Genomic DNA, 57,671 nt, shown 5'->3' on the forward strand with positions numbered 1-57,671 from the left:
AAAGTCAAGGCTTTTGTAATCTTTTTGTTAGACCCTTAAGACTAACTAAGGGTATAGATTATCTAAATACCATTGGTGTGTGAACAGTAACAACACATCACGTAATTGTCAGGATATTGTCATCTTAGCCTTGAATAATTTTCCGGAATAGTCTAAAATACAAATTGCATTTTTATTTACTATAGTAATTCCAGGAGGTACTCCTTTTGAAGATTGCAATCCTTGATGATTCAAAAGAAGATCTGCGGCAGATAAAATCTGTTATTTCTTCTTACTATGAATCCCTGAATACATCTGCAGACATCCGTCTGTATTCCAGCGCAGAGTCCTTTTTTGCAAAATATTCTCCGGGTTTTTACGACCTGATCATTATGGATATTTACATGGGCACCATGACCGGTATGGATGCAGCCAGAAAATTACGCGATGCAAAAGACACTGCAGCTCTGATCTTTATCACAAGCAGTGATGCCTATGCTGTGGAAAGCTACGATGTCCAGGCATCCTACTATCTGATGAAACCCTTTGATCCGGAAAAATTGTGCCGTATCCTTTCTACGATCCAGCTCAGACAGTCACAGAATTCCAGATACATCGAACTGATTTCTGACCGAACTCCTGTAAAGATTCCGGTACGCAGCATTCTCTATGTGGATACTTACCGCAACGCCATTCAGGTACATACAACCGATGCCGGTATCATACGCTCTTACATGACTTTCCAGAAATTTGAGGAGATTCTTGACGGAATGAAATGCTTTCTTTCCTGCTACAGGGGCTGCATCGTAAATATGGATCATATCGAAGAGATCACCGGGGAAGGATTTCTCATGGACAGCAAGGAACTTGTCACTGTACGCAAACGCGGCTCCAATGCCATAAAAAAAGCATATCTGGAATACTTATTTTCATCAGATTCCGATAAATAATCATCTTACAATAAGTATTCCTGATATACCCCTTATACTTCTGCCGCTATTTTTACAGGCAGGAAAATATTAACTTTAAATACACCATCTTCTGTACAGAAGGTCACATACCCCCCGGCTTTCTGTACTACCTCTGTCACAGACGCAGTCCCTATCCCGAAACCTCCATGTTTTGTCGAATAAAATCTGTCTTCTTTTCTCTGGATTTCATTTGTGTACGTATTGGAAATTTCTATCAGCAGTTTTTTATTCTTAATCTTTGTAAGGATCTTTACATAAGGATTCTTTTCCCGCGACTGTTCTGCCACTGCATCCACAGCATTCTCCAGAAGATTCCCGTAAATCTTGCATAAATCAGTATCTGAAATGCTGATATTTTCCGGAAGCATCATATCATGTTCAAGTAAAATCCCTCTCTGCTTCAGTTCACCGGCATAGAAATGGATGACCGCATCTACTGCCATATTTCTGCAATAACAGACTGTTTTTTCCTCTTTTGTCATAACAGAAGCATACTCCTGCAGATACTTCATCAGTTCTTCATATTTTTCCTGCTGTGCATAAGCCATGACCGTGCGGAGATGATGACGCATATCATGACGCATTTTGCTGATCTCATCCATCTTCTGTGTAAGCTCTTCATAATGCTGTTTCTGCATCAGAAGCTTCTGCTCCATCTGACGGCTGTATTCCCCATAGGTTAACTGGAATCTGTAGGCATTGGCAAGTTCTATCCACAAAGTCAGGCCCACACAGAAAACAAGCACTGCGGCTCCAAATTCCGTAAACCATCCTCCTACGATCGGCTCATATGCTTTCCATATTCTGTCTGCTGCCAGAGATGAAGCATAGGCAGTAATTCCCACCAGAAGAACACTGCTGTATTTCTGCTGTATATCCTTCACACTCCTGAACATCAGATAAAACGCAGAAAACCATTTCATAACTTCCGTAATCCCGGAAACCAGATAGAGTCCGCCTGCTGACTGAATCCCGGAACATAACAATTCTGCCGCAAAAATCAAAACACCTGCCGCCGCAAGGATAACTGCCAGAATTTCCGGAAAACGTCCTTCATCACAAAGGATTTTCTGCTGCACAACCACAACACATGCAAACATCAGATAATAAAATAAAGCTTCCAGTCCATAAGCCGGCTGTACTTTTACAGGGACAAATGCATGGAGAACAGGATAGGAACTGCACCCCATAACGCAGATACAAAGCAGGGCAAAAAAACAGAACTCAGCCTTTTTTGTACGCACAAACATATAAACTGCAAAAAGGAAAACACAAAATGTAAGCGCCAGATACACTGCATCACCGACAATCGACAGACCTCTGATCAGATTCACCTGTAAAGGCAGACCAAATACCGGCACAAACTGAATACCCGATGATACTGAATGCCGGTCTGTCACAGCAATCATAATCTCCGTATTTCCTTTTCCCTCAAATGTAAAGACTCTGTTCTGAATCTGTTCTTTATAATTTTCCGGATCCGGATTTCCAACCTGTCCGACCAGATTTCCATTTACGTACAGATTATAGGAAGAAAACACTTCCACAAGACCTATGGCATATCTCTTTTCCTTCTCAGGAAGCACCAGTGTCATCCGATATGTCCCGCTTCCAAAAGGAGATTTATCTTTATCGCCCAGATCCATACCACCGTATTCACCTATAGAAATATATCTGCTGTAGTACTCTCCTTTATGTTTTTCAAGTTCCCCGGGGGTCAACAGCAGATCCGGATAATATTCCCACTCTCCGGTAAGATAATGCAGAGGATCATCCTCGCGTACATAAAGAATACCCTGTATTGCCTGGTCACCCCTGGCCGTATACTTATTATCAACGTAATAAAGCAAAAAGAACACACCCATGGACAGGACAAACACAACTATTACAAGTATCAATGAATATTTCCGTTTTTTCTTCATTGCTGCCACCTCCTTTTGTCCACAGGTGTATTCTTATTCTATCTGTTTCTTCTGTTATTTCGCTTTCTTCTCAATATCAGGAACAAGATCAGTCCAACTGCCGCAATGCTTAACAATCCACAGATTTCACCTGTAAAATCAATTCTTTTTATTAATTTTACAGCTTCCTTTTTCTGCTTTTCTGGCAGTCCTTCTGTAGTCACCTCTTCTGTTATAACGCCATCCAAGATCGCTTCTGTGTCTTCATCGGCATCTGATACCGAAGATTCTGTCAGATTTGTCTCTGTTTTATCTGTCTGTCCACCGGCAGGATCATCTGAAAGAAAATAATCTCCTGTCTTTTCTATCTCAACCCGCAAAATCTTCTGTTTGTCCTGCCAGGTTACCGCACACAAATTTCCCTGTGCATCCACAACTGTCACAGTCTCCGGAGATGAAATTTCTCCAAATACAGAAGTCTGAAATTCCACTGTACTTCCCGGAATCTCCGTTACTTCCTCTCCTCTTACAAAAATTCTCAGGGAAAAAGCAGATTCTGCAGTTTTCTCTATCCTCATCTGGATTTCATCATTTGCTGCCACTTTCCAGGTATTTATCGTCTCAGGCAGGATCGTCACAGAAATTCCCTGCTTTTCAAATATGACGCTGCCATTTTGCTGTAACATCAGAAGCAGTCTCTGACCGCTGACTGCTGTGACAGTATCCGTACTCAGCTCAGTTACTGTACTATCTGCAGCATCAAAATCCGATACTGTTGCGGAACCGGTCGCTTTTGTCTCTCCTGCTGAAGCTTTCTGACCGGAGTTTCTGCTATTATCCGAAGTTTCGCCGGAACTTTCTTCATAATTATTCTCTTTAGTGTCCGGAGATTCCATTCCTTCTATGGAAGGCACCGGCGTAACCGTCTGTCCCGGAGCCTTCTGCACAATAGCCGGAAGATTCTTCTCATCCCTGTCCGAAAAGTTTCTCTCATGCCAGTACTCATTTACAATAAATTCATCATTATATGAAAAAGAATAAATCCCTGTACTCCCTGTTTCATAAACAGCACAGATATCGTAATTATTTCCTTTTTTCAATATTTCCCGGCAGTAAAGCTGTATCCCTTTGGATGTTACTTCCGCCAGTTCTCTGTCCAGCTTCTGATAACTCCCTTTATTCTTACGTATATAAACCTGTACATTCTGAAGTTCTTCTGCTGAAAAGCCTGCCATAAGCATCGGAAACTCTACCAGATCCACTACAGGCATACTGTAAGTATTAATCTGCGGATACCCCCTTTCCTGTACGGAAAGATAGGCATATGCCTTTGGCAGTGCCAGATTCTCAGATAACTGATATCCTTCCGGCACCACAAATGTACCGGTAAGTTTATAGACGCCCTGTTTCGTAAGATCTACCTGACTCATATCCCAGGAAGACTCCAGAATAATCTCAGGATTTTCTGCTGTATTTTCGAATTTCTCAGCAGTGCTGACGCGAAGCCTGACACTTTCTTTCAGATCTTCTTCTATTTTTCTCAGACTGCTTCCGATTTCTACTGCATAAGCAGCACATCTGCTCAGATATTTCTCATCTTTTGCATTATAAGAACGAATACGTTTTGCAGGGATTCCCGTATTTCCAAGCTGACTGTACTGATAACTGTATACTTTAAGACTGCCATCTTTTTGATACCGAAAGCGCAGAGTACCGGTCTGTCTCTGTCCATCGCCATAAACTACCATCAACGAATACGTATTTCCCACAACCATACTCTGATTGGAGACATACAGACCATCCCCGCTGCAAAGGGCAAATCCTTCCTCTATAAGATTCATCCAATGCCCGTTATCCTTTTTCAGATAAGCCTCCATAGAATCTGTATCTTCTCTCTCCAGCCATGGAAAAATATACAGGCCGGCCGCTGTCAGTCTGTAATAAGTATTGATTTCCGGTTTTTCCGGATACTGGACTGAAACTGTGGTCTGTACCTGTGGACTGTTGATTTTCCCGAGATCATATTCCGGAGGCAGTTTCAATATTCCCTTTACAGTATAAACACCCGAAAGCTTCATATTGACAGTAGAAACATTCCACTGAACCGGAATATGCAGGGTATCTGAATCTGTATAAACAGTATAGGTTATCTCTGACAGCTTATCACAAATGACTTCACTGCTTTTATTTATCTCCACTGCCACAGCAGGAATATCTTTGGGCGCAGTCACGTGGCTGACCGTATTTTCCTGCCCTCTGATGACCGTCGTTTTTTTTATGATAAGCATCCCGGACAGACAGATACCTATCATCAAGATCAAAAATATACGCTTTTCTTTTCTCATAGTATTCTCCATCACTATGACACCAGGAATCGTCACCTGTCTGTCACCTGTCTGACATCTGTCTTTAGCTTACCTTATTTTCCTGATTTCATCAACAGACATAGGATAAACTGCATTTTTTCATGAAAAATGGCGTTACTGTTTCTGTCTCCGGAAGTGCTCTGCCTTTTCCTTTCCGGGGAATTTCATGAAATAGTATACAACAAACAGCACCGCCGTAATACTCCATGAAACCGGATAACTGAGCATGATCGTATTGATTCCCGGATACATCTGTCCTGCTGTAAAAAGCCACAGGATTCTCAAAGAACACACACCGCCACAGGTAAGGAGCATAGGCACCAGAACCTTTCCGGTACCCCTCAGTGCCCCGGACAGAATCCCTATGATCACATAAATGAAATAGGACGGCAGTAAAAAACGACTCATATGAACACCATGGACAATCACTGCGCTGTCTGTGGTAAACAGACGATAAATCCAGGGAGCAAATGAATACATCAAAATGATCATCACCGCAGAACTGACCATACTCATGACCATGCAGACACTCACACTCTTTCGCATACGATGATATTTGCCGGCTCCGAAATTCTGTCCCACAAAGGTAGTAATGGAAATTGCGAACGCATTGATCACCATCCAGAAAATAGCATCGATTTTCCCAAGAGTTCCCCATGCCGCCACTGTGTCAGTTCCCAGATTATTTACAAATACCTGTATCACAATATTGGAAATATTATACATTACAGATTCCAGACCTGCCGGAATACCGATTCTCAGAACTGAAAACAGCATTCTTCTGTCAAAACGGATCTGATTGATCTTCAGCACATATATCTCTCTGGTTTTCAGAAGCATTACTGTTACGATCAGCGCACTGATCACCTGAGAAGTAACTGTAGCAACAGCTACTCCTGTCACACCCATGCCAAACGCAACCACAAACAGCAGATCAAGAATAATGTTCAGCACACAGGTAATGATCAGAACATACAGTGGTCTTTTGGAGTCTCCTACCGCACGCAGGATGGCTGCTCCCATATTATAAACCAGGTTAAAAACCATTCCGCCAAAATAAATATGAAGATACACTGCAGAGTCCTCTACTACATCTGCAGGTGTCTTCATAAGCAACAATGCAGGCCTGGTCAAAAAAATCCCCACTACAGTAAGAACAATTCCCGCTGCAATGGAGAATGCAAATGCTGTATGCAGTGCCTTACTCAGATTCTTCTTATCTTTTGCCCCATAAAACTGCGAGATCACAACTGCTGCCCCTGAAGAAAGCCCTACAAAAAAGCCAACAATCAGATTGGCGATCTGACTGGCAGAACCTCCAACTGCAGCAAGTGCCTGTTTTCCTACGAAACGGCCGACAACAATAGTATCTGCCGTATTATAAATCTGCTGAAAAAATGTTCCAAATACAATAGGAAAGAAAAATAACAGCAGCTGTTTCCAGATCACACCTTCTGTGATCTGATTTACCTTCTCCTTCTCATTCATTACTTTTTCCTCATCCATTATAATGTTCAGATGTATCCACTGTCTTTATCTTTATATGGATTATCTGCAGTTACTGTCCACGCTGCCCGGCAAACCGTTTCGCGCTACACAGAATTTTATAGCAATTCCGGAACATTACGGAGTAATTTCCTATAACTAACATAAAATAATACACAAAAAAGCAGGCATCCCAAACGGGAGAACCTGCCATACTTTGCAACCATTAAAAATTAGTCTTCAACTTTAATGATTTCCTTTTTGTTGTAGCTTCCGCAAGCTTTGCATACTCTGTGCGGCATCATCAGTTCGCCACATTTGCTGCATTTTACAAGGTTCGGAGCGCTCATTTTCCAGTTTGCTCTTCTCTTATCGCGTCTTGCTTTGGAAGATTTATTCTTCGGACAGATGGACATTATGTTACACCTCCTTAAATTTACTAAATATATCACTGATAGCTGCCATACGGGGATCCTTAGGTTCCTCGACGCATCCACAGGGACCGTCATTGAGGTTTTTCCCGCACTGGCTACAGATTCCTTTGCAGTCTTCTCTACATAAAACCTTCAAAGGCCAGCTCATCAGTACCTCAAGATAGACCAGCTGGTCCACATCCAGGTCCATACCTGTGAGATAAGAACTTTCGTCCAGATCATTCACACGGTCTTCATCCGTAAGCTTCATATCAAGTTTTCGCTCAATCTCCAAAGGAATCTCTGTTGAAACCTCTTCCAGACATCTGTCACAGGGAATACCTACGGTAATCTTACCTGTTCCTTTGATTTCAAGATTTCTGTCACCTGTATTCGTGATCGTAAGCTCTATGGGTTCTTTTGCAAGTACCGGAAAGCTTCCTGACTGAAAGGTGATCGTATCCATTCCAAACTCTGCAGTCTTCTGAATACGCATTCCTTCACTGGATGAAATATCTGATAAATGTATCTGCATACTTTTCTCCTATCCACACTTGTTTTATTATACATACCGCCTCTGCTTTTGTCAACGATAAATTAGAAAAATTTCACATTTTGTCAAGTAATATTCCTTTACGAAGTATTTTATAATCCGGCGGCATTATTATCAGGTAATTTCCATATGCCTTACGGGCGCAAAGAAGGGTGCTCCTGACAGATGCACCCTTCCCTTCTATATAAATATAACTTTTATCCAGTTATATTTCTCTCGTTTGGACACAAAACAGACACTTTATTATCTGTGAAAATTAAACCAGAGCTACTGTCTCTCTGCAGATTGCAAGTTCTTCGTTTGTAGGAATTACAGCAACTTTAACTTTGGAATCCGGTGTAGAGATAACGATCTCTTCTCCGCGAACTCCATTAGCTTCTTTGTCAAGTGTAACTCCAAGGTATCCAAGATAGCTTACAACCTTCTCACGCACAGGAATAGCATTCTCGCCGATACCTGCTGTAAATACGATGGCATCTACACCGTTCATAGCTGCAACATATCCGCCAACGAATTTAGCGATACCATAGCAGAGAACATCGATTGCGTTAGCTGCATCTTCGTTTCCGCTCTGAGCTGCATCGTTCAGGTCACGGAAGTCACTGGATAATCCGCCGGATAATCCAAGAAGACCGGATTTCTTATTGAGAACATTCATCATACCTGCGATGTCAAGGTTCTCTTTCTTAGCAATGAATTCCATGATAGCAGGATCAATGTTACCGGAACGTGTTCCCATAACAACACCTTCAAGTGGAGTAAGACCCATTGTTGTATCAACACACTCACCGTTTACAACAGCACTGATGGAAGAACCGTTTCCAAGGTGGCAGACGATAACTTTGGAGTTATCTTTGTCAAGGCCAAGGAATTCAACAGCACGTTTGGAAACAAAGCTGTGGGATGTTCCGTGGAAACCATATCTTCTTACTTTGTAGTTCTTGTAATATTCGATTGGAAGACCATAGAGATATGCTTTTGCAGGCATTGTCTGATGGAAAGCTGTATCGAATACTGCTACCTGAGGTACACCCGGCATAAGCTCGGAGCATACACGGATACCGATCAGGTTTGCAGGGTTATGAAGTGGTGCAAGGTCATTGCATTCTTCTACTGCTGAGATTACTTCATCTGTGATCACTACAGATTTGGCAAATTTCTCACCACCATGTACAACACGATGTCCAACAGCATTTACTTCTTTCAGGCTTCCGATTGCGCCTGTTTTATCATTTGTGAGGGCATCCAGTACCATCTGGATTGCTTCTTTATGTGTAGGCATTGCAGCTTCTGTGATCTCTTTGTCACAGCCTGTTTTCTGATATACTAATCTTCCATCGATACCGATTCTCTCGCAGAGACCTTTTGCAAGAACTGCTTCTGAATCAGAGTTGATCAGCTGATATTTAAGGGATGAACTTCCACAGTTGATTACTAATACGTTCATTTTCATATTCTGCCGGCAGCAAATTTCGAATACTGTCCATAATCCTGACACAAGTCTTCGAATATTTCTGTCAGCTTTTCCTTTCATATTATAATATTATTCTCATCATTTCCAGGGAAATATGAGTAATGATATCAAAGGCATCAGAATCAGAAATATCTCCTCCGATGCCTTTAACATTATGTAGTCAATGAAATAATTCTCAGTCCGTTTTACGGTCTGACTGAAATCTTATTTATTGTCGTCAGCCTGGCACTGTACTGCTGTGATAGCTACCACACCAACGATATCGTCTGCAGAGCATCCACGAGACAGGTCATTTACAGGTTTAGCGATACCCTGGGTTACAGGTCCGTAAGCCTCTGCTTTTGCAAGACGCTGTACAAGTTTGTATCCGATGTTACCTGCATCAAGGTCTGGGAATACAAGTACGTTAGCTTTACCTGCAACTTCGCTTCCAGGAGCTTTAGAAGCGCCTACGCTTGGAACGATAGCTGCATCAAGCTGGAATTCTCCGTCAAGTGCAAGTTCCGGATTCTGCTCTTTTGCGATCTTTGTAGCTTCTACTACTTTATCTACGTCAGCATGTTTTGCACTGCCTTTAGTGGAGTGTGAAAGCATTGCAACGATTGGTTTCTCCTGAACAAGAAGTTCAAAGGATTCTGCAGAAGATGCTGCGATTGCTGCAAGCTCTTCTGAAGTCGGGTTCTGGTTCAGACCGGAATCAGCAAATACAAATGCGCCGTTTGCGCCATATTCGCAGTTCGGAACTACCATTAAGAAGAATGCAGATACAAGTTTTGTACCTGGTTTTGTTTTCAGGATCTGAAGACATGGTCTTAATGTATCAGCTGTAGAGTGACATGCACCGGATACCATACCGTCTGCATCGCCCATTTTTACCATCATTACACCATAGTACAGATACTGGTTAAGAAGAATCTCTTTAGCCTGATCCGGTGTCATGCCTTTTTTCTGTCTTAATTCTACTAACTTGTCAATATATCCCTGTGTTTTCTCTGATGTAGCAGGATCTACGATCTGTGCGCCGGAAATGTCATATCCGTCTTCAGCTGCACTCTTTTTAACAGCTTCTTCGTTACCAACAAGGATAACCTTTGCAATTCCTTCTTTTAAAATTTTCTCTGTAGCTGCCAGAGTTCTCTTATCTTCTGTCTCCGGAAGTACGATTGTTTTTACGTTTGCTTTTGCTCTCTCTTTGAGTGTGTCAATAAATCCCATGATTAAAATGGCTCCTTTCATATAGCAGTTCTGATATCACAATATCTGTATACCAGATGTCATTACCATTCACCGAATATATACAGTGAACAGTAATCTGTTTTCTGCGCTGTCTTCATTATACCTCCTGAAGCCTTGTATTTCAAGCATCTGAATGGTAGAATATGACATAAAAAAGTTTTTTTTAAGATGCAATATGGTTAAAAAAAGAGAACTCTACAAAATTTCAGGAAGGAGCATCTGTGTAAATTTATGAAAACAGCAGGAATTATTGCAGAATATAATCCTTTTCACAAAGGACATGAATATCAGATCCGGTATACAAAAGAAAAGCTAAAAGCAGACTACGTTATCGTTGCCATGAGCGGAGATTATGTGCAGCGCGGCACTCCTGCTCTCATCTCCAAACACGCACGTGCAGAAATGGCTCTGCGGTGTGGTGCTGACCTTGTACTTGAAATGCCGGTATCTGTCTCTACTGCAAGTGCGGAAGCCTTCGCAATGGGAGGTGTTTCCCTGTTGGACGGTCTTGGCGTTGTTGATATGCTCTGCTTTGGAAGTGAATCCGGGGAGATCAGCGCACTGAAAGAACTGGCTGAGATCCTTGTAGAAGAACCTGAAGAATATAAGAAACTGTTGAAAAGCTTTTTAAGCGAAGGGCTGACTTTTCCGGCTGCCAGAAGTCAGGCACTGACAGAATATTTTAAGAATCCGCGCAACTTCAATGGTGACGATTTTGACGGAGTCCTTACTCCTCTGTTAAATGAAGTTACACAGATCCTGAATACACCGAATAATATTCTGGGGATCGAATACTGCAAGGCACTTCTCCGTCTGAACAGCCGGATCTGCCCTGTCACGATCCGCAGGGAAGGAATGGGCTATCATGAAACCACTGTCCCTGAGGGAAATTCCACAGTGCTTTCCCCTGATTTACAGTCACCCACTGATTTCTTTGCATCTGCAACTGCTATACGAAATCTGATTCTTCAGAATTCCCCTAATCCGGATGCCCTGACCTCCCAGATTCCAGAACCGGCTTTTCCTGTTTTCCAAAAAGCTGTGAATTCCGGTGAATTTCTCACAGAAAATTCTCTGGATTCCATTCTCTCCTACTGCCTCATGAAAGAGAATGGGAAAAGCCTTTCTTCCTACATGGATGTTTCCGAAGATCTTGCCCGAAGGATCATAAATCAGCAGAATCTTCTGTTGTCCTTTTCCCAGTCTGTATCTGTTTTAAAAACCAGAGAGCTGACTCAGACAAGGATACAGAGGGCATTGCTTCATATTATATTAAATATCCACACTGCACCCACTCAGATTCCCTTTGCCAGGGTTCTTGGTTTCCGCAAAGAAAGCAGTGAACTGCTAAGCCGGATCAAGCAGCACAGCCGAATTCCTCTTATCACCAAGCTTGCGGACGCCCAAAATCTTTTGGACAGTGAAGGTAATCAGATTTTATCTGAAACTGTTTTTTCTTCCAATTTATATGAAAAACTCCTTTGTCTGAAAACCGGCAGAAAATTCTGCCACGAGTCCCAGAAACAGCTTATTATCCTATAATTCTTGTTGTTTGGATGCACTTATGTTAAAATACAAACAGTGAGGATAAGGATATAAAATAAGGAAGGAGGAAAAGAAAAATGAAAGCTAATTCAGGTTTGAAAAAGAACAGAACAAAGATTCAGATGGTACTTACCGCCCTGGTAATCTTATCTGTTGTACGTCAGTTTTTCCTGGGAAATTACCACAATATGTTTCTGGGAATCCTGACATTGATCCTTTTTATGGTTCCCCAGTTTCTGGACAGGAAACTGAACGTCACAATACCACCGGGACTGGAAACAGTCATTCTAATCTTTATCTTTTCAGCAGAAATTCTTGGCGAAATCAATGCCTTTTATGTAAAAATCCCTATCTGGGATACCATTTTACATACTACTAACGGTTTTCTGATGGCTGCCATCGGATTTGCACTGATTGATCTTTTTAACCGCAGTGACAGGTTTTCCATTAAAATGTCACCGTATTTTGTAGCTTTTTTTGCATTCTGTTTTTCAATGACTGTTGGTGTTATGTGGGAATTCTTTGAATTCAGCATGGACTGGTTTTTTGGAATGGATATGCAGAAAGACTGGATCGTACCGGCCATCAACTCTGTGAAGCTGAATCCTACCGGCGCAAATGTTCCGATCCATGTAGATGTTCAGTCTCTGGTCGTTAACGGCGAGACCTGGGATCTGGGAGGCTATCTTGATATTGGTATTGTTGATACCATGAAAGATCTGATTGTAAACTTTATCGGTGCAATAGTATTTTCTGTCATCGGTATTCTGTATCTGCGAAACCGCGGAAAAGGAAAGCTGGCAGCTTCTCTGATCCCGCAGGTACGCAGCAAGCAGGAAGAAGAACTTTCTTCCAAAGATCAGTAAAATCCACAGCTACCGAAACTGGCGCACTTTTCTGGAAATATTCTCCAGCTCTTCTCTGGAAAGCTCAGGAAGTCTTTCCAGCTGATCCATAAACATGGCAAGTGTCTCTTTTCGCTGCATTTCCACCATCTGGGTGTAGAAATTAACCACTACCCCGGTGGCAATGGCAACTACAAAAAGCGAATAGATTGTCAGAAGAACAGAACACATTTTTCCAATAAAAGTAACCGCAACCACATCGCCAAATCCGGCAGTGGAGATCACCGCATAGCAATACCACAGTGCATCTCCGTATCGGTTAATGTCCGGTTCCGCCAGCTGGATCACTGCTGCGATAGCAAAAATAAACACAATAAAACCAATGATAATTTTATCTGCGCGAGTCCGTTTTAATACACTGCCTAATACTTTAATTCTTTTCATACACCTGTCCTCCAATGAAATAATCTATTATCTGAAATTAATTGAAGTATAGTATAAAACGGTTTCACTTGCAACACAAAAGCTTTGTGACATATAAAGGAGAATCCTCGTATGAAAGACAACAGAACGTTAAAAATCATCATCCTGATCACAGGAATTTTAACTGTATTATTAGGCATCTATACTCTTGTAAGACCAATGAGAACCTTTCTCTCTATCGGTTGGATCCTGGGAATCCTTCTGTTTGTAAATGGTATTGAACTTGTAGCTCTCTCTTTATCTAAAGAAAAGAAAGAAATCGGCGCATGTATCCTCGGTGTTCTCGAAGGACTTGCAGGTCTTGTTTTACTTTTCAGCGGTATCCAGAGATTCATTACAGATGTAATGGCAGCTTATATGGTCGGTGCTGTCATCCTGATCTATGGTATTTTCCAGATTGTCGGCGGCATAAAGACATACAGCACCTCTAAGGGAAAAGGAATCCTGAGCATTATCTGTGGTATTTTATCTGTCATTGTCAGTATCGTATCATTTACCCACCCTGTACTTACCATGATCTCTGCAGGATATATGATCGCATTTTCTGTTTTAATGCAGGGTATCAACATGATCGTACTTGGAATTAATTTCGGAAAGGCAGAAAGTTGACAAAAAGGTTATGGCTATATGAATAACACAAAAAGCTCCAAAAACGTATCTTTAAAAAATCAGCTTGAATTGTGGCTGTTCTGTGCACTCATTGGTGCTGTTGCTGGTGCACTGGTATGGATCCTGCTGAAAATAATGGCAGTCGGAACTGAATTTCTATGGAAATGGCTTCCCGGAAAAACTTCTTTTCCATATTATACGATTCTTATCTGTGTAGCCGGTGCGGCAATTATCGGTATTTTCCGAAAAATATTCGGAGACTATCCCGAAGATCTGGAAACCGTTATGGAAAAAGTCAGAGCAGAAAAAAGATACGAATACAAAAACATGCTTGTAATGATGGTGGCAGCACTGCTGCCATTACTCATAGGAAGCAGTGTAGGTCCCGAAGCCGGACTTACCGGTATTATCGTAGGTTTATGCTACTGGGCCGGAGACAACCTTAAGTTTGCCAAACAGAATACCAGAAATTATTCGCAGATTGGTGCCGCAGTCTCCATGAGTGTGCTGTTTCACGCACCTCTGTTCGGCATTTTCGAAGTAGAAGAAAACTCTGAGGAAGACCTTGCAGCCTTAACAAAGGGTTCCAAATTATTTATTTACGGAATCGCGCTGGCTGCAGGCACTGGTATTTATGCAGGTTTATCTGCACTTTTTGGTGCAGGGCTTTCCGGATTTCCATCCTTTGATATGGTGGAAATCCAGAGAAAAGACTATCTGCTTATGATTCTGTATATTTTGTGCGGTCTTATCCTGGCATACTTCTATCAGGCAACACACAAGCTGACCGGAAATATTTCTAACAGATTCCCGGCAGTTGTAAAAGAGATTTTTGCAGGTTTATGCCTTGGAATCACAGGTTTATTCTTACCTGTACTTATGTTTTCCGGAGAAGAGCAGATGGGAACACTTATGAAAACTTACACCTCCTATCTGCCGCTGGCACTTATTGCTATCGCGTTTTTCAAACTTCTGCTGACAAATCTGTGTATTCAGTTCGGTTTAAAGGGAGGACATTTCTTCCCTGTCATCTTTGCCGGAGTATGTATGGGATACGGCGTGGCAATGCTGACCTGCGGGCCAGACGGGGGACATGTGGTATTTGGAGCTGCAATCGTTACTGCGTCACTTCTGGGCGGAATCATGAAAAAGCCACTGGCAGTAACCATGCTTCTCTTCCTCTGCTTCCCGGTTAAAATGTTTATCTGGATATTCATCGCAGCAGCGGTTGGGAGCAAACTTATCACACTCAAACCAGAGCAGGAACCTTCTGCAAATTACAGCAAGCAATAGAGTCGCTACCAGACAAAAAGAACCATTATATCAGAAAACATGGCTGTATGCTTCAGGCAACAACTATAACTTCTGTATATAATGGTTCTTTCATTTACAATTACATGTTATTTTTATAATTACTTTTCTCCGGAAAGAAGAATACGGTCATTATCCAGCATCTTACCGGCACCTGTCTTAAACTTCTCCAGAAGTCCTTCCACTGTCAGGCCTTTCTTTTCTTCTTCATGGATATCCAGCACAATATCTCCGGAATCCATCATCAGAATACGATTTCCCAGATCAAGGGCCGACTGCATATTGTGGGTGATCATCAGACAGGTAAGCTGATGTTCCTCTACAATTCGTTTCGTAAGATTCAGCACCTTCTCTGCTGTGCCCGGGTCAAGGGCTGCTGTATGCTCATCCAGAAGCAGAAGCTTGGGCGGATTCATGGTTGCCATGAGAAGTGTCAGCGCCTGTCTCTGTCCACCGGAGAGAAGTCCTACCGGCTGAGTCATACGCTTCTCAAGTCCGATATCCAGAAGCTTCAGTTCTTCATGGAATCGTTCTTTCTCCTGTCTGGACACATGGGAAAGCCATCCGCCTTTCCCTGCTGCAAGTGCCAGATTCTCTTCTATAGTCATTCCAGGTGCAGTTCCCCTCATAGGATCCTGATACAGGCGACCGATAGTCTTTGCACGTACATGCTGGGGCATAAAAGTAATATCCTGTCCATCCAGCATGATCACACCGGAATCTGTAAGAAAATCTCCACAGATCGCATTAAACAGAGTGGATTTACCAGCTCCATTGGAACCGATGATCGTTGCAAAATCGCCCTTCTCCAGATTCAGGGATAAATCTCTGATGGCCTGTTTCTCGTTTACCGTACCCGGATTAAAAGTCTTGGAAATATGTTCTATCTTCAGCATAAATCACTGTACTCCCTTCCTGTGAGTCATTCTTCTCTTAATCTGCGGCCACTGTTTTTTCAAATATGGACCTGAAATAGCCAGCACAACGATCACAGAAGATACCAGTTTCAGCATAAATGCCGGCATATTGAATCTCAGTGCAACGGTATATACCAGACGGAAAATAAAAGATCCAAGTACCATGCCAACAGCTCTCACGAAAATTCCACCTCTGCCAAGAATCGTACCACCGATCAGCAGGGAAGCCAGCGCAATGGTAACCATTCCCTGTCCGATATTGATATCTACAGATTTCTGTGACTGAGACAGAAGACATCCGGAAAGTGCTGTGAAGGAGTTGGCAACACAGAGACCTACAATCGTAGTAAATACCGGATTAATAGATGAGGATTTTACCATATCTGCATTATTTCCTGTTGCCCTGATTGCCAGACCAAGTCTTGTCCTTAAGAAAAATACAAGGAAGGCAATCACAATGGCTACTGCAATGAAAGCAACTACAATATCTCCTCTTCCTTTCAGCGGTGTACTTTTCAATGTTTCTTTCATCATGGAAAATACCGTCTCTGTTCTGTTCATATTGATCAGGGAGGAACCTCCCATCACTGCAATATTCACAGAATAAAGAGCCGTATTAACGATAATTCCTGCAAGAAGACTGTCAACACCCAGCTTTGTCTGAAGTATGGCTGTCACAAAGCCCGAGCATATACCTGCAGCCATAGCTGCAAAAATTGATAAAAAAGGATGTCCGCTGACTGCCACTGCTGCTCCCACTGCTGCTCCCAGTGTGAAACAGCCATCAGTGGAAAGGTCACAGACATTCAGCATGGAATAACTGAGAAACAGGGCAAGAACTGTCAATGAACAGATCAGGCCAAGTTTCAGTGCGGTCTCTCCAAGAGAGAGTATAGTCGCAATAGTCACGATGATTTCCTCCAATTTGTATTTATTTTATTACATTCAATGAACAGCAACAGAAAATATCTGCTGCTGTTCATTTTAATCCAGAAAATATATCAGTCTTTTCAACCGGCACAATGGATTCCATAAACCCAGAACTTATTCTGAATTTATTCAAAATGCTGTCCGAATATCCTTATTATTTCTCTACATCATCAAAGCTCTCTGCTGTAACGATCTCATTTACCTGTGTGCATAACGGCTCGAAATCTTTTTTAACAGTTTCAAGATCAAGTCCAAGTCCCTCGCAGGTTTCTGTGTTTACTGTTGCAGTACCATTATCAAAAGTTTCAACAGATGTTGTTGCAGGATCTGCATCATTCATAAGGATGTCTGCGATCATATCTGCTGTCTTCTGTCCAAGGTTTGCATAATCAACACCATATCCGACAAATGCACCGTTTAGTGCAAAGGAGTCAGCTCCTGTATACTGTGGGATACCTGCATCAATGAATTTCTCATAGATAGAAAGCTCTGCTGTCATAATTGTGTTGTCAGTTGGTGTGAATACTGCATCTACGCCATCTGCCACCAGTGCATCTGCTGCAAGCTGTACCTCATCTGTTGTGGTACCTGTACGCTCTACATATTCGATGCCTTCTTTATCCAGATAATCCTTGGCTTCCTGGATGGCTGTTGTAGAAGAATCCTGTCCGATATCGTATAAAAGTCCGATTTTCTTTACATCCGGGTTCACTGCCTGGATCAGTTTCATGATGGATGCTGTATCCAGATAATCGCTTGTACCTGTAATGTTTGCTCCAGGTGCATCCAGATCCTCTACAAGACCGCTTCCTACAGGATCAGACACTGCGGAAAATACAACCGGTGTATCAGTTCCTTCTGTTGCGGACTGCATACGCATTGCTACAGGTGTTGCAATACCTACCATCAAATCTACATTATCAGCCTGAAAATCAGAAATGATCTGTTCCATAACATTAGCATCTGCATTACAGTTATCATAGGACACATCAAAATTTACGTCTTTTTCCTTGCCGATTTCTTCCAGACGGGACTGGATGTTGTCTACGATCTGATTCAAGGAAGCGTCATCTACATAATTGCAGATACCGATCTTGAAATCCTGTGCCATAACCGGTGATGCCATCATCATAGTTGCCATTGCTGTTGCTGCGATTGCTAATACTCTTTTTTTCATAGTCTTTTTTCCTCTCTCTACATCTTATTTAGCAGTTCATGTTTTTTTAACTGCCATAGTCTCAGGGATGTTTGCCAATCCCTTGTTACTGTCTGTGAGAAAGAACTCCCCGGATTCCTCTTTTTCCCGGATGTGTCAACTGCTGTGATACCCACCTGCCATCAGCAGATTTTCCTGCATTACAGGGGGTGCCATATAACAGATTCTCTTTATATATAAAAAAATCCGCCACAAGCTATCTGTTGCTTGAGACGGTAATAAGAATCTTATTATCGCGGTACCACTCAAATTGACGAATTGTCCACTTTCTCATGTACAAACATACACTCCTGATTTATAACGGGTTCGGTTCCCGTCGGTGCCTACTCTCACGCTTATCAAGATTTCGGGCCGCCCTCGAAAGGCCATTCAACAATCAGTTTCATACGGCTTCCCACCAATTGCCGTTCTCTGGAATGATTCTTGGTTGTTTACTCTTCTTTCTCATCGGTTTTGATGTGTTTACTTTACCACGCTAATGCAGATATGTCAAGAGGTTTATTTTTTATTTTTTTCCATTAATTTTTTCAAAAGGGACGCGAAGGAATGGGAAGGGATTTCGGGCTTAGTTTCGGAACCATGTAATTCTAAGGCATTTGGGAAGCTGCTAAAAGCATTCAAAAAAATCTCAAACTCGCTTCGCTCAGACAGTGAGATTTTTTTGAATAACGCAGCTTCCCAAATACCAAGAATTACTATGAACCCTCAAATGCGCCCGAAATCCCTTCCCATTCCTTCGCTGTGTACTGGCAAATTGACATATATTCCATTTTCGACAGCATGCTGAATTGCTTGCTTTCTGCACCACCGCAGGCGACTTATTTAATCGAATCAAGTAAATTCCCTGCGGTGGTTGCGAAAAGCAATAAGCAGTGGGTGGGGACTTGCCTTCTGTTAAATGCCTGCTGCAATGATATTGGGACCTGTATATTTCAGGATAGTAATGGATAGCAATGTGTAAACAGTGATGTTTACAGAACTATGTGATAAGTGTTAAAATAATGTTCAGAAAAGATCTGCGATCTGCTATGTGGTAATTTTAAGTTTAAATAGATTATTTATATAGAAATGAGGGATATTATATGTCAACAGCAAAAATGATTTTTCATGGGAGTGATATTGAGAAAATATGTGAGGTCTATCAGCTTAAGCCGGAGGAAATTGTGAAGTTTGGGGCTAATGTAAATCCGCTGGGGCTTTCCGAGCATGTAAAGGAACAGCTTGCAGGACGGCTGGATATCCTGTCTTCTTATCCAGACAGAAATTATACTTCACTTCGCAGCACAATTTCAGAATATTGTAATATTCCTGCTGAATTCATCCTTCCCGGAAATGGTTCCAGCGAGCTGATCGCACTGCTGATACAGGAACGAAATCCAAAGCATACCCTTATCCTGGGTCCGACCTATTCAGAATACTCCAGGGAACTCTCCTTCTCCGGAAGCACTCAGGAATACTACCACCTGCGCGAAGAGGATAACTTTGTTCTCGATGTAGATGACTTTTGCCGGACTCTGGATGGAAAATACGATTTTCTCATCCTCTGCAACCCAAATAATCCTACCTCATCTGCAATTAGCATAAATGACCTGCGCAGAATCGTTTCCTTCTGCAATGAGCGGAACATTTTCGTGATGATCGACGAAACTTATGTAGAATTTGCCCCGGATATCAATGAGATCACTGCTGTCAGCCTTACCAGAGAATTCACGAACCTTATGATTCTGCGCGGCGTATCAAAATTCTACGCAGCCCCAGGTATGCGTCTTGGCTACGGAATCACCGGGAACCTGGAATTTCTCAAAAAAATGAAAGAAAAACAGGTACCATGGTCTCTCAACAGTCTGGGAGCCCTGGCCGGCGAGCTGATGCTCCAGGATAAAACCTACATCCGCCAGACCCGGGACCTCATTCTCTCAGAACGCACCCGCCTGCTCAAAGCACTGGAGAATATCCCCACTTACAAAACCTACCCGGCCTACGCCAACTTTCTCCTCCTGAAAATCCAGAAGCCCGGCCTGACCTCCCGGGACGTCTTCGACGCCTGCATCCGTCAGGGTCTCATGATCCGTGACTGCTCCTCCTTCGAATGCCTGGACGGCGAATACATCCGCTTCTGCATCATGCACCCCCAGGACAACACCCGACTTCTGCATATATTGGAATCCCTTTAAAGCAGGACATTTCTTTTATTTATAGTAATTCCATAAAATAATACAAACAATCCAGTCCATTATAGCTTAAAACCAGCTACCAGCGGGGCGGAAAATATTTTGTCTGGGGTGCATTTGCAGGAGTCTTAGATATTCTTAGTTTTCAGAAATCTGCGTTATGAGCTGGCTGCATCACTGTCTGAGCGAAGTTTGCAACGAAGCGAGTTTGACAAGACGGCTCATGCTTTTAGCAGATTTATGGAAACTTAGAATATCTTAGGCTCCGAAACCGCACCCCAGACAAAATATTTTCCGCCCCGCGTCCCTCTTAAACAAAGAAAAGCCAGAAACTCCCCTTTTCCGAAGTTTCTGGCCTTTTTTATCAGTTTTTAAAGCTATGGATCGGTGCCGGAATCCTTCCGCCACGCTGCACAAACGCATCACAGGAGAACTGATTCACCGGCATGATCGGTGCATAACCAAGCAGTCCACCGAACTCAACCACTTCGCCAACCCCCTTACCAATTACTGGGATCAGACGAACCGCCGTAGTCTTCTGGTTCACCATACCAATTGCAGACTCATCCGCAATAATACCCGCAATCGTAGAAGCCTTCGTATCTCCGGGAATTGCAATCATATCAAGACCTACAGAACATACACAAGTCATAGCTTCCAGCTTCTCAAGAGTCAGTGCCCCTGCATTCACCGCATCGATCATACCCTGATCCTCGCTGACCGGAATAAATGCACCACTCAAACCACCAACTGCTGTAGAAGCCATAACTCCACCCTTCTTAACCTGGTCATTTAACAGAGCAAGCGCTGCTGTTGTGCCCGGTGCACCTGCATGCTCCAGACCAATTTCCTCAAGGATCTCAGCAACACTGTCACCAATTGCAGGAGTAGGAGCCAGAGACAGATCCACGATGCCAAACTTAACACCAAGACGTCTGGAAGCCTCCTGTGCTACCAGCTGACCAACACGTGTTACCTTGAAGGCAGTACGCTTGATCATCTCACAAAGAGTTTCAAAATCCTTACCTCTTACCTGTTCCAGCGCAGTCTTAACAACGCCAGGTCCGCTGACACCAACGTTAATGATAGTGTCTGCTTCTGTCACACCATGGAAAGCACCTGCCATAAACGGGTTATCATCCGGTGCATTACAGAATACAACCAGCTTCGCACATCCCAGGGAATCCTGATCTTTGGTAGCTTTCGCTGTTTCCAGAACGATCTCACCCATCAGCTTAACAGCATCCATATTGATACCTGTACGTGTAGATCCAACATTTACAGAACTGCAGACACGCTCTGTCTTCGCCATAGCCTGTGGGATAGATTCGATCAGAAGTCTCTCAGCAGGAGTCATTCCCTTGCTTACCAGTGCAGAATAACCGCCGATAAAGTTTACGCCTACCACCTTGGCAGCCTTATCCAGAGTTTCTGCAATAGTTACAAAATCTTCCTTTGTCTTACATGCAGCTCCGCCAATCAATGCAATCGGAGTTACGGAAATTCTTTTATTTACGATCGGAATTCCATATTCACCGGAAATAGCCTCACCTGTAGATACCAGATCCTTTGCACAGGTTGTGATCTTTTTATAGATTTTCTCATTTAAAACAGCAAGATCACTGTCAATACAGTCCAGAAGGCTGATACCCATAGTAATGGTACGCACATCCAGATTCTCCTGCTCGATCATTTTATTCGTTTCATTTACTTCAAAAATATTGATCATTTTGTTTTTCTCCCTTGTATGTTCTCTCAGCATTTTTCAGGCAATCTGATACAGGAAAGTCCCTCAGTGGCTTACCTGCTTAGATTTTCTCAGATTCTGTGCATTACATTGAAGATATCTTCATGCTGGCAGCGGATCACTACACCGATCTTATCTCCAAGGGCTTCCAGTTCTTTGGCAAGAACTCCGTTGTCTTTCTCACATTTGCTGGCATCTGTTACCATCATCATGTTGAAATATCCCTGTACGATGGTCTGGGAGATATCAAGAATGTTTACATTATTGTCTGCAAGATAAGTACAAACCTTTGCAATAATTCCTACGGTATCGTTTCCTACTACTGTGATGATTGTCTTTTTCATAAGTTCTTTGTCCTTTCTACACTGTAATTACTTCTGATATGCAATCCCTCTGTGCCACCTGAATTCTGAAATCACGCGACTTATAAGGGTTGTCACCTAAGGTTACTTCTGAACAGACGGTTTCATATGCCAGTTCCTCATAATTATTTTCCCTGCTCAGATGTCCAAGGAAAATCCCTTTCATATTGTCATGCAGCAGCCTGCATAAAAGCCTGCCTGCATTCTCATTGGAAAGATGTCCCCTGTCTCCAAGGATTCTCTGTTTCAGATAATAGGGATATTTTCCAACCTGCAGCATACGGATGTCATGATTTGCTTCCAGAAGAAGCGCATCCAGATTCTGCAGATTACCGACTATGTACTCATTATATTTTCCAAGGTCTGTAGCAATCCCCACAGAATGCTCTCCACACTCTACCCGGTATCCTACGGGCTGTGCAGCATCATGAGGGATCGTAAAAGGATTCACTGTCAGATCATTAATCTCAAAAGGCTCATCTTCGTGTATCTCACGAAAAATCCCTTCCGGCATTTTTCCAAGATTCATGTGAGATAAAGCTTCCACAGTTCCTTCTGTCGCATAAACCGGTATCTGATGTTTCCTTGCGATCACGCCCAGACCTTTGATATGATCCGAATGTTCATGTGTAATCAAGATACCATCAATATCTTTTCCTGTCAATTCCAGAGAATTCAATCCCTGTTCTACTCTTTTTCCGCTGATGCCTACATCCACCAGAAGATGGGTATTATCTGAGCCCACATAAATACAGTTTCCGCTGCTTCCGCTGGCAATGCTACAAAGTCTCATATTTTCTGATTCCTTCCTCAATCTGCCGTCTGGTCTGTGCAAAATCTCCGTTATTTACCACAACATAGTCTGCATTTTCCCGAAAAAAAGTCTCCGGTGCCTGACTGGCAATGATACTGACTGATTTCTCTCTTGTATAACCGCGGTTCTCCATCAGTCTCCTGATACGGATCTCTTCATCCGTATGAATATACCATATCGTATCGCAAAACTCCTGATAATGATCTTCCAGAAGGAGTGCAGCTTCCACCACACATATCTTCTGTCCCTGCTGTTTCTTTACAGCTAACTGCTCTCTGATGTACTGTTTCACAGCCGGATGGATAATCTGGTTTAATTTCTCCAGAAGCTCTGGATGTGAAAATACTACATCCGAAACCTGTCTGCGGTCAATAGTTTTATCATTTTTTATGATTTGTCTTCCAAATAGTGCAATCACCGGTTCATAACAGGACTGCCCCGGCTCCATCACCAGATGCCCGATCTCATCTGCTTTCATCACATATGCCTGATACTTTTCTTCAAGAAAATCAAGCACTGTACTTTTTCCGGCACCCACTCCGCCGGTAATTCCTATTGTTATCATCATCACTTCGCCTCATACCAGTTATTACCCTGATGCATATCGACTTCCAGTTCTACGGAAAGCTTTGCGGCACCTTTCATCTCTTCTTCAAGAATAGCAGAAACCTGCGGGATTTCCTCTTTACAGGTCTCTATCAGAAGTTCATCGTGTACCTGAAGTACAAGACGGGATTTAAGATTCTCATCCTTTAATCGTCTGTACACACGGTTCATTGCAATTTTAATGATATCCGCCGCAGTTCCCTGTATTGGAGAGTTCATGGCTACTCGCTCCCCAAAAGACCTCTGCATAAAATTACCGGATTTCAGTTCCGGGATCGGCCTGCGTCTGCCAAACATGGTAGTCACATATCCTTTTTCTTTTCCCTCTTCCACCAGTCCGTCAAGAAATCCTTTGATCTTTGGATAAGTTTCAAAATATCTTTCAATATATTCTGCTGCTTCTTTTCGTGTGATACTTAAATCCTGGCTGAGCCCAAAGGAACTGATCCCATAAACAATTCCAAAATTTACTGCCTTGGCATTTCTCCTCTGCAGATCTGTCACCTCATTAAAGGGCACATGGAATACCTCTGATGCTGTATGTCTGTGGATATCCTGGGCTTCTTTATATGCCTGGATCAGTTTCTCATCCCCTGACATATGCGCCAAAACGCGAAGCTCGATCTGGGAATAGTCCGCATCCAGAAATACATATCCCTCTTCCGGAACAAATACCTTACGGATCAGTCTTCCAAGCTCCATTCTTACAGGGATATTCTGAAGATTCGGCTCTGTGCTGCTGATCCTTCCTGTTGCTGTAATTGTCTGGTTAAAAGTAGAATGAATCCTGCCGTCCTCTGCGATCTCACCAACAAGCCCGTCTGCATAAGTAGATTTCAGTTTCGCAAGCTGACGGTACTCCAGAATATCCTTTACAATGGGATACTCCGGTGCAAGCTTTTCCAGAATATCTGCCGCTGTGGAATAACCTGTCTTTGTTTTCTTTCCACCCTTAAGGCCAAGCTTTTCAAACAAGATCACTCCCATCTGTTTCGGAGAATTGATATTAAACTCTTCCCCTGCCTGCTGCCAGATCTGCTTCTCCAGTTCTCCAATACGTACACTTAGTTTCTCACCGTAGCTTTTCAGTTCTTCACTCTTCACGCTGATTCCCCATTTTTCCATGGAATCAAGAGTAAAGATCAGCGGAAGCTCAATCTGTGTATATACATTCCACATACCTGTATCACGCAGTGCTTCACACATGGGTTTCCGGCAGGCAAGTGCTGTATAGGCCATGTAGCAGGCCCATGCTGCAAGCCCCTCTGCACTCTCCTCCCATGCTTTTTCCACTGTTTTCTTTCCAAGAAGTTCCTCTCTTGCAGGCAGGATACGACCATTCAGATATTCCTTTGCCATATCATCGTAAGTATAGGAGGATTTCAGAGGATTCAGCAGATATGCAGCCACACCTGCATCAAATACAGCCATCGGATCATCAGATTTTATATGCTTGAGTAATGCCTTTACATCCAATGCACATACACATTTTTTATCATATTTCAGAGTACCGTCTGTATTGACATCAGATATCTCATTTTCCGGATCCTTCTTCACATCATCTGTATTAGATTTCATAATGTTCTCTGTGTTGGATTCAGATACTTTATGAAGGAGCCCTTCCAATTTTCCGCAGAGATAACCTTCTGTGATCATCCCTTCTACAGGAATATAATAAATTTCCTCTTCATTCAGCGCAAGTCCTGCACCAAATACCCTGCCATTCTCTGTAACCAGAGAAACACCCGCTGTCTTTCCTGCTTCCGCTTTCGCAAACAGCGCTTCACAGCCTGCCAGGTCTGCACATGTGAAAAACTCCTGTTCCAACGTATCTTCCTGTACTGCCGCAGAGTCAAAACGGTTAAGCAGATTCTTAAATTCCAGCTGTCTGCAGAGAAGGAAAGCTTCTTTTGTATAAAGATTTCCCAGTTTTGCCTTTTCATACGAAAACTCTATGGGACTGTCCGTACAAATCGTAGCCAGAGCCTTGCTCATCTGCGCCATATCATAATGTTCTCTCATTGATTCCCTGGCTCTGTTTGGCTTCAGCTCTTCCAGATGTTCATGAGCATTCTCAATACTTCCATACTCCACAATAATCTTTGTGGCAGTCTTCTCACCTACTCCCGGGATTCCCGGAATATTGTCAGCACTGTCACCCATCAGAGCCTTTAACTCAATGATCTGGGGAGGTGTCACCTGATATTTCTCGATCACCTGCTGTGCATGATAATCCTCTATGGTGGGCTTGCCCCTTACAGTCTTTGGCAAACGGATCATAACCTTATCTGTCGCAAGCTGAAGCAGATCTCTGTCACCGGAAAGGATTGTCGCATCCATTCCTGCCGCTTCGCTTTTCCTGGCCAGAGTTCCCAGAATATCATCCGCTTCGTAGCCTTCTTTTGTCACAACATTCACACCCATTGCAGTAAGCATTTCTTTGATCAGCGGTACCTGCTCTCTCAGTTCTTCAGGCATGGGTTTACGTGTTCCCTTGTATGCTTCAAACATCTTATGGCGGAAAGTCGGTGCCTTCAGGTCAAATGCCACTGTCAGATACTGAGGCTTCTCTTCCTCGATCGTCCGAAGAAGGATATTCAGGAAACCATATACTGCCCCTGTGTGTTTTCCTTCTGAATTTGTAAGATCCGGCAGACCATAAAAAGCTCTGTTCAGAATACTGTGTCCGTCAATCAGTAATATTTTTTCGCTCATAAAATCCTCCAGTGTCTTTATAGAATGTAATTTGTCTCCATCATTACAAAAATCAATATTGCCGCAATCGTAGCGATCAGAAGGCATATACTTACTCCAAACATCAGCCAACTGGCTTTCTTCTTGCGGATATATCTTCTGGATTTCCGGATATCCTGTTCCAGCAGTTTTTTGAAATCCAGAACCGAATCGCTGCTGTCATCATCAAGCTGCTGTGTTACCTCATGTACAATAAAATATGTTTCCAGTTCATCATAACAGGAAGAACAATTCTGTACATGATCGAGAAACTCTTCCAGTTCATTTAGTGGAAGATCATGTTTAATATAACTACTCACCATTCCTTCTGCAGTTCGGCAATCCATCTTCATTCCCTTCTTTCTTCCAAAAAACATCCAGGATGCTGCGTTCACTATTACGAATTATAACCGAACCGGAGTTAATTGGCAAGGAAAAGCAGCAGAAGCTCAAATCGCCTCTGCTGCTTTCATTGCTGTTCACTCAGTTTTCAGTGACATAACCAAATTTCCGGATTGCCTGTGGCAATGGACTTTTGGCTTGTATATCTTGAGAAAATATCACTTCTGCAAATTCACTTTCCCGGAAGATGTATCTGCATCAGCTTCTGTACTGTTTTCGGATTCTGCATTGTTCTCAGACTCTGTATTACTTTCAGATTCTGCCACTGCAGTGGGAACCTGTACAGGTGCATTCAGGATCTTCATAAATTCCTCACCTGTAATTGTCTCATGCTCATACAGATATTTTGCAAGTTCATGGAGCTTTCCGATATTGTCCTGAAGGATTTTCAGTGCTTTCTGGTGTTCCATCCTGACAAGCTCCACAACCTTCTTATCCAGAAGAGTCTGTGTCTCAAAAGAACAGCTTAAGCTGGAGTCTCCGCCCAGATACTGATTTGTCACATTCTCCATGGCAACCATATCGAAGTCTTCACTCATACCATATCTGGAGATCATTGCTCTTGCAAGCTTAGTCGCCTGTTCGATATCATTGGATGCTCCGGTTGTAATAGAATGGAAGATCAGTTCCTCAGCGGCACGACCGCCTGTAAAGGTCGCTATCTTATTTGCAAGTTCTTCCTTTGTCATCAGATAATGATCTCCGTCATCCACCTGCATGGTATATCCGAGTGCTCCTGATGTACGCGGAATAATAGTGATCTTGTGGACCGGTGCAGATTCGGTCTGCTTTGCTGCAACCAGCGCATGTCCGATTTCATGATAAGCAACTATCAGTTTTTCTTTATTGGAAAGAACTCTGTTCTTCTTCTGATATCCTGCGATAACTACCTCGATACTCTCCTCAAAATCTGCCTGGGTGGCAAATTTTCTGCCGTCACGTACTGCACGAAGTGCTGCTTCATTGACAATATTTGCAAGTTCTGCACCGGAAGCTCCGGCTGCAGCTTTCGCAATCTCATCAAAACGTACGGAATCTGCGATCTTAATCTTCTTTGCATGGACTTTAAGGATTTCCTCACGTCCTTTTAAATCCGGAAGTTCAACAGGAATACGTCTGTCAAAACGTCCGGGACGAAGAAGTGCGGGATCAAGGGAATCCGGTCTGTTGGTTGCCGCAAGGATCACAACACCTTTGGAGCCGTCAAAACCATCCATCTCTGTAAGCAGCTGGTTCAGAGTCTGCTCGCGCTCATCATTGCCGCCTGTAAATCCGGCACCATCACGTTTCTTGCCAATTGTGTCGATCTCATCGATAAATACAATACATGGAGCTTTCTCATTCGCCTGTTTGAAAAGATCACGCACCTTGGCAGCGCCCATACCAACAAACATTTCCACGAATTCAGAACCGGAAATGGAGAAGAACGGAACTTCCGCTTCACCGGCTACCGCTTTTGCAAGAAGTGTTTTACCTGTACCCGGAGGGCCTACAAGAAGGGCTCCTTTCGGCATAGATGCACCGATTTCTCTGTATTTCTGCGGGTTATGAAGATAATCTACGATTTCTGTCAGAAGATCCTTGGCTTCGTCCTCTCCCGCTACATCTGAGAATTTGATTCCCGTAGATGATTTCACATATACTTTCGCATTACTCTTTCCAAATGACATTGCCCCACCGGGACCTCCGCCCATGGAACTCATCATCTTCTTGCTGAGCCACCTTCCAAGAAGGATAAAGATGGCAATTGGCAGTACATATCCTGCGATCAGACTGATCCAGATAGATGTCTGCTGTGGTGCTGCTGCACCGAACTTGACATTTGCATCATGCAAACGGTCTACAAGGTCAGGATCATTCATCTTGACAGTTCTGAAATAACCCTCCTGTCCGTCACTCTCTGCTACATAATAAATATAATCATCCTGAATTTCTACTGTCTTAACGTAATCCTTCTCTACTCCTGTCAGGAAAGTACTGTAATCAGTCGTCTGTACCTTTCGTCCCTCAATTGCAGGAAGTAACAGCACATTCAGAAGAATGATAATAACTGCCGCAATGATATAATATACATAAAGCGGTTTTCTGCCAGGCTTTTTATTATCAAGGTTCATTGGCTTTTCCTCCATTTCGTTTTGTTATGATGTACCATATCACTTATTCATCTCTTTTTCAAGAAAAGCGAGATAAATTTCATAAAGATTTTAGAATTATCTGAACTGTTCAATACGGCAAATAAAAAAAGCGAAAACCTTCACAAACAAAGGCTTCGCTTACTTTTTAATGCCGGCAGTGGGACTTGAACCCACACGTGGTTGCCCACAACAGATTTTGAGTCTGCCTCGTCTGCCATTCCGACATGCCGGCATTGAAACGATTATTATCATATCACGTTTTTGTCGAAATGGCAAGGGCATTTTTGAGTTTTTTTAATATTTCACAAACCTCGTTTTAGAATACACACTACTTGCCTTGATCAGTTTCTGATATCTGGCAAACAGCTTCTCAGGAAGTCTGATAGTTACGGTTTTGTTGACCGCAAAAGCTTTTTTTCCAACATAGTTCAGTGCTGTACTGTTGATCCTGATCACTTTGACTGCCGGGCACTGGTAAAAAGCTCTGGCATCTATATGTCTGACACTGGCAGGAAGTATAAAATTTCGCAGTTTTGTACACTGTGCAAATGCGTTGCTGCCAATTCTTTTTACTCTGCTGCCAAATCTTATGTTCCGCAGATTCGGGCACTGGCTGAACGCATATTTTCCAATCGTTGTTACATTATTTCCAAAAATAACATCTGTAATTTCTTTGTTCCCGCTGAAGGCATTCTTGTCAATTGTAGTTACTTTATAAACTTTATCATCGATCACAACTGTAGCCGGAATCTGTATCACATTATATTCCGCAGCAAGACCTGTAACGCTTACTTCTCTTTCATTTAAAATCTTATAGCCAATTCCACCTATCAGGTACTTATAGCTTCCACCCTGTTCAGTTAATGGAGCTGCATTGAACTGATATCTCACAGGTTGTACAATATCGTTTTTCTCCCATATACCTCCTGTATATTCTTCTCTCTGGAAAAAGATATATATATTGTATGCACGTTCCACCTTTGTATAAATACCCTTTGCAGAACCGATTTCCCATTTCCTGTGAATATCGCTTTCCTGCGGTTTGAGAGAAAGACTCCAGTATAATGGTGTCCATCTGACATCTCCCTCAACAGGATTCGTATTCTGCGTTCCGGCACCGGTCACATTAAATTTATAGTAAGTGTTGGGATAGAAAACCAGAGGTTTGTCAAGTCCTTCAACGACACTGTCATTTGCACTTACCCCTTTGCTTTCATCTGTGTCTGTTGAAGTTTCCTCTCCGGCTGCCCAGATGAAATTCTGTGTATCTGCTCCATCCTGAAATTCCGCTGCACCGGCCGTACTGACCGGAACTGCTGCCAGAACACCTGCCAGCACCATAGCTGCTATTTTTTTCATTACTCTCTCCTCCTCTTTTTCAGCAGTATATAAAATATATACAACTGTTCAGTCCTTTCTTATAGCAATAGTGAACTGTTACTGTTCTGCTTACAATTTATATCTACATCTTGTATTTTACTTATTTTTCTGCTAAATGTCTACCTTGATTTTCTGCTAATCCTGTCGTATTTTTACTTCATCTGTATTCCACTTCTCATACGTGATATAATCCGCACCCATTTTCCTGAAAATGTCTACCATATCTTCATTCCGGCAAAGCCATACGGATATGCGGATTCCATTCTGATGGGCATTGTTGATATCATTCATACTGATATTTTTATACTCTGCACTTATGTCCAGATCATATTTCTTACACTGCTGTATCATAGAAGCATTCATGCGCACTGTACGAATCCACTGCAATTTCCCTGTAAATCCCATCTCACGCAGTTTACCAAGTGTTTCTATGCGGAAACAGATGATTACCGGCTCTTTCTGTGATTCAGTCAGAAGCTGCATAAACAAATTCATGGCTTCTTCCGTACGGATTGACTTTATTTCAATCACCGGCGTCACAGAGTACTTATTGCAGCATGCAATATACTGTTCCAGTGTAGGAATAAGATTATCCGGATACTGTGAAGCATTTCTTCCATTTATAATCGGATACTGCTTTATCTCCTCATAGGTCATCTCTGAAATAAGCCTGTCCTCCCCACACATCCGCAGCAAAGAATCATCATGAGAGACAACCAGAACTCCATCTGCGGTCTCTCTCACATCTGTCTCCACAAACTCCGCCCCATTGCGTCCTGCCATCTCAAAGGCAGGCACGGAATTCTCAGGTGCTTCTGTCTGTTCACCTCTGTGCAAAATATAATGAGTAACTCCATCCAGGGGTTTCCGGAACTTTTCCTCATCTTCCGGTGCAGGTGTGATTTTCGGAGTTGGCGTGACCGTTACCGTCGGCTCCGGGGTCACAGATGGTGCTGGTTCATCCGGCGTCAGTGTAGGCGTAATTTCCGGAGTTTCTGACGCTGCCGACAGGACGATCACTTCTATCTCTGATACATATCTGTCAGTACCATAAGAAACACTGGTGATTTTGACATTTCCCGCCTTTTTTGCAGTAACTTTTCCTTTCTTTGATACAGTTGCCACCGTTTTATCAGAAGAAGTATAAGTCAGCCTTTTTCCATACTTCTGCGGCTCCAGAATAATTGTCTTTCCTGCCGTTACTTTCACCTGTTTTTTGTATTTCTTAAAAAGAACTGTTTCCGTTTTATTATAGACAAAAACCTCGCAGTTTACTTTCAGTCCACTCATCTGTGCTGTGATCGTTGCCTGTCCGGGCTTTAAACCATATATCCTGCCATTTATAACCTTTACACATTTTGAGTTACTGCTGGTCCATTTAAACTTCTTTGGACTCACTTTTGTATCATGATTCAGGATCTTTACTGTATAAGTGGCACCGGTCTTTACAACCACCTCAGATTTATGCACTCGATATTCGTCTGCTGCATAAGTATTATCTGCCACATATATTATACTGATAAAACCTGTAATTATAAGCACAATAGCAAATATGGCAGACCTTACAGTCTGCATGCCTGTTCTTTTGTCTCTGTATTCTTTTTTCTTATCTCCCATTATTCTATCTCTCATCTCTCATATGCCATTCCTGATCTGCTGCTTTTATTTCCGGTATGTTCTTAAACACTTCACAATCCTGATCACATTCGTCTCTGATGCAGGGACAGACCATCTTTACTTTTTTAAAATGTCCGGGAACACCCTCATATTGTACACTCCACAGACCATTGTAATGCAGCTGTTTACACATTCCTGTTTCATATTCATATTTAATCATACGTCTACCTCCGAACAGACAAAATTTTTACAGTACATTCTTCTGAAACCACTGTTCCTCCATGCAAAACGAAAGGCACTAACCTTCCAGCATCATGCACAGATCAGTACCTTTCTTTTTGTGTGTTTTTATGTCCTATCTGCCCCGTCAATACCACAGGACAGTAAATCACAGAATAATCACAGCATTATTCCATATCTTCCAGTAATTTCTCATAAATCGGGAAGCAGTCAAATGTTGCGAAATAATCCTTCGGTGTCTCGGCACGGCGGATCATCTCGAAACTTCCATCTTCATGGAGAAGGATCTCAGAAGATTTCAGTTTACCATTGTAGTTATATCCCATGGCAAAACCATGAGCTCCTGTATCATGGATCACAAGAAGATCTCCCATATCAACCTTCGGAAGATAGCGGTCAATTGCAAACTTATCATTGTTTTCGCAGAGAGAACCTGTCACATCATACATATGATCACAGGGCTGGTCTTCTTTTCCCATAACAGTGATATGATGGTATGCGCCATACATTGCCGGACGCATCAGGTTTACAGCACACGCATCCACACCAATATATTCTTTATGAGTATGCTTCTCATGGATTGCCTTAGTTACCAGGCAGCCATACGGTCCCATCATGAAACGTCCCATCTCTGTATAGATTGCAACATCACCCATTCCGGCCGGAACAAGTACTTCTTCGTATACTTTGCGGACACCCTCACCGATCTCTCTGATATCATTCGGAGTCTGATCTGGTTTGTAAGCGATTCCAACACCACCGGAAAGGTTGATAAACTTCACATGAGCACCTGTCTCCTTCTGAAGTTTCACTGCCATTTCAAACATCTCTTTCGCTAGCATCGGATAATACTCATTTGTCACAGTATTGCTTGCAAGGAATGCATGGATACCGAATTCCTCGGCACCTTTTTTCTTCAGGATCTTGAATGCTTCAAAAATCTGCTCTGTTGTCATACCATATTTGGCATCTCCGGGGTTGTCCATAATATCGTTGCTGATCTTAAACACTCCGCCCGGATTATAACGACAGCTGATCACCTTCGGAATATATCCTACGGCTCTTTCTACGCTCTCGATATGTGTGATATCATCAAGATTGATGATCCCACCGATTTCATTTGCATATTTGAATTCTTCTTCCGGTGTATCATTGGAAGAAAACATGATATCTCCCTCTTTGCATCCGATTGCTTTGGACATCATCAGCTCTGTCATGGAAGAACAGTCACAGCCACAGCCATACTCCTGAAGGATCTGGATCAGAAATGGATTTGGAGTTGCCTTCACAGCAAAGAATTCTTTGAAGCCCTTATTCCATGCAAATGCTTCTTTCACTGCCTTTGCATTCTCGCGGATACCTTTTTCATCATAAAGATGGAAAGGTGTAGGAAACTGCGCAGTGATTTCCTGAAGTTTATCCAGGGTGACAAATGGTACTTTTTTCATAATAATCTTTTCTCCTCTTACTTCTTGTGTATATGTGTATATAAATGATCCTGACAGTACTCGTAGTTTCCGTTACATTTAGAACAGAAACGGAATTCCAGATTCGGATCATCTTTCTCTGTACGGCCGCAGACTGCACATTTGTGCTTCGTCACTTCCCCTGACTTGTTACCACCCGGGAAGGGAACGGTCTTACTTTCTCCCATTGCTCTCTTAAACTGGTTTCTGCGATGGATTTCCTTCGGATTGTATCTGTTAAGATTTCTTGTACCAAGGAAGAAAATAATAAAGTTCAGTAAGGATGCGATGATCGGCAGTGCCATAAACCATGCTCCTCCCATAAAATATCTGACAATATCATATACCACAAGAGCAGCATATACAATCGCCATCCACTTCATCTTGATCGGGATTACAAAGTACAGTAAAACCTTCATATCCGGATATGTCAGCGCATATGCCAGAAAAATAGATAAACTGATATAATACGTTGAAAACTGTGATCCATTCAGATAAGCATCTAACACTCCACCTGTGATAAAATACAAAATAAACGCAGAAATTACTGTAAAAATCATTCCAGATAAAATATATACAGTAAATCTGAATGATCCCCATGTACGTTCCAGCGATGCACTGATCGGATAATAAAAGAACAATATCGCAATCACAAACCATAAAGCAGATGACGTACTCGGCGGATAAATAATCCATGTAACAAGTCTCCATATCTGACCATGCAGGATTTTAGAGACATTCAAACTCAACATGGAAAGAGCCCCTGGATTAATATACATCAATGCATATCCCAGTACATAGCTTACAATAATATAGATCGTAAGATTCTCAATCCCGCGATTTCCAAATTTTCGTTCCAGTTTGTCAATAAATTTCATAAATCTCCCTTTCTCACAAAATGCTATTCGTTCTTTCGTTACAGCGGATATCCACAATCTGCTTTCTCTGCGTAATTATGCACCGAATAACTGCCTCTCAGTTCAGACATAAAATCAGAAAAACTTCTTCTTGGAAAGAAATATCGCTGCAATAATACTTGCCACTACAGAAAGGATGATAACGATAAGAAATCCCCATGGTGTCCTGGAAAACGGCATTCCTGCAGCACTCAGGTTCATACCATACGCACTGAAAACAATAGTCGGAATACTCATAACAATGGTAATAACAGCCAGAACCTTCATGACAATGTTCAGGTTATTGGAAATAACTGACGCAAAAGTTCCCATCATACTGCTGAGGATACCACTGTAAATATTAGCCATCTCGATAGCCTGCTTATTCTCAATGATAACATCCTCCAGCAGCTCTGTATCCTCCGGATATTTCTTGATACTCTCCACCTTCAGAAGTTTCTCCAGAACCATCTCATTGGAACGCAGAGATGTGGTAAAGTATACCAGTGATTTCTCCAGTTCCAGAAGTTCCATCAATTCCTGATTTCTTGTAGACAGATGAAGTTTCTCCTCAATCTGCTCGCTCTTCTTATCTATAATACGCAGATATCTCAGATACATGCTGGCATTACGGTACAAAATCTGCAGAATAAATCTGGTTTTCATATAGGTAAAAAAGTTTCTTACCCTGCCTTCCATAAATCTTGTCAGAACCTGTGTGTCTTCCAGACATACAGTAAAGATCATCTTCTGAGTCACGATAATACCAAGAGGGATGGTCACATACCAGTCCTTCTCGTTACGTTCTTCAATCGCAGGTACATCTGCAAGGATAAGGGTATAATTGTCCTCCACTTCTATACGGGAACGCTCTTCCTCATCCAAAGGTGCGCGCAAATCGTCCACCTCTATCCCAAATTGCTCGGAAATTTCAAAAATTTCTGTTGCCGTAGGATTCGTCAGTGCAATCCAACAGCCCTCCTGTGGTTCCTGTATTTCATGGATAGCGCCATCGATTGTCTTAAAAATCCTTACCACGATCCACACTTCCCTTCTTTTTCTCGATTTCCCCTCAAATAAATCTGCAACTATTCAGAGCTTCTGCAAGAGATTACTGAACAGTTACGTTTACTCTTTATTTTCACAAAGACTCAAACATCATTATAATTTGAACATGAATTTTTGTCAATTCCAATGCTTTCGGTTTACAAAACTTTTACACTTCGCTATAATAAAGTAGTATTTATTTATAAAAGTCCCGTAAGGTGGGGCGTACAGATTGTGGGAATGATTTTCCAAACACGCTCTAACTATGGCAACTGAATTCAGGTGAAATATCCCGCAAAGTGGGGCGTGCAGATTGTGGGAATGATTTTCCAGACACGCTCTAATACAATAACAGGAAAGGATACAAATCATATGAGCCAGTCATCATTTGGAAATAAATTTAAGGTAACCACCTGGGGGGAATCCCACGGAAAAGCTCTCGGAGCTGTGGTAGACGGATGCCCGGCAGGCCTCCCTCTCTGCGAAGAGGACATTCAGAAATTTCTCGACAGAAGGAAACCCGGACAGAGCAGATACACCACTGCCCGCAAAGAGGGAGATCTGGTAGAAATCCTCTCAGGTGTCTTTGAAGGCAAAACCACCGGAACTCCAATTTCTCTAATGGTAAGAAATACAGACCAACGCTCCAGAGACTACGGAAATATTGCATATTCCTATCGTCCCGGACATGCAGACTATACTTTTGACCAAAAATACGGATTCCGCGACTACAGAGGCGGCGGACGTTCTTCAGGGCGGGAAACCATCGGAAGAGTTGCAGCAGGTGCCATTGCTTCTAAAATATTAGAAGAACTTGGCATTTCAATCTGCACCTATACCAGATCTATCGGACCTGTTGAAATCGCTTCTTTTAATAAAGAAGAAATCCATCAGAATGCATTTTATATGCCGGACGCACAGGCAGCAGTGAAGGCCGGTAAATATCTGGAAGAATGTATGAAGAATCAGGACAGTGCAGGCGGCGTGATCGAATGTCGTATTACCGGAACACCTGCCGGACTTGGCGAGCCTGTCTTTGACAAGCTCAGTGCTCTTCTTGCCCACGCCCTGATGTCCATCGGTGCAGTCAAGGCTGTTGAAATCGGTGACGGCATTGCAGTGACTTCCTCAAACGGTTCCACTGACAATGATGGATTCACAGTCAAAGACGGTGAAATCATCAAAACCTCCAACCACGCAGGCGGAATCATGGGAGGAATCAGTGACGGCAGTGAAATCATACTTCGTGCCCATATCAAGCCAACCCCATCCATCAGCCAGCCGCAGCAGACCGTAACCAAAGATAAAGAACCTCTTTCTCTGGAAATTCATGGCCGACATGATCCGGTCATTGTCCCAAGAGCAGTGGTTGTGGTAGAATCTATGGCAGCAATCACACTGGCGGATGCGCTCTTTGTCAATATGAGTTCCCAGATGGATAAGGTTCGGGATTTTTATCGGAAATAATTCCAATTAATCCACGCAAAAATACCTTCACTTGAATTCTGAGCTGATCTCAGTTTCAAATGAAGGTATTTTATTATCTGCCTATATTGCTGATTCTATGTAACGAATCTGTTATTCTTCCGGAACCGGCCAGATTCTGATACAGTTTGGCTCTGTAATCTTAATCGGCTTGCCGTTCATCACAATAATATTCTTCTCATAATCCACTGTAAAAGTAGTCAGTGTATTACTTGCATGATTAGCCAGCACCAGATGCTTATCATCCGGTAAAAGTACCAGATCTTTCGGATATTCACCACTGATCGGGAGTGTAAACTTCCTTGTCAGCATACCAGTCTCCTCATCACGCTCAAACATGGAAACTGTATCCTCACCTGCTGTTGTACAGAAAAGATGCTTGCCATCATTTGCAAGAGAAAGACCGGACGCTGCATTATGTGTATCATGAACATCCTTCTTCGCACTTGTCTCAATCGTCTGGATCAGTTCAAACGCCGGAACCTTACCGCTTCCATCATATTTGTAAGCCCTGATCTCATTACTGAGTTCAAAGAGAATATAAGCAAACTTACCATCATCGCTAAAACGAATGATACGCGGGCCGCTCTCTCTCGGACATCTCAGGATGTCTACCAGTTCCAGCTTATTGCGCAATTTGTTGACACGGTAAATCTTCACCTGATCAATTCCGTTATCTACTGCACAGAGATATTTATTATCCGGAGTCGGACGAACACAGTTCACATGGGGACGGAAGTTACGCTCTGCAACACTTCCGAGTCCTGTATGGAATACGCCATCCATCAGGCTTCCGAGTCTGCCGTCCTTATGAGTATGTACAACAGTCACCTTACCGTCATGATATCCGGCAACATAAAGATACTTACCGTCAACATCTGTAGAAAGGAAGCAGCCTCTCATTCCATCAATATTTACACTGTTGATACGTGACAGATCACCATTTTTATCACGTTCAAATACTGCAACACCCTCATCCTCGATAGAATAAAGATACTTACCATTCTTTGAAACAGCCATGTGGGATGCATTACTTACTTCAACACTGCTGCGTTCTGTAAGAGTGCCATTCTCAACATCAACATCATAAACATGGATTCCCTGTCTGGAAGAGCCATGTGTATAAGAGCCCACATAAGCTACATATTTCTTTTCACTCATAATGCTTTTTTCCTCCTGCTGTCCTGAAGTTTATTTATCATCGCTCACTCTGTTCCCGTCTGCTGTCAGCGAGCAATAATATTTTCGTCCCGATATTGCCGGACGATGTCATACGATAAGGTGATTATAGCACATTTTCCCAATCAGAACAAGATTACGGAACTCAGTTTTATGTATTTTTTCCAGTTCATGGGTTACTGTCGTTACTGTTCACATACAAGCCAAAATTCTATTGCCGCAGGCAATCTGGAATGAATTTTGGCTAAGTTCTATACCGGATAAGCGCTCTGCTGTTTATTTGGTAAAATAATTTCTGACAGCCTCCAGTGTCTGGTCTATGATCTCATCTGTATGGGCAACAGATAAAAACATTGCCTCAAACTGTGACGGAGCCATATGGATTCCCTGCGCAAGCATTCCCTTGAAATATTCAGAGAAAGCTTTTGTATCTGAAGATTTGGCTGATGTATAATCCACAACCTCCTGCTCTGTAAAGAACAGGCTTCCCAGGGAGGATACGTGATTGATATGGTAAGGCAGATTTTTCTCTGCCAGGATTTTCTCCATACCGCCATAGAGACGTTTTCCTTTTTCCTCCAGATCTTTATAGATTTCCTGGTGCTCATAGAGGTATTTTAACTGTGTCAGTCCTGCTGCCATTGCAATAGGATTTCCGCTTAAGGTACCGGCCTGATAAACCTTTCCAACAGGAGAAACCAGTTCCATGATTTCTCTACGTCCACCATATGCACCAACCGGCATACCTGCGCCGATGATCTTACCATAGGTAACCAGATCAGGGGTCACACCAAAATATTCTGCAGCACCGCCAAAAGCCAGACGGAAACCAGTAATAACCTCGTCAAAGATCAAAAGAGCACCGTACTCATCGCAGAGCTTTCTCAGCCCTTCCAGAAACCCCTTTTTCGGGGGAACCACACCCATGTTGGCGCCTACAGCTTCCACGATAACAGCAGCAGTCTGTCCGTCAGCCTGCTCCATCAGTGCACGTACACTGTCCAGATCATTGTAAACAGCAGTCATGGTATCCTCTGTGCATCCCTTAGGAACACCGGCACTGTCCGGAACACCGCTTGTCATCACACCGGAGCCTGCACTTACCAGCATGGCATCACTGTGTCCATGATAGCATCCTGCAAATTTAATAATCTTATTCTTTCCTGTAAATCCTCTGGCAACACGGACTGCACTCATAACAGCCTCTGTACCGGAATTTACCATACGCACCATATCCACATGTGGAATATGGTCACAGATGAACTCAGCCATCTCCACTTCGATTGCAGTTGCACATCCGAAGCTGAGGCCCTTTTCACATGCCTTCAGTACACTTTCTTTTACTTCCGGAAAATTATGGCCCAGGATCATCGGTCCCCAGGAATCGATATAATCCACATATTCTTTTCCATCAACATCATAAATATGGCATCCGTCTGCACGGTCGATAAATCTCGGTGCAATACCGATTGCGCCATAGGCACGTACAGGACTGTTTACTCCTCCCGGAATCACCTTTACTGCTCTGTCAAATAATTCTTCTGATAAACCCATCAGCCGATTCTCCCTTCATCCATGCATTTTGCAAGTTCTTTTGCATAATAAGTAAGATAGATCTGGGCACCTGCACGGTATGCACTGACTGCCATCTCACACATAATACGTTCTTCATCGATCCAGCCCATCTTTGCAGCTGCTTTCACCATTGCATATTCACCGCTTACACTGTATGCTGCAACCGGCACATTTACAGCCTTTGATACCTCAGAGACCATATCCAGATAAGACATGGCAGGTTTTACCATAATGATATCTGCGCCCTCTTCCACATCTGTAAGCGCTTCCTTCATTCCCTCTCTTCTGTTGTGGAAATCCATCTGGTAACTCTTTCTGTCACCAAAGGACGGTGCAGAACCTGCAGCATCACGGAATGGTCCATAGAAAGCAGATGCATATTTTACTGCATATGACATGATCGGCGCTCCATAATGTCCGTTCCCGTCAAGAGCCTCACGGATAGCACGTACACGTCCGTCCATCATATCAGAGGGAGCTACCATATCTGCGCCTGCCTCTACATGGGAAACAGCTGTCTTAGCCAGTAATTCCAGTGTTGCATCATTATTTACATCATGACCGCAGAGCACTCCGCAGTGTCCGTGTGAAGTGTACTCACACATACATACATCTGTGATATAGTACATGTCCGGGAACTGTTTCTTTGCTTCTCTCAGGGCCTTCTGTACGATTCCGTTGGGGTCGTACGCACCGCTTCCCACCTCATCCTTATGATCCGGGATACCAAACAGCATAATGCTGTTTACTCCTGCATTCTGCAGACGTTCCAGTTCAAAAGGAAGACGGTCTACACTGTAGCGGAACTGTCCTTCCATAGAAGGGATCTCTTCTTCGATTCCTGTTCCCTCTTTTACAAATAAGGGATAGATAAGGGAAGACTTGTCCATTCTTGTCTCTCTTACCATTTTTCTTAAATTTTCACTGCCTCTTAATCTTCTTGGTCTCTGAATTAAATCCATGTCTTTTTGCTCCTTTTATCAACAATTCTCATAACTGTTCCATTTTTTGCAGAATAGTTATCAGTTTTCCTGTTTCATCTCTTCCACAAGCTCTATGAGACTTTCGATGGTAGCCTTCTTTGCCATGCAGGTCTGCATACCATAAGCATCTGCTGCAGCTTTGGTCTGTTTTCCGATACAGGCAGCTTTTACCTTCGTATAGTCCAGTCCCTTTGTGCCTTCCACAAAGCCCTTTACAGTGGATGCACTGGTAAATACTACACAGTCCACACTTCCTGTCTCCAGTTCTTTCTTCTCATCGATCAGCCTGCTCTTCTCATAACGAGTAGTGTAGGTTGCAATATCATCCACCTGTGCCCCTGTCTGCTCCAGCAGTTCTGTCAGCTTTTTATTTCCGGCTTCAGCTCTTGGGATCAGGATTTTTTCATTTCCCTGAAGTTCTTTTGCAAGCTCTGCTCCAAGAGTATCTCCGTCATACACATCTGGCACAAAATCAGCCAGCAGGTGATGCTCTTTCAGCTTTTTTTTCGTTCCTTCACCGATCACTGCGATCTTCGCCTGTCCCAGGCTGCGCACATCCATCTCTTTTCTGTCCATCTCGTCAAAAAAGATTTCCACACCTGCAGGACTTGTAAAAATGATCCACTGATAAATATCCAGTTTCTCAAATGCCTCATACAGTCTGCTGTTATCCTCTACAGGTACTGTACAGATAGACGGCAGTTCCAGAACCTCGGCACCTTTCTGGCGGAGAAGATCTGCTGTCTTTGAAATATGCTGTCTTGGTCTTGTGACCAGAACCTTCCAGCCTGCCAGAGGAAGCTTCTCATACCAGGCAAATTTGTCAGCCAGAGAACATACCTTTCCCACAACAATAATGGCAGGTGTCTCTATCCCCTGTCTGTCCACCTCTTCCTTGAGGGTACCTACAGTAGCAACCACCCGCTTCTGTCCTGCTGTTGTTCCTTTCTGAAGAACTGCTGCCGGCATATCCGGATCCATGCCGCCTGCAAGAAGACCTTTGCAGATATCCTCCAGTGCTGCAATTCCCATGAGAAATACCAATGTTCCCTTTGTCCGGGTCAGTGCATTAAAATCTATATCATACTCCTGTCCTGCACGTTTATGTCCTGTAATGATATGTAAGGACGAACAGAAATCCCTGTGTGTCACAGGAATCCCATTGTAAGCAGGAACAGAAATCGGAGATGTCACTCCGGGTACGATCTCATAAGGGATTCCATTCTCAGAAAGGAGTTCCAGTTCCTCCCCGCCTCTTCCAAAGAGGAAGGGATCTCCACCTTTAAGTCTTACTACTTTATTTCCTTTTTTGGCTTCTTCCAGAAGAACTTTATTAATGTCCTCCTGCACCATTGTATGGTGATTTGCTCTTTTGCCTACATTAATCAGTCTGGCATGCTCCGGGATCTTTGCCAGAACCCCTTCGCCCACCAGACTGTCATATACTACCACATCTGCCTGCTGCAGAACCGCTGCGCCCTTTAATGTAAAAAGCCCGATATCACCCGGTCCCGCACCAACCAGCCAAACCTTGCCAGCTGCCATGTTTCTTCTCCTTTTTGCGTCACAAGAATTTTCTTTTTATAAATTTTTTTATCTTCCCTCACAGTCAGACTTCAATTGCTTTGCAAGTGCAATTCCAAGCTTCTCTCCATCCTCTGCTGCACCTCTGATCTGACCTGTAAGCCACTTTCCTGTAGCTTCACTGTAATATAAGCCGCGGATAAAGATCTCATCTCCGTCCACCTCTGCAAATGCAGCTACAGGCGAAGAACATCCTCCGTCCAGATATTTTACATATGCGCGCTCTGCAGTTCCTGCAAGCCAGGCATCCCTGTCACAGTATCCGTCCAGATACCCATAATCCTCACCTTTGCGTCCCTGCACAGCCAGAATCCCCTGACCTGCTGAAGGAATCATCTCATCCGGTGTAAAATATCTGCTGATCCTGCTTTCCAGTCCCAGTCGTTTCAGGCCTGCCGCTGCCAGGATCAGCCCGGAATACTCTCCTTCATCCAGCTTGCGAAGTCTTGTCTGCAGATTTCCACGGATACTCTTTACCTCCATCTCAGGATACAGCTTCTTTAACTGAAGAGTTCTCCTTAAGCTGGAACATCCCAGAGGTTTATCCGGATCCAGCTCCGCCACTCCCTCAGGAAGCACCAGTACATCTCTTGGATCCTCACGCTTTGAAAAAGCCAGAAGCGGAAGCTCTTTTGGAACCTCCATAGGCATATCCTTAAGACTGTGTACAGACAGATTGCTTTTACCATCCAGCAATGCCCTGTCCAGTTCTTTTACAAACAATCCTTTTCCGCCCACCTTATCCAAGGTACGATCCAGAATAATATCTCCTGTCGTTTTCATAGTCAGGATATTTACTGTTATTTCAGAGCCGGCATTTTCTTCACGGTTTTTCTGCTCTATGTAGCTTTTTACCATCTCACTCTGGAGAACTGCCAGCTTACTCTCTCTACTTCCAATGATCACCTCAGTCATCATTTTCCTCCTCATTATCATCTTCCTGCGCAACTCTCTCCAGGGCATTCTGAATCTCTTCTCTTATCCTGCGCGCTTTTTTATGGTCCAGACCACTGGCTGTAATTCCCACCACCAGTCCCTCTTCCATATAAATTCCCGGGAAATAAAAATCGCACTGCTCCCTGTCACTGGCTACATTAACATAAACGCCTTCCTGCCTGCAGATCCTGTGGATCTCATCATTTAACTTTCTGTCATTGGTAGCTGCGATCACCATATATGCCATCGCAAAGTCTGTACGCTTCACCGGACGTGTGATCAGCTCTACATAGCCGGCTTTGCCAAGCTCCATCATCTCCATGGTGACCTTCGGAGCAATGACTCTGATATTTCTGGTGAATGATAAAAGGGTTTTCACTCGACGGGTTGCAATGTTTCCGCCGCCTACAACCACGATATTCTTATCTGATAAGTCTATAAACATTGGAAAATACGGCTTATTCTTCATATATTTTCTCCAGTCCTGCCACACACTCAAGGAAAATCTCCTGATTCAGACTGTCACGCAGACCAAAGATCAGTTTATTTACTACTTTTCCTGCTGCCGTATCCACTGCATGGACCAGATTCTGCCTGTCATCCTCTTCCATAGGTGTTTTCTTTAATATCTTTGCAATCCTTAAATTCAGGTCATTGACTGCCTCATCTTTAATATCCTGAATTCTTGGGATCAGGTCTCTTCCATCCAGCCATTGGAAAAATTCATCCATCTGCTCTCTTACGATCGCGCCTGCTGCCTCCAGATTTTCCTGAAGTTCTGCAGGAACTTCCTCTATACGGAAGCTGTCCATGTCATAAAGTGTGACCCCCTGAAGCTTTCCAACAGATGGCTCTATATCTCTGGGAACTGCCAGATCGATCAGAATCAAGTCATCCTTTGTCCGGATTCCCTGGAATAATTCTTCTCTTAATGTGAAATTCGGGCTTGCAGTTGCACTCACTACAAGGTCACACTGCGGCACATACTCCATTCTGTCACCGTAATTAATGCGCTTACAGCCCAGCGGAATATTCACAACTCCGCTTCTGTACTGACGGATGGTCACTGTCACATCTGCACCTGCCTCCTGCAAAGCCTGAGCAGCCACCTTACCCATCTCACCGTTACCGATGACCATACAGGTCTTATCCCTGAGAGAATACCCTTTCTCTGCCAGAAATCCGATGGCCTGATGGATCACTGACGGATTTCCATGGGAAAAAGGAACCTCTGTCTTAATCCTCTTTCCTGCTGTGGCAGCCATTCTGAACAGAACCTCCAAAACACCATCTGCCGCAAAATTCTCTCTTGCCAGATTCAGGGCATCCTTCACCTGTGTAAGGATCTGATCCTCCCCTATGATCTGTGATTTCAGACCACTGGTAAGATAAAAAAGATGCTCAACTGCCTCCTGATCCTTACGCTCTACAAAATATTGTCTGTAAGAATCCTCAGTGATTCCCTTTATCCTGCAGAGGCAGTCATAAAGACAGACATCCACCTCATCATCCACACTTGCCCAGACCTCCAGGCGGTTACAGGTGGACAAGATCACGCATCCATATATTCCATTTTCATTCTTTATTTTTTCCATTGCTTCACCGGCATTTTTCTTTGTAAATGCAAATTTCGCACGAATATCCACCGGTGCCATATTATGGTCAATTCCAATCATGGAAATACTCATAATTTCTAACTCTCCTTCGTATTTCACCATTCCTCATTCATTTCATATCAAATCAAATATCCCACTGGCAACAGGGTATTTGATTTGATATGAAATCCGGACAGCTAAAAAGCACTGTCAGAAATATCATAATCATTTCCTGTTAAGATGTCAATTGTAAACACGGAAAAAACTCAGCATTAGAGTAAAGAATGTTACTGTTCACATACCACTATCCCGCGAGGTGTTTTGGCATGAATATGCCAAAATCCCGAGACATACAAGCCAAAATTCCATTGCCGCAGGCAATCTGGAATAAATTTTGGCTAAGTTACTGTGAACGGAGTGAACAGTAACTAAAGGATAACGTGACAAGACCTCATTACCGTTCGTTCTGCATCCGGTAATGAGGTCTGAATATTCTGTGTTCACTGTTTGTCTATTCTCATCAGCACCTTACATTTCTTTCTGTAACAGGCGATTCCATATTTTATGATTGTATGAATCCCTTCCTGCTCTAACGCCTCAGTATATCTGATATCTATAATCTGCTGAAGTGCTTTTTCGCACTCTCCCTGAAGATTTTCGTCATCTGCATATTTTACTTCGATCACAATTCCCACATCTTCATCTTCTATACGGATCAGAATATCCCCGAATCCGTCTCCTGATTCCCGATTTGACATTACTGACCAGTTCTCTTTGAATCCCAGAATACCAAGCAGCAATCCATGATAGAAATTTTCTTTCGTTGGTTTCCGGGCAAAGGTATCTCTTATGCTGATCGTTTTTTTCATATATTCTGTAAAAATCAACTCTACTTTTTCCGGATTTTTGTTCAGCAGTGCATCACACAAATCGCTGACTGTTTTTCCATCGTCCTTTACATACCTTCTTATTGTTTATCCGTCTTATTACTGTTTATAATAGCATGAATCCTACTGTAATTCCAGAAAATAATGTAACCTGTTACTATCGCAAGTGACAGTGGCAAACGAAGTAAAATGGTATAATATAGATATAGATAGAATACGTATGTAAACGAATTTCCCGGGATAATGAAATGCATATGGGTCCCGAACAAGAAAGGAGGGTTTCTATGAACAGAAAGTGCAAAAAGACAGGGATTTTTATAGGTCTTACTATGGCAGTTGCAGGTATGACTGCCTGCGGTGAAACTGAACCGGAAGAAACACCGGTGGTGAAAGAAGAAACTGCGAAACCAACAGAAACACCGGCACCAACTTCAACGCCGACTCCCACACCGACCCCGATTCCTGAATATGTAGATTATGATTATGAGGAAGCCGGAGTTACCATTCAGATTCCAGGTATGTTGTGGGATATCAAACCGGAGAAAACAGATTCAGGTCTTATATTTACAGATCCTGATGAAAAATGGCTTATTCGTTTCTATCCGCTTACCTATGACAGGAAAATTCGTGTATATGATAATCTGACAAATGTTTTTGGAGAAGATGGCTCGAAAGTAAAAGATAAAAATTTAAGCTCCGTTTCCATTGAAGAAGGGGACTATGGAAATTCAGGTTATAAGTACAAACGTTATACATGGGCTTTTGATGTAGAAAAAGCAAGCGCATATGAATCATTTATTACGGCGTACCCCCATATTGTTGAAATTATCAATTATGACCAGACTGCGATTGAGGGGTATAATGCAATTCTGGTGGAAGTTACAACACCGGAGGGACTGGATGAGGCCGGTTCTTTAGATCGAGAACAGTTTTATGCGTATACTTCGCTGAAAGAATCATTATCCAGAGATATTCAGGATCAAACTGCAACTCGCGAAAAATATCCGGATGTTTCGGATATTGACACCAAAGAGACACGCCGCTTTGTAGAGAATCTGACATTTGCAGAAGGCGGCTCTACCATTGCAGCTTCTATTGACGGAGTTGAACTGGAAATTCCTGCATTTTGGGAAATAATTCCTACGTCTGCTGAGCAACATCTTCTGGTATCTTTTAACAGAGGTACGGAGGAGAAAGGATCTCTTGCAATCCATCCGGCTACTATGAATGGATATGATCCCGTTTATAATGCATTACTTGGCTGTGGACGTGGTGCAGGTGTGGACCGGGATGACCAGGAAGAGATTCAGGCGCGGTTTAAAGCTGCAGAAGCAGATGGTCTGGTAAAAGAATTCAAGGCAGGAAAAACTGTTTTCTACGGTGCATATTCACCAGTATCACATAAACTTTCTTTCAATACCCTGTTTACCAAAGAGCATTGTCTGTGTATAGAGCTTTACTTTTTAAAAGAACTGTCAAAAGAAGAACTGTGGGATTATGCCCAGGGCGAGAATTTTCAGACCGTACTGAATTCTATGAAAATTGATGTAAATATTCCAACGGAAGAAGAAATACAAATAGATAGGTCGTTTGATATTAGTAACGATGGTGTTCTGAAGAAATACAAAGGAACTGATCCGGAAGTGATCATATCAGATGTGATCAAGGGAATAGAAGTTAAAGAAATCGGCGAATATGCATTTTACAATTGTGCTGATGTTAAGAAAGTAGTTATTTCATCAGCAGTAGAACGGATCGATAAAGGCGCATTCGCAAATTGTGCAGCACTTGAAGAAGTTACCCTGCCATCCACATTAAAATATCTGGGGGATTATGCATTTGAAGATTGTTCTTCTCTTACGAAAGTAGAGTTACCTGACGGTCTTGAGAAAGTTGGTGTTGAATCATTCAGTAAGACATCAATTGAAAAACTGACAGTTCCGGGAAGCATGAAAGTTATTGGTACGAACGTTTTTGGTGATATGATGAATTTACATGAGATCCATATAGAAGAAGGCGTAGAAGAAATTGAGGAAAGAGCATTTCAAGGTGCCGGTTCAAGAGATACTTATAATGCGCCGGAGCATTGGGTTTTCATGGACAAAGAAATGGCTGCCAGATATGCAGATCACATCATCGATCCAGCCGTTCATACTGAAATACCATGGTGGATTAATATTTATCTGCCGTCTACGATAAAGAAAATTGGAGACGCCATTTTGGCAGGCAGCAGAGTGGAGGGCATTTATATGGAATCCTTTGATTCTGTGGAATCTCTTCCTGAGTTTTACGTTGGTGAAGAAATATATGAAACTACCTTCGGAGGAATTGAATATCTTTCGCAAATTTATTTTACAAAGGATACCATTGATAAATGTGGAAAGGAATTAGACGAATTCTTTATGTCCCTTCCATTTGGAGAGGACTGGGCATGGTATTATGAAGGCAACGATATCTACTGGATAGATGAGTCTGCAAGAGATTTTATGACACCTGAAGATCTGAAAACGGTTTTCGGTGAATAACGGATATGCTCCCATGAGATTTTGTTTTTTATAAAAAGGGAAGGTGATGAAATTTATGAAGATATTGAAGAAAGCAGGAGGGATTCTCCTTGTAATAATCGGAATATTCTTTTTTGTATCTGCTTTAAAGATGATCTTTGTGGATAACCCCAAAACAAAAGCAGCTCTGAAAGACGCAGTTTACGTTGATGCAGCAGATACGATCGACCCGGAAAACGATGGAAAAACCGTCATTGTATGCGGCACATTTGAGCTGACTGAACCGGCACATGATGATGAGCTTGGACTGGACTTTGACAGCATCCGCATTTCAAGTTCAAAACAGACAATGAAATTAACAAAATCTTCTTCCAAAAAGAAGGAGGCAATGACTGACGACGAAAAGAAATATGGCGTTCTGGAATGGAATTCATCTTTCAGCAGCATGCCGGTATCAGGCCAGGGGAAAATTGGAAATTATGCACTTTCGCAGGATTTTATTGATGATATTATGCTGACCAAAACCTGGGAAGATTACGACAAGGCAGCATTATCATCTGCCGGTTATACATATGTACCGGATAACACCTATACCCAGAAGCATTTTATAGAACCATCGAACCAGACGACACGTTCACATAAAGAATATGATGTTCGTTATTATTATTCTGCTGCTGATTTCGAAACAGGGCAAACCGTAACTGCTATCGGCATACAGGACGGACAGACTCTCAAATCCGCACCCGGAATCACAGAGAATCTGATGAAAAATAAACTTGACCGCGATGAAGCGATCAAACAGGGCAGTATCCCAGGTATAGGAGCCCAGATCTTTTCAGTTGTTTCCTCATTGCTGTTAATATTGGGAGGGTTCCTTCTTATTATATTATGAGAAATAAATCTATAGCAATCCTCTTAAATGCATTATTTACGAGGATTGCTATAAAAATAAGACATTACTTCTCAATTCTAAGCATGCGATATCCAATGCCAATATGTGTCTGGATGTATTGCACTCCATTTTTCTCAGGCTCCAGTTTTTTTCGCAATGTTGCCATAAAAACTCTAAGAGAAGCAACGTCATTATCCGAACATCGTCCCCAAATCTGCTGGGTAATATAGGTATGTGTCAATACCTTCCCCACATTGCGGGACAAAAGACAGAGCAGCTTATATTCTATAGGTGTCAGATGCAATTCCTCTCCCTTCAGATATGTACAACCTGCCGTATAGTCTATCTTTAATCCACCATTCTCAAAAACAGAGCTTTCTATCTGCTCTCCGCTCTGCATAACCGCAAGTCTCCTCTGGGTGACACGGATACGCGCAAGTAATTCCTCAACAGAGAACGGTTTCGTAATATAATCATCCGCTCCTGCATCCAGCGCCTCTATTTTATCTGTGTCCTCACTTCTGGCGCTGATCACAATAATCGGCATATTCGACCAGGTACGGATTTTTTTTATCACTTCTACCCCTTCCATATCAGGAAGCCCCAGATCCAGAAGAACAATATCCGGATTGTGGGACGAAGCTTCCAGAATGGCTGAAGATCCGTTTTCTGCAGCCAGATATTTATAGTCATGTGTTTTTAATGTAGTAACGATCAGATTGCGTATGGGTCTGTCATCCTCAACCACCAGAATTAATGTTTTATTCATTTAATATCACCTCGCTTAAGGGTAAAGTAAAAGTAAAATTGCATCCATGAGGATCATGATCTGTCAAAACCAGGGTTCCTTCATGTGCTTCTATAATAGAGTGGCAAAGAGCCAGTCCAAGTCCCAGACTTCGGTGACTATCCGCAACTGTTGTTTTCCCTGTATAAAACATCTCAAAAATATGTGTCTTCATTTCTTCCGGAATTCCCGGGCCATTATCTTCCACACTTATCTGCGCTTTTCCATCTGTTTTCGTTCCCCGAATAAAGATCACAGAACCCGGCGGTGTATATTTTATTGCATTGTCAACTAAATTTACCAGAACCTGCATAATAAGACGTACATCCATACGTGCAAGAACAAGTTCTTCGCAGTCTGTCACAATTTTATAATCATCATGTTTCCGGCTGATATGCCGCAGGGATTCTGCAATCACCTCATCCAGAAGCTGGTCTGTAAATTTAAATTTCAGTCTTCCGTCATTCAGTCTGGTAATGGAAAGCAGATTCTCCACAACTCCGATCAGCCATTCAGAATCATCATAGATATCGCTATAAATCTGATGTTTTGTAGCTTCGTCCAGACGGTCGCTATTGCCAAGCAGCATATCTGCATTACCGGAAATGGAGCAAAGCGGCGTACGAAGATCATGCGAAATCGCCCGAAGAAGATCTGCCCGCAACTGTTCATTTTTGGCCATAACTGCATTTTTTTCTTTTTCTAATGCATTTTTTGCATTTTCCATTGCAAGCGCACATTCATTTATTACAGACAACAGGATGCTGTATTCAAAAGAGTCCAGTGTTTCTTTTTGCAATGGTATCCCGATCACACCGTAAACATTATCCCCGCTCCGGATTGCCAGATATAAACATTTAGCCTGAGGAAAATGGTGTGTGGACGCACCGGCATGCTGCCTGTTTTCACAGACCCATCTGGCTATCTGCTGCTCTTCTGGTATCAAAAAATCTTCTGTGTCCTCTTTTTCTCCGGAAAAAAGCTTTCCCTCTGATAAAGTTCCATCTTCTACTACATATGCTGTAATATTGCGGTTTAATAAACGGAGAAGCTGTGTACAGGTGACATCAAGAATCTCTGTTTCTCCTTTTGCCTTTTGCAGCAGACGGTCTGTATCGAACAGAATCTGTGTACGAAAGGCAAGCTGTGTAGACAGCTTTGCATGTGTTTTCAGCTTTGCTGCAAGTGCTCCCGTAAGTACGGATGAAATAAGCATTATGAAAAATGTCACCGGATAACCCACCGCATAGGTTTTGAAAGACATCCTTGGTTCTGTCAGAAAAAAACAAAATAAAAATACACTTAAGAAAGAGCCTGCCACACTGCAAAGATAGCCATCTGTCACAATCGAAGTAAGCAAAACCCCCAGAATATATATGGTTACAATATTCGTATCCGTAAAATTCAGTTTCTGAAACAACAGACCAATTAAAGTGCATACCACAAATATAAATACCGTCAGAAAATAATCCTTTGCAGACGGTTTTTCCATAGACCATGTAAATGACCGTTTCTGATGATTCACATTTTTTAAACTCATCCTGTCCCCCACCTTTTTTACTGTTTTGAAAATTATATCATGGGGCTGTGTTGTGGTCAAAAGTCTTTTTTACTATATGCGGAAGCACTTCTGAAGAGCTCTGTATTCTCCCAGCACCAGTAATTTACTATTCTCTTCCAAATACGTATCCGGAGAAATTGCAATATTAAATTCTCCTTCATTTTTTACTGCCAGAATATTAATATTGTAACGCTTTCTGATATCCAGTCCGCCTACAGTTTTTCCAGTCCATTCCTCCGGCACTTCTACCTCAAAAATCGCATGGGAAGCATCCACCTCCATATAATCAAGGATATGATCATCTGTGTAACGGATAGATGCCCATTTTGCAACCTGCTTTTCCGGATAAACCACCTTATCTGCACCATTACGTAAGAGAAATTTTTCCTGGACATCACGTTCAGCTCTGGATATTACCAGTTTTGCTCCCAGTTCTTTCAGAAGGGAAGTGGTCTCAAGAGAATTCTGAAAGCTTCCTCCAATAGTCACAAAACAGATATCGTAGTTTCCAATTCCAAGGGATTGTAAAAATTCAGCATTGGTACTGTCCCCAATCTGGGCGTTAGTCACAAACGGAAGCACTTTGTCCACCCTTTCTTCATTCCAGTCAACTGCCATAATTTCATGCCCAAGCTGACTCAGCTGCATGGCAATATGTCTTCCAAATCTTCCAAGTCCAATAATCAATACATTCTTCATGATATTACTTTTCTCCTTCTCATCCAACTGTGATTTTCTCCAGAGGAAGCTTTGCATTTCCCTTATTTCTTCCTGAGAATACTGCATAAATCAGGGTCAGGCCGCCTACGCGTCCCAGATACATCAGTATGATCAGCACAACTTGTGAAAAAACATGAAGTCCCGGTGTGACTCCCAAGGTCAGACCTACCGTGCCCACAGCTGAAGCTGCTTCATACAGACAATTCAAAAGGGGAAGACCTTCGTATACGCTGATTGCAACACCTCCACAAAAGAATAATGTAAAATAGAGCATAGCTATTGTGGCTGCATTTTTTATCACATGATACTCCAGTCTCCGTCCAAAAGCCCCTGCATTTTCCTGACTGCGAAAGGTTGCAATTGCATTTAAAATCAGTACCGTAAAAGTAGTTGTTTTCATTCCTCCTGCTGTAGAACCCGGCGAACCACCGATCAACATTAACAGTATCATAACCGCTTTTGATGCCTCGCTCATCTCTGAAATATCTATGGTATTAAAGCCGGCAGTTCTTGTAGTTACCGATTGAAACATGGCAGCTAACAGGCGTTCTCCCGCAGGCAGGTTTTTCAGATCACAGGCAAAGAAAAAAAATGCCGGAAAAACAATCAGGCATACAGTAGTCATGAGAATAATCTTGCTTTGCATGCGGTAACGTTTAAAATTCATTTTATTCCTATAAATATCATCCCAGGTAAGAAAACCAATTCCTCCTGTAATGATCAGCAGCATAATTACCACATTTATAAGGATATTTCCGGAATAGCCCGTCAGAGACGGAAAGGCATTATCTGCTGTTCCCAGAATGTCAAATCCTGCATTACAAAAAGCAGAAACAGAATGAAAGGCTGCCATCCAGATTCCCTTTAAGCCATAATCCGATACAAAAACCGGCAGCAATAACATAGCTCCTGCTGCTTCAATCAAAAGAGTCCCCTTTAAAATGAACCTTGTCAGTCTGACAATTCCTCCAACTTTAGGTGCTGAAATTGCATCCTGCATTGTACTTCTTTGCATGAGAGATATTTTTTTCCCTGAAAGAAGCGAAACCGCTGCCGCTACGGTTACTACTCCAAGTCCACCTATTTGTATAAGCGCAAGAATAACTGTCTGTCCGAACACAGACCAGTAACTTCCGCTGTCCTTTACTACAAGTCCTGTAACGCATACTGCCGAAGTGGCTGTAAAAAGTGCCTCATGAAATGGCGTCGGCACTTTCTCCAAAGAAGAAACCGGAAGCATCAGCAAAATGCTTCCCAAAAGGATCACACCTGCAAATCCCAGAATAATCAGCTGAAAAGACGTCAGGTGTTTTTTCTTACACATTTTTTCCGGCATAAATGATCATAACTCCTTACTAATGATTCTATAGCAATATCTTCATAATGCGTTTTATTATATACAATTGCTTTCAAAGATAGTATAAAAGTCTATGATTCCGTATTAAGATTGTATAAAGACAGTCAGCACTTTTACAAATAGCGTTTCAGCATATACTATAATCTTATAACTATTGATTTCTCAACAAAGACAGACGGATATACATTCATCTCAAATCTGATATCCGGATTTCTTTAACTCTTCCCTATACAATTCAGCTATATATGCCGGACCATTGCACCACAGCTTTGTTTTTTCATCATACAGTGCTTTTCCTGTCTTTGAACATAGAAAATCTGTCAACATCTCTTTTCTGTCCTTGCCCGTTTCTTCTGCAATCTCATCTGTCACCATAGTGATAAGAAGGTCAATTGTATAATTCATTTTTTCTTTCGATGAGCTGCAATGCAATGTAACCAGTCTACATCTGCATTTTCAAAAATAAGCGTTTCAAGATTTCCTGAAAATTTGAATTCAAAAGTCGAAATATATCCGAACTTCTGTCCCTCTTCAATTGTTCCTATTGCAATTGCTTTGGCTATTGAGGTTCTCAGAAAACTTTCTGCCTGCTCCTTGGATTTAGTTAAATAGAATCCCTGCCCAAAATCTTTTCTCTTTGCACATTTGGCAAGATCTGGCTCTTTTACTTCACAATAACTTCCATGATAGAGAACAAATTCATCTTTTAACTCAAGCACTAATCTCTATTCCCTTTCTTTGCAAAAATTCAGTAATATCTTCAAGCACAGCTTCATCGACTTCACAATGAAAAATCCCATAACATTTTTCTATATATCCAAGAACATCGGCTTCTTTAAACAAGTGGATAATCTGTTCAACAGGTAAATGCCACTCTTCTGAAGCAAGCCGGATTAATCTTGTTTGCATGAAAGTAATCTCTGTTTTCTCACTCATTATGAATCCTCCAAATTTATAACTTTATATGTCTGTATCTGAAATATTCAGTTACAAACTTTATTGGGATAGGCACCTGTGCCGCAAGGGGAAATAACCCCTTGTACGAAACCTCTGATTTCGCTGTATTTCCCATTTTGAGATTTTTCAAAACTGGGAATGGCACCGCAGGTCGCACGATACAGGTAGATGGAATTGCCTGTATAGAAGTGCGCCCTTTAGTTCCTAAAGGGATTTTTCCTTAATACTTTTTCATCAGCTTATTAAAAATGACAATTCCTGCGATAACTTGAAACAGTAAATATCCGCTGAGATAGAGTACAATCATGCGAGCATTATCAATGACTTCCAATGCTCCGAGAATACCGAAAACCAAAATGGAGAAACAAACAACCAGCAGTCCTAAGCTGTAAGTATATCTTCCGGCTCTATCTCTGATTTTTGTTTTCAACTCGTCATGCTGTTCAATTCGTTCGTTCTCCAAACGCTCTTCGTATCGCTCTTTATTTTTGGGGGAACTCCAATAAAAATATTTGCATATCATCATAATTCCGGGGAAGATACCTGCGCCAGCAAAGCCCCATAAAATGCCCTCTAACTTTGTTTCAATCAACAGCGCAACAATCAAACAAGCCACACCGAAAAGAACATATAGTATCCCGGTTATCAAATTACTCTTTTTCATTTTCTGCACCTCTTTCATAGAAAAAGATTTCTTCAATCCGTTTGCCAAAAAAGTCTGAAATTGCAAAAGCTAATTCCAATGATGGATTATACTTTCCTGTTTCGATTGAACTAATGGTTTGTCTTGAAACACGAAGCATTTTTGCAAAATCATCTTGATTTAATCCTCGCTCCTTTCGTAACTGCTCAACTTTATTCTTCAAAAAACGCCTCCTTGTATGACAAGTTTCCTTTACAAACTTACTATAGCATGACACGCATCTCTTGTCAAGTTTCCTTTACAACATTTACTTCTTCATCATGGGAAAATTGCAATTTATTCATACAGTAAGAGCACCCAAACATTTTTCGTCCGGGCGCTCTCAGTATCAGTCATAAATCAGCTCAAACTTCACAATCTCCTCTGCCTGTGCCTTGCAAGCGTTCATCTGCCGCACCCATTCCATTTGATTTTCAGCTTTCAGTTGCTCTGTCACGCCGTTGCGCTTCGCTAACTCCGGCACTATCAGCTCCATGCGGTTTCGTGCCACTTCGTCAATCTTGGCGCAATGTTCAAAGAGCTTGTCGGATAGTACCCGCTCATTGAACAGTATCGGGCGGTGCATTTCCAGATACGCCTTGCGGAGTCTGCCGTAGTGTCCGAGGGGCTTGGTCTTGCGGATAACGATGTTCGAGATAAGATAATCACCGTTCTGTGTGTAAGCGATATTCATGCTGTTTGTACTCCTTTCATCGGCTCTCTCTGCGGCAAACTGCTGACAGGGACGAACACGCCCTTTGCAATGTCCTCTGCACGAATGGCGGCTTTCTCGGCTTCGATTTCCGCCTTTTTCCTCTCCTTGATTTTGTCCTCGTATCGCTTCTGCGCTCCGCTGGCTTTACGCTTCAAGTAGTTCTGATGAAGCCTGCCCTTGCGGTCACGCTCATGCACAAGAATTTTCTCGATAAACTCGTTGAGCATGGCAATGGTCAGCTTGTCGAAGTTCTCATACTTATCAATCAGAGCGATAAAACGGTCAGCGTCCTTTTCGTGCGTTTCATAGCTCTTGATAGCCTTTTCCAGAGCAGAGATTTCAGCGGTAAGCTCGGCTTGCTCCTTTGCGTATTGAACGTCCAGAGTGGCGTATCTGCTGTCGGACAGCTTTCCTAAAATGTTGTCCTCATAGATTTTACAGAGCAGGACTTCCAGCCCGGAAGCCCTCTGTCTGGCGGCAGCAAGGCGTGTGCGCTATTTCTTAACCTCTGTTGTCTGCTGGCTGGACTGCACTTCCTGTACCACTCGGACAAACTCGGCTCGGTCATACTTTGCATACTCGGCAATGGTTTTGAGCATTTCGGAAACAAGGGACAGTACCGCATCTTCATTGATACGGTGCTGGGTCTTGCAAAGCGTTCCGCAAGGAACTTTGATGTACTGTGAGCAGGTGTATTGAGAAATGCGCTTGCCGGTGTTGGTGCGGTGGACATACATCTTGCCGCCGCAATCGGCGCAATATATCGCCTATGCCCTGCCGGTGCTGCCGGTGGCGGTGGGAAGGTTGTCTGCTTTCCGCTTATCGCAGAAGAAATAACCGAATATCTACTCCCTGAGAGCTGCTTTTTGGCGGCTCTCAAATTTTTTGAAAAATTTTTCGTTTTGGGTGAGAGTTTTTTCGATTTTTTGTACCTATATAAGTGAAAGGGTTTTTATCACAATTCCAGACAAACCGGAAAGGGGGGTCAAACGATATGTACGATACCCGCAAGACGGGTCGCACTCGTCAAGCAGCGGGTGCGGGAAAACACCCGCCGGAGGCAGCGGCGCGAGGCAATAAGCCTCTCCGCTTTCTGCCTGATGTTATTCACGGCACTTGCCGGGGCGGCGGACGCACTTATAGTGCGGGGACAGACCGCCGCATGGGGCGTGTTCGGCACGAGGCTGCTGCGGGAGGACGCAGGCGGCTATGTGCTGGTGGCCGTCGTCTCCTTTGCCGCGGCGGCGGCGATCACCGCGCTGTGCATTCGGCTCAGGAACAGGGAAAATCAGAAAAAAGACGGGACAAACAAGCCCGCCCGATACGAACAGGAGGAGAAAAGCCAATGAAGAAACGAATACTCAGCATACTGCTCGTCTGCTGCATGGTGCTGACGCTGCTGCCGACGACCGCGTTTGCGGC

General features: G+C 42.7%; 54 protein-coding genes, 1 tRNA gene, 2 pseudogenes and 1 other annotated feature (1 of these 58 running past the window's edge). Of the genes and pseudogenes, 12 read left to right on the forward strand and 45 right to left on the reverse strand.

All coding sequences use genetic code 11. The features are described from left to right. Positions 1-206 precede the first annotated feature (206 nt). Positions 207-929: a LytR/AlgR family response regulator transcription factor gene (locus I4V44_RS04465; RefSeq protein ID WP_055200720.1), complete on the forward strand. Its 723-nt coding sequence runs from the start codon at positions 207-209 to the stop codon at positions 927-929. Positions 930-961: 32 nt separating this feature from the next. Here the strand turns inward: I4V44_RS04465 and I4V44_RS04470 are convergent, their stop codons facing one another. From I4V44_RS04470 to pta, 7 genes are all read right to left on the reverse strand, one after another. Beyond that, on the reverse strand, positions 962-2,872 hold the full coding sequence (locus I4V44_RS04470) for a sensor histidine kinase (RefSeq protein ID WP_055200722.1): 1,911 nt from the start codon (positions 2,870-2,872) through the stop codon (positions 962-964). 38 nt (positions 2,873-2,910) lie between these two features. Then, positions 2,911-5,196, reverse strand: a complete 2,286-nt coding sequence (locus I4V44_RS04475; RefSeq protein ID WP_196002398.1) for a hypothetical protein — start codon at positions 5,194-5,196, stop codon at positions 2,911-2,913. A gap of 135 nt (positions 5,197-5,331) precedes the next feature. After that, positions 5,332-6,705, reverse strand: coding sequence for an MATE family efflux transporter (locus I4V44_RS04480; protein WP_055200733.1), 1,374 nt, complete (start codon positions 6,703-6,705; stop codon positions 5,332-5,334). Positions 6,706-6,935: 230 nt separating this feature from the next. After that, positions 6,936-7,118, reverse strand: a complete 183-nt coding sequence (gene rpmF / locus I4V44_RS04485) for a 50S ribosomal protein L32 (protein WP_008704709.1) — start codon at positions 7,116-7,118, stop codon at positions 6,936-6,938. 4 nt (positions 7,119-7,122) lie between these two features. Continuing rightward, positions 7,123-7,650 carry a YceD family protein gene (locus tag I4V44_RS04490; protein ID WP_055200735.1) on the reverse strand — a complete coding sequence of 176 codons (528 nt, stop codon included), beginning with the start codon at positions 7,648-7,650 and terminating at the stop codon, positions 7,123-7,125. A 274-nt stretch (positions 7,651-7,924) separates the two neighbouring features. Continuing rightward, entirely contained in the window at positions 7,925-9,115 is a 1,191-nt protein-coding gene (locus I4V44_RS04495) for an acetate/propionate family kinase (protein WP_008704712.1), read from the reverse strand. A 231-nt stretch (positions 9,116-9,346) separates the two neighbouring features. Next, on the reverse strand, positions 9,347-10,357 hold the full coding sequence (gene pta / locus I4V44_RS04500) for a phosphate acetyltransferase (protein ID WP_019161337.1): 1,011 nt from the start codon (positions 10,355-10,357) through the stop codon (positions 9,347-9,349). A 252-nt stretch (positions 10,358-10,609) separates the two neighbouring features. Here pta and I4V44_RS04505 point away from each other — a divergent pair, with 252 nt between their 5' ends. Beyond that, positions 10,610-11,920: a tRNA(Met) cytidine acetate ligase gene (locus I4V44_RS04505; protein ID WP_055200736.1), complete on the forward strand. Its 1,311-nt coding sequence runs from the start codon at positions 10,610-10,612 to the stop codon at positions 11,918-11,920. Positions 11,921-12,000: 80 nt separating this feature from the next. After that, positions 12,001-12,789, forward strand: a complete 789-nt coding sequence (locus I4V44_RS04510) for a hypothetical protein (protein WP_055200738.1) — start codon at positions 12,001-12,003, stop codon at positions 12,787-12,789. 9 nt (positions 12,790-12,798) lie between these two features. Here I4V44_RS04510 and I4V44_RS04515 read toward each other — a convergent pair whose 3' ends face one another. Continuing rightward, complete coding sequence (locus tag I4V44_RS04515; protein WP_118587254.1) at positions 12,799-13,212, reverse strand: potassium channel family protein; 414 nt, start codon at positions 13,210-13,212, stop codon at positions 12,799-12,801. A 111-nt stretch (positions 13,213-13,323) separates the two neighbouring features. Here I4V44_RS04515 and I4V44_RS04520 point away from each other — a divergent pair, with 111 nt between their 5' ends. After that, positions 13,324-13,860 carry an HdeD family acid-resistance protein gene (locus I4V44_RS04520; protein ID WP_118758910.1) on the forward strand — a complete coding sequence of 179 codons (537 nt, stop codon included), beginning with the start codon at positions 13,324-13,326 and terminating at the stop codon, positions 13,858-13,860. An 18-nt stretch (positions 13,861-13,878) separates the two neighbouring features. Then, positions 13,879-15,153, forward strand: coding sequence for a chloride channel protein (locus I4V44_RS04525; protein WP_118758909.1), 1,275 nt, complete (start codon positions 13,879-13,881; stop codon positions 15,151-15,153). Positions 15,154-15,272: 119 nt separating this feature from the next. Here I4V44_RS04525 and I4V44_RS04530 read toward each other — a convergent pair whose 3' ends face one another. From I4V44_RS04530 to I4V44_RS04540, 3 genes are all read right to left on the reverse strand, one after another. Then, complete coding sequence (locus I4V44_RS04530; RefSeq protein ID WP_022380585.1) at positions 15,273-16,067, reverse strand: ABC transporter ATP-binding protein; 795 nt, start codon at positions 16,065-16,067, stop codon at positions 15,273-15,275. Positions 16,068-16,070: 3 nt separating this feature from the next. Further along, the gene (locus I4V44_RS04535; protein WP_226824887.1) at positions 16,071-16,997 is read right to left on the reverse strand and encodes an ABC transporter permease; all 927 of its coding nucleotides are present in this window, start codon (positions 16,995-16,997) and stop codon (positions 16,071-16,073) included. 175 nt (positions 16,998-17,172) lie between these two features. Next, positions 17,173-18,195 (reverse strand): ABC transporter substrate-binding protein, encoded by a 1,023-nt coding sequence (locus tag I4V44_RS04540; RefSeq protein WP_008704725.1) that lies wholly within the window; start codon positions 18,193-18,195, stop codon positions 17,173-17,175. A gap of 244 nt (positions 18,196-18,439) precedes the next feature. Then, positions 18,440-18,691, reverse strand: a binding site (T-box leader). 625 nt (positions 18,692-19,316) lie between these two features. On the opposite strand from I4V44_RS04540, the gene I4V44_RS04545 reads away from it, so the two are divergent. Beyond that, complete coding sequence (locus I4V44_RS04545) at positions 19,317-20,408, forward strand: pyridoxal phosphate-dependent aminotransferase (protein ID WP_118758908.1); 1,092 nt, start codon at positions 19,317-19,319, stop codon at positions 20,406-20,408. A 361-nt stretch (positions 20,409-20,769) separates the two neighbouring features. Here the strand turns inward: I4V44_RS04545 and I4V44_RS04550 are convergent, their stop codons facing one another. From I4V44_RS04550 to I4V44_RS04615, 14 genes are all read right to left on the reverse strand, one after another. Then, positions 20,770-22,134, reverse strand: coding sequence for a PFL family protein (locus I4V44_RS04550; RefSeq protein WP_008704727.1), 1,365 nt, complete (start codon positions 22,132-22,134; stop codon positions 20,770-20,772). Between the two features lie 89 nt (positions 22,135-22,223). Next, on the reverse strand, positions 22,224-22,496 hold the full coding sequence (locus I4V44_RS04555) for an ACT domain-containing protein (protein ID WP_008704728.1): 273 nt from the start codon (positions 22,494-22,496) through the stop codon (positions 22,224-22,226). Positions 22,497-22,512: 16 nt separating this feature from the next. Continuing rightward, positions 22,513-23,307, reverse strand: a complete 795-nt coding sequence (locus tag I4V44_RS04560; protein ID WP_008704729.1) for an MBL fold metallo-hydrolase — start codon at positions 23,305-23,307, stop codon at positions 22,513-22,515. Beyond that, on the reverse strand, positions 23,294-23,896 hold the full coding sequence (gene coaE / locus I4V44_RS04565) for a dephospho-CoA kinase (RefSeq protein ID WP_306797798.1): 603 nt from the start codon (positions 23,894-23,896) through the stop codon (positions 23,294-23,296). Before coaE ends, I4V44_RS04560 begins: the two co-directional genes overlap by 14 nt. Beyond that, complete coding sequence (gene polA, locus I4V44_RS04570) at positions 23,896-26,649, reverse strand: DNA polymerase I (protein WP_196002399.1); 2,754 nt, start codon at positions 26,647-26,649, stop codon at positions 23,896-23,898. Before polA ends, coaE begins: the two co-directional genes overlap by 1 nt. 17 nt (positions 26,650-26,666) lie before the next feature. Beyond that, positions 26,667-27,014, reverse strand: a complete 348-nt coding sequence (locus I4V44_RS04575; RefSeq protein WP_029676784.1) for a zf-HC2 domain-containing protein — start codon at positions 27,012-27,014, stop codon at positions 26,667-26,669. A 213-nt stretch (positions 27,015-27,227) separates the two neighbouring features. Next, positions 27,228-29,183 (reverse strand): ATP-dependent zinc metalloprotease FtsH, encoded by a 1,956-nt coding sequence (ftsH, locus tag I4V44_RS04580; protein ID WP_196002400.1) that lies wholly within the window; start codon positions 29,181-29,183, stop codon positions 27,228-27,230. 170 nt (positions 29,184-29,353) lie between these two features. Next, positions 29,354-29,436 (reverse strand) — tRNA-Leu (locus I4V44_RS04585). A 62-nt stretch (positions 29,437-29,498) separates the two neighbouring features. Beyond that, entirely contained in the window at positions 29,499-30,563 is a 1,065-nt protein-coding gene (locus I4V44_RS04590; protein WP_055151353.1) for a leucine-rich repeat domain-containing protein, read from the reverse strand. Positions 30,564-30,719: 156 nt separating this feature from the next. Further along, on the reverse strand, positions 30,720-32,201 hold the full coding sequence (locus I4V44_RS04595; protein WP_196002401.1) for a glycerophosphodiester phosphodiesterase family protein: 1,482 nt from the start codon (positions 32,199-32,201) through the stop codon (positions 30,720-30,722). 4 nt (positions 32,202-32,205) lie between these two features. After that, the gene (locus I4V44_RS04600; protein WP_118330273.1) at positions 32,206-32,421 is read right to left on the reverse strand and encodes a hypothetical protein; all 216 of its coding nucleotides are present in this window, start codon (positions 32,419-32,421) and stop codon (positions 32,206-32,208) included. A 187-nt stretch (positions 32,422-32,608) separates the two neighbouring features. Next, the gene (locus I4V44_RS04605; protein ID WP_196002402.1) at positions 32,609-33,889 is read right to left on the reverse strand and encodes a diaminopimelate decarboxylase; all 1,281 of its coding nucleotides are present in this window, start codon (positions 33,887-33,889) and stop codon (positions 32,609-32,611) included. Positions 33,890-33,906: 17 nt separating this feature from the next. Then, entirely contained in the window at positions 33,907-34,785 is an 879-nt protein-coding gene (locus tag I4V44_RS04610; RefSeq protein ID WP_196002403.1) for a hypothetical protein, read from the reverse strand. A 114-nt stretch (positions 34,786-34,899) separates the two neighbouring features. Then, positions 34,900-35,841 carry a magnesium transporter CorA family protein gene (locus tag I4V44_RS04615; protein ID WP_025576939.1) on the reverse strand — a complete coding sequence of 314 codons (942 nt, stop codon included), beginning with the start codon at positions 35,839-35,841 and terminating at the stop codon, positions 34,900-34,902. 156 nt (positions 35,842-35,997) lie between these two features. On the opposite strand from I4V44_RS04615, the gene I4V44_RS18475 reads away from it, so the two are divergent. After that, positions 35,998-36,126 carry a DUF6783 domain-containing protein gene (locus I4V44_RS18475; protein WP_368205588.1) on the forward strand — a complete coding sequence of 43 codons (129 nt, stop codon included), beginning with the start codon at positions 35,998-36,000 and terminating at the stop codon, positions 36,124-36,126. Here the strand turns inward: I4V44_RS18475 and I4V44_RS18480 are convergent. Continuing rightward, positions 36,073-36,183, reverse strand: a pseudogene (locus I4V44_RS18480) (DUF6783 domain-containing protein); the annotation flags it as partial. The gene I4V44_RS18475 and the pseudogene I4V44_RS18480 sit on opposite strands and share 54 nt — an antisense overlap. Here I4V44_RS18480 and aroC point away from each other — a divergent pair. Then, positions 36,133-37,317, forward strand: coding sequence for a chorismate synthase (gene aroC, locus I4V44_RS04620; RefSeq protein ID WP_370792776.1), 1,185 nt, complete (start codon positions 36,133-36,135; stop codon positions 37,315-37,317). The pseudogene I4V44_RS18480 and the gene aroC sit on opposite strands and share 51 nt — an antisense overlap. A gap of 111 nt (positions 37,318-37,428) precedes the next feature. On the opposite strand, the gene I4V44_RS04625 is transcribed toward aroC, so the two are convergent. The 8 genes from I4V44_RS04625 to I4V44_RS04655 form a co-directional block, all read right to left on the reverse strand. After that, positions 37,429-38,496 (reverse strand): lactonase family protein, encoded by a 1,068-nt coding sequence (locus I4V44_RS04625; RefSeq protein ID WP_055151343.1) that lies wholly within the window; start codon positions 38,494-38,496, stop codon positions 37,429-37,431. 294 nt (positions 38,497-38,790) lie between these two features. After that, the gene (gene hemL, locus I4V44_RS04630; RefSeq protein ID WP_022381480.1) at positions 38,791-40,068 is read right to left on the reverse strand and encodes a glutamate-1-semialdehyde 2,1-aminomutase; all 1,278 of its coding nucleotides are present in this window, start codon (positions 40,066-40,068) and stop codon (positions 38,791-38,793) included. Next, positions 40,068-41,051 (reverse strand): porphobilinogen synthase, encoded by a 984-nt coding sequence (hemB, locus tag I4V44_RS04635; RefSeq protein ID WP_196002404.1) that lies wholly within the window; start codon positions 41,049-41,051, stop codon positions 40,068-40,070. The genes hemL and hemB overlap by 1 nt, the downstream gene beginning before the upstream one ends. Before the next feature lie 60 nt (positions 41,052-41,111). Next, entirely contained in the window at positions 41,112-42,617 is a 1,506-nt protein-coding gene (gene cobA, locus I4V44_RS17545; RefSeq protein WP_243280207.1) for a uroporphyrinogen-III C-methyltransferase, read from the reverse strand. Between the two features lie 48 nt (positions 42,618-42,665). Next, a complete protein-coding gene (gene hemC / locus I4V44_RS17550) occupies positions 42,666-43,586 on the reverse strand; it encodes a hydroxymethylbilane synthase (protein ID WP_330610584.1) in 921 nt (306 codons plus the stop codon). Beyond that, positions 43,564-44,061: a precorrin-2 dehydrogenase/sirohydrochlorin ferrochelatase family protein gene (locus I4V44_RS04645; protein ID WP_022381476.1), complete on the reverse strand. Its 498-nt coding sequence runs from the start codon at positions 44,059-44,061 to the stop codon at positions 43,564-43,566. The genes hemC and I4V44_RS04645 overlap by 23 nt, the downstream gene beginning before the upstream one ends. Beyond that, complete coding sequence (gene hemA, locus I4V44_RS04650; protein WP_196002405.1) at positions 44,051-45,280, reverse strand: glutamyl-tRNA reductase; 1,230 nt, start codon at positions 45,278-45,280, stop codon at positions 44,051-44,053. Before hemA ends, I4V44_RS04645 begins: the two co-directional genes overlap by 11 nt. A 407-nt stretch (positions 45,281-45,687) precedes the next feature. Beyond that, complete coding sequence (locus tag I4V44_RS04655; protein WP_207736057.1) at positions 45,688-46,116, reverse strand: PD-(D/E)XK nuclease domain-containing protein; 429 nt, start codon at positions 46,114-46,116, stop codon at positions 45,688-45,690. 242 nt (positions 46,117-46,358) lie between these two features. On the opposite strand from I4V44_RS04655, the gene I4V44_RS04660 reads away from it, so the two are divergent. Together I4V44_RS04660 and I4V44_RS04665 are read left to right on the forward strand one after the other, a co-directional pair. Further along, the gene (locus I4V44_RS04660; protein ID WP_196002406.1) at positions 46,359-48,599 is read left to right on the forward strand and encodes a leucine-rich repeat domain-containing protein; all 2,241 of its coding nucleotides are present in this window, start codon (positions 46,359-46,361) and stop codon (positions 48,597-48,599) included. Positions 48,600-48,654: 55 nt separating this feature from the next. Next, complete coding sequence (locus I4V44_RS04665) at positions 48,655-49,470, forward strand: hypothetical protein (RefSeq protein ID WP_243280209.1); 816 nt, start codon at positions 48,655-48,657, stop codon at positions 49,468-49,470. 64 nt (positions 49,471-49,534) lie between these two features. Here the strand turns inward: I4V44_RS04665 and I4V44_RS04670 are convergent, their stop codons facing one another. From I4V44_RS04670 to I4V44_RS04720, 11 genes and pseudogenes are all read right to left on the reverse strand, one after another. Next, complete coding sequence (locus I4V44_RS04670; protein ID WP_019161280.1) at positions 49,535-50,239, reverse strand: response regulator; 705 nt, start codon at positions 50,237-50,239, stop codon at positions 49,535-49,537. Next, complete coding sequence (locus I4V44_RS04675) at positions 50,232-51,797, reverse strand: ATP-binding protein (RefSeq protein WP_196002407.1); 1,566 nt, start codon at positions 51,795-51,797, stop codon at positions 50,232-50,234. The genes I4V44_RS04670 and I4V44_RS04675 overlap by 8 nt, the downstream gene beginning before the upstream one ends. A 72-nt stretch (positions 51,798-51,869) precedes the next feature. Further along, the gene (locus I4V44_RS04680; RefSeq protein ID WP_196002408.1) at positions 51,870-52,517 is read right to left on the reverse strand and encodes a potassium channel family protein; all 648 of its coding nucleotides are present in this window, start codon (positions 52,515-52,517) and stop codon (positions 51,870-51,872) included. A 19-nt stretch (positions 52,518-52,536) separates the two neighbouring features. Next, positions 52,537-53,874, reverse strand: coding sequence for a TrkH family potassium uptake protein (locus tag I4V44_RS04685; RefSeq protein WP_196002409.1), 1,338 nt, complete (start codon positions 53,872-53,874; stop codon positions 52,537-52,539). A gap of 213 nt (positions 53,875-54,087) precedes the next feature. After that, a complete protein-coding gene (locus I4V44_RS04690) occupies positions 54,088-54,300 on the reverse strand; it encodes a hypothetical protein (RefSeq protein WP_196002410.1) in 213 nt (70 codons plus the stop codon). Further along, entirely contained in the window at positions 54,297-54,614 is a 318-nt protein-coding gene (locus I4V44_RS04695) for a DUF3990 domain-containing protein (protein ID WP_271724870.1), read from the reverse strand. The genes I4V44_RS04690 and I4V44_RS04695 overlap by 4 nt, the downstream gene beginning before the upstream one ends. Continuing rightward, a complete protein-coding gene (locus I4V44_RS04700) occupies positions 54,607-54,831 on the reverse strand; it encodes a DUF3791 domain-containing protein (RefSeq protein WP_173682840.1) in 225 nt (74 codons plus the stop codon). Before I4V44_RS04700 ends, I4V44_RS04695 begins: the two co-directional genes overlap by 8 nt. Positions 54,832-55,072: 241 nt before the next feature. Beyond that, the gene (locus I4V44_RS04705) at positions 55,073-55,516 is read right to left on the reverse strand and encodes a hypothetical protein (RefSeq protein WP_006426341.1); all 444 of its coding nucleotides are present in this window, start codon (positions 55,514-55,516) and stop codon (positions 55,073-55,075) included. Further along, on the reverse strand, positions 55,503-55,718 hold the full coding sequence (locus I4V44_RS04710) for a helix-turn-helix transcriptional regulator (RefSeq protein WP_019161272.1): 216 nt from the start codon (positions 55,716-55,718) through the stop codon (positions 55,503-55,505). Before I4V44_RS04710 ends, I4V44_RS04705 begins: the two co-directional genes overlap by 14 nt. Positions 55,719-55,883: 165 nt before the next feature. Further along, positions 55,884-56,228 (reverse strand): TnpV protein, encoded by a 345-nt coding sequence (locus I4V44_RS04715; RefSeq protein WP_196002411.1) that lies wholly within the window; start codon positions 56,226-56,228, stop codon positions 55,884-55,886. Further along, a pseudogene (locus tag I4V44_RS04720) lies at positions 56,225-57,013 on the reverse strand (DUF4368 domain-containing protein); the annotation flags it as partial. The gene I4V44_RS04715 and the pseudogene I4V44_RS04720, both read right to left, overlap by 4 nt. 378 nt (positions 57,014-57,391) lie before the next feature. Between I4V44_RS04720 and I4V44_RS04725 the strand changes: the two are divergent. Both I4V44_RS04725 and I4V44_RS04730 read left to right on the forward strand, forming a co-directional pair. Continuing rightward, positions 57,392-57,598, forward strand: a complete 207-nt coding sequence (locus tag I4V44_RS04725) for a glycosyltransferase (protein ID WP_271724872.1) — start codon at positions 57,392-57,394, stop codon at positions 57,596-57,598. Then, positions 57,595-57,671, forward strand: the 5' end (the start) of a protein-coding gene (locus I4V44_RS04730; RefSeq protein ID WP_196002412.1) for an InlB B-repeat-containing protein. It continues 5,383 nt past the right edge of the window; the window shows 77 of its 5,460 coding nt (coding positions 1-77); it begins with the start codon at positions 57,595-57,597; the stop codon falls past the right edge of the window. The genes I4V44_RS04725 and I4V44_RS04730 overlap by 4 nt, the downstream gene beginning before the upstream one ends.

The organism is Blautia sp. 1001283B150304_161114_C9, from assembly GCF_015668165.1.
GTDB lineage: Bacteria > Bacillota > Clostridia > Lachnospirales > Lachnospiraceae > Blautia_A > Blautia_A wexlerae.

Bases quoted from the DNA above. Each gene is read 5' to 3' on its own strand.
- I4V44_RS04595 (WP_196002401.1), bottom strand. From the start codon at position 32,201: ATGGGAGATAAGAAAAAAGAATACAGAGACAAAAGAACAGGCATGCAG.
- I4V44_RS04525 (WP_118758909.1), top strand. From the start codon at position 13,879: ATGAATAACACAAAAAGCTCCAAAAACGTATCTTTAAAAAATCAGCTT.
- I4V44_RS04560 (WP_008704729.1), bottom strand. From the start codon at position 23,307: ATGAGACTTTGTAGCATTGCCAGCGGAAGCAGCGGAAACTGTATTTAT.
- I4V44_RS04660 (WP_196002406.1), top strand. From the start codon at position 46,359: ATGAACAGAAAGTGCAAAAAGACAGGGATTTTTATAGGTCTTACTATG.
- I4V44_RS04550 (WP_008704727.1), bottom strand. From the start codon at position 22,134: ATGATCAATATTTTTGAAGTAAATGAAACGAATAAAATGATCGAGCAG.
- I4V44_RS04475 (WP_196002398.1), bottom strand. From the start codon at position 5,196: ATGAGAAAAGAAAAGCGTATATTTTTGATCTTGATGATAGGTATCTGT.
- I4V44_RS04545 (WP_118758908.1), top strand. From the start codon at position 19,317: ATGTCAACAGCAAAAATGATTTTTCATGGGAGTGATATTGAGAAAATA.
- I4V44_RS04510 (WP_055200738.1), top strand. From the start codon at position 12,001: ATGAAAGCTAATTCAGGTTTGAAAAAGAACAGAACAAAGATTCAGATG.
- I4V44_RS04700 (WP_173682840.1), bottom strand. From the start codon at position 54,831: ATGAGTGAGAAAACAGAGATTACTTTCATGCAAACAAGATTAATCCGG.
- I4V44_RS04665 (WP_243280209.1), top strand. From the start codon at position 48,655: ATGAAGATATTGAAGAAAGCAGGAGGGATTCTCCTTGTAATAATCGGA.
- I4V44_RS04690 (WP_196002410.1), bottom strand. From the start codon at position 54,300: ATGAATTATACAATTGACCTTCTTATCACTATGGTGACAGATGAGATT.
- polA (WP_196002399.1), bottom strand. From the start codon at position 26,649: ATGAGCGAAAAAATATTACTGATTGACGGACACAGTATTCTGAACAGA.
- I4V44_RS04590 (WP_055151353.1), bottom strand. From the start codon at position 30,563: ATGAAAAAAATAGCAGCTATGGTGCTGGCAGGTGTTCTGGCAGCAGTT.
- I4V44_RS04610 (WP_196002403.1), bottom strand. From the start codon at position 34,785: ATGAAATTTATTGACAAACTGGAACGAAAATTTGGAAATCGCGGGATT.
- I4V44_RS04505 (WP_055200736.1), top strand. From the start codon at position 10,610: ATGAAAACAGCAGGAATTATTGCAGAATATAATCCTTTTCACAAAGGA.
- I4V44_RS04605 (WP_196002402.1), bottom strand. From the start codon at position 33,889: ATGAAAAAAGTACCATTTGTCACCCTGGATAAACTTCAGGAAATCACT.
- I4V44_RS04600 (WP_118330273.1), bottom strand. From the start codon at position 32,421: ATGATTAAATATGAATATGAAACAGGAATGTGTAAACAGCTGCATTAC.
- rpmF (WP_008704709.1), bottom strand. From the start codon at position 7,118: ATGTCCATCTGTCCGAAGAATAAATCTTCCAAAGCAAGACGCGATAAG.
- I4V44_RS18475 (WP_368205588.1), top strand. From the start codon at position 35,998: ATGCTTTCGGTTTACAAAACTTTTACACTTCGCTATAATAAAGTAGTA.
- I4V44_RS04680 (WP_196002408.1), bottom strand. From the start codon at position 52,517: ATGAAGAATGTATTGATTATTGGACTTGGAAGATTTGGAAGACATATT.
- I4V44_RS04715 (WP_196002411.1), bottom strand. From the start codon at position 56,228: ATGAATATCGCTTACACACAGAACGGTGATTATCTTATCTCGAACATC.
- I4V44_RS04520 (WP_118758910.1), top strand. From the start codon at position 13,324: ATGAAAGACAACAGAACGTTAAAAATCATCATCCTGATCACAGGAATT.
- hemB (WP_196002404.1), bottom strand. From the start codon at position 41,051: ATGGATTTAATTCAGAGACCAAGAAGATTAAGAGGCAGTGAAAATTTA.
- I4V44_RS04675 (WP_196002407.1), bottom strand. From the start codon at position 51,797: ATGAGTTTAAAAAATGTGAATCATCAGAAACGGTCATTTACATGGTCT.
- I4V44_RS04515 (WP_118587254.1), bottom strand. From the start codon at position 13,212: ATGAAAAGAATTAAAGTATTAGGCAGTGTATTAAAACGGACTCGCGCA.
- cobA (WP_243280207.1), bottom strand. From the start codon at position 42,617: ATGGCAGCTGGCAAGGTTTGGCTGGTTGGTGCGGGACCGGGTGATATC.
- I4V44_RS04490 (WP_055200735.1), bottom strand. From the start codon at position 7,650: ATGCAGATACATTTATCAGATATTTCATCCAGTGAAGGAATGCGTATT.
- I4V44_RS04555 (WP_008704728.1), bottom strand. From the start codon at position 22,496: ATGAAAAAGACAATCATCACAGTAGTAGGAAACGATACCGTAGGAATT.
- pta (WP_019161337.1), bottom strand. From the start codon at position 10,357: ATGGGATTTATTGACACACTCAAAGAGAGAGCAAAAGCAAACGTAAAA.
- I4V44_RS04495 (WP_008704712.1), bottom strand. From the start codon at position 9,115: ATGAACGTATTAGTAATCAACTGTGGAAGTTCATCCCTTAAATATCAG.
- hemA (WP_196002405.1), bottom strand. From the start codon at position 45,280: ATGAGTATTTCCATGATTGGAATTGACCATAATATGGCACCGGTGGAT.
- I4V44_RS04575 (WP_029676784.1), bottom strand. From the start codon at position 27,014: ATGGATTGCCGAACTGCAGAAGGAATGGTGAGTAGTTATATTAAACAT.
- I4V44_RS04645 (WP_022381476.1), bottom strand. From the start codon at position 44,061: ATGAAGAATAAGCCGTATTTTCCAATGTTTATAGACTTATCAGATAAG.
- I4V44_RS04540 (WP_008704725.1), bottom strand. From the start codon at position 18,195: ATGAAAAAAAGAGTATTAGCAATCGCAGCAACAGCAATGGCAACTATG.
- I4V44_RS04625 (WP_055151343.1), bottom strand. From the start codon at position 38,496: ATGAGTGAAAAGAAATATGTAGCTTATGTGGGCTCTTATACACATGGC.
- I4V44_RS04685 (WP_196002409.1), bottom strand. From the start codon at position 53,874: ATGCCGGAAAAAATGTGTAAGAAAAAACACCTGACGTCTTTTCAGCTG.
- I4V44_RS04470 (WP_055200722.1), bottom strand. From the start codon at position 2,872: ATGAAGAAAAAACGGAAATATTCATTGATACTTGTAATAGTTGTGTTT.
- hemL (WP_022381480.1), bottom strand. From the start codon at position 40,068: ATGGGTTTATCAGAAGAATTATTTGACAGAGCAGTAAAGGTGATTCCG.
- I4V44_RS04480 (WP_055200733.1), bottom strand. From the start codon at position 6,705: ATGAATGAGAAGGAGAAGGTAAATCAGATCACAGAAGGTGTGATCTGG.
- ftsH (WP_196002400.1), bottom strand. From the start codon at position 29,183: ATGAACCTTGATAATAAAAAGCCTGGCAGAAAACCGCTTTATGTATAT.
- I4V44_RS04670 (WP_019161280.1), bottom strand. From the start codon at position 50,239: ATGAATAAAACATTAATTCTGGTGGTTGAGGATGACAGACCCATACGC.
- hemC (WP_330610584.1), bottom strand. From the start codon at position 43,586: ATGAGGAGGAAAATGATGACTGAGGTGATCATTGGAAGTAGAGAGAGT.
- I4V44_RS04530 (WP_022380585.1), bottom strand. From the start codon at position 16,067: ATGCTGAAGATAGAACATATTTCCAAGACTTTTAATCCGGGTACGGTA.
- coaE (WP_306797798.1), bottom strand. From the start codon at position 23,896: ATGATGATAACAATAGGAATTACCGGCGGAGTGGGTGCCGGAAAAAGT.
- I4V44_RS04705 (WP_006426341.1), bottom strand. From the start codon at position 55,516: ATGAAAAAGAGTAATTTGATAACCGGGATACTATATGTTCTTTTCGGT.